We start from the raw sequence: 57,671 nt of genomic DNA, 5'->3' as shown, positions 1-57,671 counted from the left end.
CATGCAAGTATCTAAATAATATTAAAAAAGTTTCCTACGTCTTACAATTTAAGAAACTTTTTCATATCATAACATTTTAGCTGTATATTTGAGATTTATACCAAATCAAAAATGCCTGTCGGGCTCTTTCTTTTGAGTACTTCCAGTTGCAGGTCGGCACCCGCCACGATACCATGGTTACGCAAAATGGCCTCAACGGTCTTACGGGCAAGTTCCGGATGGTTGTTCTCTTCACTCAGGTGACAAAGCCAGACATGCTTCAGGTGTTCGCTCATGTTCTCCACAAGTGCTTCTCCACATTCTACATTACTGAGATGTCCGGTATGCGAGAGTATGCGCTCTTTAAGAAAAGCCGGATATGGGCCGTTTTTCACCATTTCAACATCGTGGTTAGCCTCGATGACGAGATAATCTGCTTTGCTGATGTATTCTTTCATTTCATCGGTTACATAACCAGCATCAGTAATCACACAGAATGCGGTTCCTTCCGCTTCCACCATATACCCCACATTATCGCTACTGTCATGTGGAACGCCAAAGGGAGTAATCTTGAAGTCGCCTATGGTAAAAGAAGTGCCCTTTTCTACATAATTTACATAGTCTGAGGGGACTTTCTGTTGGACACAATAATTTTTGGTAATACCTTCGTGCACCACCTTCGTCGTATACACAGGAACGTGTTGGTCTTTGCTGAACGAACCTACCGATTTGATATGGTCAGCATGATCATGGGTCACAAGTACATGATGCACCTGTGAGAAACTTAATCCATAATCTCTGAAGTTCTTTTTCAAACTTCTAAGTCCTACTCCGATATCTATCAATAGTCCATCCGTCGGCGTAGTCAACAGATAACAATTTCCGCTACTGCCGCTTCCAAAGGATATAAATCTTAGCATTTGGTTTTAAATTTATCTGCAAAAGTAATAAAAAAAAGTCACATTTTTCTTATCTTTGCAACGATTTTTGGATATTTTAAACTTATGAAGAAAATTGTATTATACATTTGCACCATGATCATGGCGTCTTGTAGCCTGATAGAAGTGCATCAAAAGGAGTCTGAAGTTGCAGCAAAATCATGGGCTGAAGCCTTTTTCAGCTTCGACCTTGCACGTGCCAACCAACTGACAGTTGAAGAGAGTCGGCCTTGGTTACATTTCATGGCTTCTAACATTACAGACGAAGATTTGGATTTCGCCAATTCGGAGGATGCCTCCACGTCGGCACATATCGACGATGTGACGGAACTTCCGGGTGATACGATGTGCCTGATAAAGTTGGTTGTGGATAATGCCTTTGTTGCCGACTCCATAGGTTCCCGAGCTCATCTCGTTGACGAATACCACACGACCGTTACTGTGGTAAAACGTCATGGCCATTGGATGGTTAGAATGGCAGGCCTACCGCGAAATGAAATGCAAAATCGCGACTAAAATCCGGATGTAACAGAGGGTAATGTTCCTTTGATGTAGTATAAGCAGGATTAACGGCTTTCATACCCATATCAAAGCGAAGGATGAAGTATCCAAAATTCAATCGGAATCCCATTCCGTAGCTTACTGCGAGTTGTTTCAAGAACTCGTCAAACTTGAATTGTCCACCCGGTTGGTCGTCGTAAGAACGGATGGTCCAGATGTTACCGGCATCAACAAAAAGCGCACCTCCTATTTTCCAGAACAGATGTGTGCGATATTCCATGTTGAGGTCCAGCTTCATGTCTCCCGTCTGGTTGATGAAGTCGATACGTCCGTCCTTGCTGATATACGAACCAGGACCAAGTCCGCGAACACTCCATCCGCGCACGCTATTGGCTCCACCCGCGAAATATCGTTTTTCAAACGGCAGGATAGTACTGTTTCCATAGGGATAGGCAATTCCAAATCCGGCATGGAATACGAGTTGGTTGTTGTAGTCCAACTGTATGTTACGTGTGAAGTCAACATCCCCCTTCACGTATTGTGCATAGGCAATATCAAGGAAAGTGTATTGTCCCTGTGCGTTTTTATGGAAATTCAACGCATGTGCTGCGCCATGAAGCAGATTGCCTGCTGTTTCTGCATTGGCTTTGATGGCAATACGTCCGTTGTTGTAGGTATAACCCATACCTATTTTCATAATGAAAAGGTTCTCGTAATTATAGCGCAGGATGGCATTCTTGCTTTCGGTATCGTTAAGATACTCATTACGAAACGTTTCACTTATCCATGGCATGGAGATATAGTTGAGATCAAGCAGGTCTATGCGATAACGGTCATGATGCCTACTGTCATTCCATTTGTATTTCCATGCTACAGAAAAGACTCGTCGATGGAACTCCGGTCGGTTTTGAAGGTCGTATAGCATCGACACTTCACTTGTGGCATTAATGCGACGTCTGAAGCTGTTGGCAAGAAAAGGTGCGATGAATCTTGGGAATGTCAATTTGGTTTCTACGCTATACTCTTCAAAATTGTCGTTACCATAGCCTTCCAGCCCCTTGATAGCCTCAAACGCGCCACGCAGTTCTATGGTAAGGTTTTCTGCTCCCTTGAAGAGGTTGCGGTTCTGATAGGTTAGCGCAACAGCAGCACCAAAATCTCCTGCTGTATTCGTTCCTTCGGGTTGAAAAGAGATGGTGGAGGGTTTGTTGGTACTCAGATGGATATTACAATCGAGAAGACGTTCTCGCTGATGTTCTTCCCATGAAATACTGGTGTATTTGACGGCTCCGAGTCTTCCGAAATGTGCATAGGTATCTTGCAATTTCTTTGCCGAATACAATTCTCCCGAACGTATAAAAGTATTGCGTTGCAAGACTCCTTTTCGAAGATGAATGATACTGTCTTCGCTATCACCACTCAGATGGTTGACTTTCCCTATCCTATAACTGAGGTGTGGTATTTCATTCCCGTCATGGTCGGTATTGGCATGGATGACAAGTGTCAGGTTGATAGCTTTTTCACCCGGCATAGAATCGGCTCGAAAGGTGATGAAATCCTTGTTGAATCTGAAATATCCTCTGTTGGCCAATTCGCCGACTAATCGGTTGCGTTCGTTATCTAAATTTTCAACGCTAAAGCGCATATTCTCTTTCAGCCCTCTATGCTCAGGCAGGTCCAAACGCAACAGATTGGCAATGGCAGTATCCCGTACTTCATAATTCACCTTTCCCAAATAATAAGGCTCACGAGGGTGAACATGGTACGTCACGTTGATCTTACGTTTCTTTTCTTTGAATGTCGCATCTACAGAAGCACGCAGATAACCCATATTCTGCAATCTCATCTGTAAATCCTGCATGGAGCGTGTAGTACTCAACGTGTCGTAAATGACAGGAGCCTCTCCTATGTTTTTTAGGGTACGGTTGATCCATTTCGACGAGTCTTTACCTGCCAACGAGTAGGTTGACAATGGTAGTTTGAACGACGAGAACCATCTTGTATTACCTTTTTGGCGTACATACGATTTGAGATTGGCGGAATTTACATCTCTGTATTTTCCGTCACTTTCCACCTTGACTCTATTGAGCAGGTATTGGCCTTCTGGCACATATTTGGTTTCTGAGCAGCCACAGAGCATCAACCCTATGACTCCTGTTATTATCATGATCGTATGTCGCATTCTGTTTACAAAGGTAGTGCAATTCAGGTGAAATACAAAACAAACCAACAAAATTTTGTCTGTTCAACAACTAACTTGCGTTCTGATTTTACCATAATCAGGCCGTTTGGCTGAACAGACAAATGTGTTTGAACGGTTCAAAGAAATATGTCCACTCTCTCTTGTTAATGCGAACCAATATACAGGAATATCATTCCCAGCAGCACCAACGCCAAATCGACAGCCTTGGCGCGAAGGTTCTTCTCATGGAAGAAGGCAGCACCAAAGAGGAACGACACGATAACCGAACCACGACGCACCATCGACACGATAGATATCATGGCATCGGGCAACGAGAGGGAATAGAAATACACGAAATCAGCTGTAGAAAGGAAAATGCTGACTCCGATAATTGACCAATGCCAATGAAATGGCGTGGTCTGCTTGTGTTTGGGCCACCAGAGAATGGCAAGCATGATGAGCATCATACCACATTGATAGATGTTATACCACGACTGTACCATCATACGATCAAGCCCAACGCCTCCGCTTCCTTCGGGAGCCATCAGGTACTTGTCGTAAAGTCCGCTAATCGCTCCAAGAACAGCAGCACCAACTATCATCCAGATCCAATGGTTGTGCCGGAAGTCTATTCCTTCTTTTTTACCACTCCTACTCAACATCATAAACGACATGACGGCCAACAAGACTCCCATCCATTGCCATCCGTTAAGATGTTCTCCAAATACGAGTAACGCTCCTACAAGTACCATGACCGGACGTGTGGCGTTAATCGGACCTACTATCGTCAAGGGCAGATGTTTCATGCCGAAATAGCCTAACACCCAACTGCTCAGCACGATCAAGGATTTGAGGACGATGTATTTATGCATCTCCCATCCGCCTGAAGCAACATGGAATATGGTATTGTTGAGAATTTCTGTCTGACCACTCAGAATGATGAATGGTAAGAAGATTATCGACGAGAACAGGGTGTTGAGAAACAACACAGGAATGACGGCATTTTCGCGTAGAGCTTCTTTCTTGAATGCATCATAGAAGCCCAATAATGTTGCCGACAAAAAAGCCAATAATAACCAAGTCATCTTTTTAACAATCTTTTATGTGTTTATTATTTGAAAAAATGTATCGTTGTTTGAAATACTTAATATTCTACCCGTTCAAGAAACAATGCTTTGGCGGGCATCGACTCGCCTGCTTGGGTACGATGTCCACTCTCAATAATCCGTCGAAACTCCTCAAGGGTCATGCGGCCTCGCCCCACTTCTATGATCGTACCGACAACGGCCCTTACCATATTCCGAAGAAATCTATTGGCACGTATCTCGAAATACCACTCCTCTGGAGCGGTTTGATGCCATTGTGCATGGGTTACCTTACAGAGCGTGGTCTTGACGTCGCTTCCGGTTTTGCAAAACGAACCGAAATCGTCATATTCCATCAGTATAGCCCCAGCTTGATTCATGAGTCCGAAATCGAGCTGATAATGCATCTGCAGGCTAAACTGCTGGCAAAAGGGATTCTTGCCGTAGTGGATATAATAATGGTAGGTTCGGGCGGTAGCCGAAAAACGAGCATGTTTATCGGCAGCAACCGCCTCAACCTTAGAAACTCCTATATCGTATGGCAATACGCCATTGAGGCGCTTGACCATGTGTACACAATCGAAAACAACATCAGTATCGAAATGTGCAGCCATTTGGCGTGCATGAACTCCTGTGTCAGTTCGTCCTGCTCCTGTCACGTGAATATCCTCACGGAGAAGGAGTGAAAGTGCACGTTCCAATTCTTCTTGAACTGTAATACCATTGGGCTGATACTGCCATCCATGATAACGTGTTCCATCATAACCAAACCATACGAAATATCTCATTTTCTTAACTTGTTTGATTGTTTCTTTTCTTTAGCTTAAACCATCTATCTCACCATCTACCAAGCGAATATGTAATGCCTGAGGAGATTTTGGAAGTCCTGGCATGCGAATCATGCTTCCTGCAATAGCCACAATCATCTCGGCTCCGGAATTGATGACGATGTCACGGATTTCAAAATCAAATCCGTCGGTCACTCCGTATGCCTTCGGGTCTTGCGAGAACGAATACTGGGTCTTGGCAATACACACGGGGAAGGTCCTGCAACCTAATTGCTCTGCGCGTTTCATCTTGCGCTGGGCATCTGCTGAGAATGTCACATGCGAGGCGCCATAGATTCTGCGTGCAACAGCTTCAATCTTTGCACTTATGTGACTCTCGTCTGCATACATCAGCTGGAGTGGTTTTGACGGTTTCTGCTCTATCGTCTCGACCACCAGACGGGCAAGGTCTTCAGCACCTGCGCCCCCTTGTGCATAGGCGTTATTTAAGGCAAAGGGTACGTCCTGTTCCTTACAATGGCGACGTACCATTTCTATTTCCTGTGCATCATCATCTGCATATTGATTGAAACAAACGAGTACGGTCTGACCGAATTTCTGGAGGTTATGAATATGCTTGTCGAGATTGCGCAAGCCGCGACAAACTCCTTCTGTATGAGGCAGACGGATTGCCCTCTCTTCCACTCCACCATGCATTTTCAATCCGCGTAGCGTAGCCACAAGGACCGTCAGTTTGGGTTGAATATGGGCTTTACGACACTTGATATCAAGGAATTTCTCTGCACCCAGATCAGCACCAAATCCTGCTTCTGTCACTACATAGTCGCCATACGTCATCGCCATCTTTGTAGCTATAATAGAATTGCAACCATGTGCGATATTGGCAAATGGTCCTCCATGGATGAAGGCAGGCGTATTTTCTGTGGTCTGAACGAGATTAGGATTGAGTGCATCTTTCAACAATACTGCGATAGCGCTCCCTACTCCCAAATCGCTCACATAAAACGGTTTGTCTTCGAGCGTGTAACCCAGTAGGATGTGATTGATTCTTCGTTCTAAATCTTCAAGGTCAGAGGCAAGACAAAGGATTGCCATAATCTCGCTGGCAGGAGTAATGTCGAATCCGCTTTCCTGCGGACAGCCGTTGACATGCGGTCCAAGTCCTGTTACGATGTGTCGGAGCGATCGGTCGTTCACATCCATGACTCTTCGCCATAGTATCTGTTTCATTCCGAAACCTTCAGTCTGGTGCTGATAGATGTAATTGTCGAGCAAAGCGGCAATCATATTGTTTGCCGTGGTAATGGCATGGAAATCGCCTGTGAAATGCAGGTTGATTCTATCCATGGGCAACACCTGTGCGTAGCCTCCTCCGGCAGCTCCACCCTTTTGTCCGAAACACGGACCGAGTGATGGTTCGCGGAGTGCCAGAACAGCTCTTTTTCCTATACGTGCCAATCCGAGCGAGAGACCGACGGAGACGGTTGTCTTGCCGATTCCTGCCTTTGTAGGAGTAATGGCTGTTACGAGGATGAGGTTACTCTTTTCAACTCGTTCTTCATCAATCAGTTTGCCTGGCACTTTGGCAATAAATTTTCCATACGGTTCAATCAGGTCTTGGTTGATGCCCATCGTGGCAGCAATCACGCTGATTGGCTTCAATGTTGCTTCGCGTGCAATTTCGATGTCTTGTTTCATGCGGTCAGGTGGGTTTTAAATGATTATATATTTGTTGATATAGTCCTGCTGTGTCACCATGTAATCGATTGTTTCTTATTTTTTTTATTGCACCACTTTGAAACGAACCCGGAATACCTTGTTTTCTTCGTCCCAATTCGTTCCAAGTAATTCAAAACGGCCAATCTGACTGGTTGATCGCACGTGTTTGCCGATACACGGACAAACGTCATAATCGCCTATGCGTACGAGTCGGATGGTTTCCGACGCATCTTCTGGCAGTCGGTCTGGCGAAACGCCCTCTGGCAGATTGTTGCGGTCAACAAATTCAAACTCCACAGGCAAATCCTCTTCAATAAGTCGGTTCATCGTCTGTTCTATTTCCTTCTCCTCTTGGCGCGAAGGTTTATGACTCAGATGAAAGCTCATCTTGCTCTTTTTGCGCTCGATATGTGCGTTGAAAGAACGTTCACAACCGAATATGCGCATCATGGTCTGATTGAGCAGGTGTTCGGCTGTATGAGCCGGAGGAAATTCCTCTTTGTGGTGTTCGTTGAGAATGATATTTTCCATTGTTTTATGATTTTCAGATACTGTAACTTTCATCTTCATCACCACGCCCCCATTGGCACCTACCTGCAGTCGAACGGCCTTATCTGGCTGCAGGTCAATGTTGGTTTTTGTTTTGCTCCACAGTTCTGTGGCAACATATTCGCCTGAGGCAACTTGCAAGAAGTCGAAGGCGTGTTTCGGCAGATTGACATCAACATCAACTTCGTGGTCTTCAAAATTGACTACCACCAAGAGCAGGTCATGTCCGATGTGACGGAGGAACGCATATTGACGGTGCAAATGTGGATTCACATACATCAGGTCGAAGAATGTGCCTTCGCTTATGGCTTTCTCGCGACGAGCAATCTGCATGGTTTGTTCATGTTGTGCATAAACCAGTTTTTCGTCGGCGGTCAATTTTCTGGAGGCTGCCCGACATAGGGTATCGATACTCCAGTAGTCGAATATTGTGGTTCGTCCATCGCATCCGCTAAATCCTTCGTGGTCCATTCCGCGCTCTCCATACTCTTCTCCGAAATAGAGCATAAAAGGATTCTGTTGCATGAGCATGGATGCCATCATAGCAGGGACTCCGCGACGGGCTTCGCCTGCAAAGAATGTGCTTGCAATACGTTGTTCGTCGTGGTTTTCCAAGAAGTACAACATGTGTTGACGAATATCGTCTGTTTGTTGCCAGGCAGAAGTAATTGCCGAGGTAGCAGCCTGTCCGGTTATGACGGCGCGCATCGTATCATACATGCCTACTTTGTCGTAGAGTAAGTCAAAGCCGGCTGAAATATAACTACGATATAATGACGGATTATATACCTCACCGATGAACTGTATGTCGGGATATTGTTCTTTTACCGCTTTTGTAGCATAGCTCCAAAATGCTGCCGGCACCATCTCAGCCATGTCGCAGCGGAAACCGTCTATACCTTTGGCTGCCCAGAACAAGAGGATGTCGGTCATTTTCTTCCAGGTATTGGGCATGGGATTGTCGTACAATACTCCACCTGCGTAATAGTCAACACCATAATTGAGTTTTACCGTTTCATACCAGTCATTCCTCCCTGGCGCATTGTCAAAATGGTCGTTGCCCGTGGCTTTGGCAGGATATTCTTCGTAAGGTGTTGCTTCGCCGTGATAAAGGTCAAAACAAGGTACGAAAGCTTGTCCTGGACAGTAATAGAAATTGTTATCTACCGGGTCGAAGCCTCTATCCACATGATCGTCTTCTCCAAGGTCGCTAACATTTGCTGGCTTGCAAATGGAATGATACTGGCGTGCTACGTGGTTGGGCACAAAATCGATAATCACTTTGAGACCAGCCTCGTGGGTGCGCTTAAGCAAGGCTTCAAACTCCTCCATTCTGTGGTCAACATCTGTTGCGAGATCTGGATCAACATCATAATAATCGGCAATAGCGTATGGCGAACCGGCACATCCTTTCACAACTGCAGGATGTTGTTTTGGGATTCCATATGCTGAATAATCTGTCCTCGTCGCATGACGAATAACCCCCGTGTACCAGACATGAGTAATGCCCATTCTTGCCCATCGGTTCAATACCTTTGGGGTGAAATCATCCATTTTTCCGCAACCATTCTCTTCAATGGTTCCGTTCATGTGACGGGTGATACTACGATTGCCGTAAAGGCGAGTAAAAACTTGATAGATAACCTGTTTACCTGTCATAAAGATTTAACGAGTAAAGATAATAGGCGCAGGTATAGCCCACGCCTATTATTTATTTAATTCTGTTTTAGTATCATTAGGATTAAGCAATGCCATGAGCACTTACTTCCTTATTGATTTTTGCAATCATACCCTGAAGGGCTTTACCTGGACCGCACTCTGTAAAATCGTCTGCGCCAACGGCAATCATGTTCTGCACAATCTGTGTCCAACGAACCGAACTTGTCAGCTGAGCAATCAGGTTTTGCTTGATTTCAGCAGGATCGGTATGTGGCTTGGCATCTACATTCTGATAAATGGGACATTTGGGAGCGGCAAACTCAGTTTTCTCGATAGCGGCCTGAAGTTCGTCCTTAGCAGGCTGCATCAATGGAGAGTGGAATGCGCCACCCACCTTCAAAGGCAGAGCACGCTTAGCGCCGGCGGCTTTCAGCTGTTCGCAAGCCTCGTTGATGGCTTCGATATTACCAGAGATTACCAGCTGTCCGGGGTTGTTATAGTTGGCTGGAACCACAACACCCTTACCCATCTTGCTTACTTCTTTGCAAATGGCTTCAATCTTATCGTCGGGCAAACCGATGATGGCTGCCATGGTAGAGGGCTGAGCCTCACAAGCTTTCTGCATAGCCATGGCACGAGCATAAACCAGTTTAAGACCATCTTCAAAGCTCAATGCTCCAGCAGCAACAAGTGCCGAGAATTCGCCAAGAGAGTGTCCTGCAACCATAGTTGGTTGGAATGCGTCTCCCATGCAGATGGCAGAAATAACAGAGTGAAGGAAAACGGCGGGTTGCGTTACCTTGGTCTGTTTGAGGTCTTCGTCAGTACCTTCAAACATAATGTCGGTTATACGATAGCCAAGAATCTCGTTGGCTTTTTCAAAAAGTTCTTTTGCTTTAGGATTGTTGTCGTAGAGGTCTTTGCCCATTCCTACGAATTGAGCTCCCTGACCGGGAAATACAAATGCTTTCATTTTCTTATATATTTTTATTATGGAATTCTTTCCGCGTGCAAAGGTACGAATAAGCGAGGGAAAAACCAAACTTATTTGAGTTTTTCCGAGCGGAAGTACCTAAAATCAGAAGGATTAAAGGTACGAATAAGCGAGGGAAAAACCAAACTTATTTGAGTTTTTCCGAGCGGAAGTACCTAAAATCCGAAGGATTAAAGGTACGAATAAGCGAGCAGAATCCAAAAGAAAAACACATTTTCTTTTTGGATTATCGAACGAAAGTACCCAAGAGACAACAGTCTCAGAGGTACGAATAAGCAAACAAAACCTTTTATCTTCGAGTTGCATTCGGGATGCGTTCAGGTAATCGTCCTCAACTTTGTTAAGTCAAATGATCCGTTCGAGATTTTCCGTGAAAAAAGCGAAGAACAGAAATCGCGTAACATGTCCCAAGAAGCTCCCAAGTAAATCCTAAGTAAGTCCCAAAATCATGTCCACAACAATAGGAACATGATAGGACCATATAGGTAAGAACTGCCGATGTGCTAACCTTATTATATTATGAGATAAAAAAAAGCAGATAAAAGTCTTTGAACACCAAACATAATTGAATAATTTGAATCTCTATCAGATTATTTTTGTTGAAATAGTTTGGAAATCTCAAATATATTGATTACTTTTGCAGCCGATATTAATCATTCCCTTGTTTCCATTCGAGAAACAATAGTATTGCGACAAATTCCTGTCGCACACATTCATACCAAGAATACTTAGAAATAAATATGTACTTAAAAGAAGATTTGGAAAAAATGGAAATCTCTCAACTTATGGAGATTGCCCATGAAGTAGGTGTAAAAGTGTCACCTGACGATTCTTTGGAAAGCGTAATCTATGCCATACTCGATAAACATGCCATAGATTCTGCTGCGGAGTCTGTGGCTAACACCAAACGCAAACGCACACGTATAGCTAAAAAAGAAAAAGATAAAGTATATACTGTCAGCGGAAAAGACGGAGAAAACCTTGATACAAAGCCTGCAAAACGCGAGAAGAAACCTTCTCTCGACACACTCCTTGCTACTGCCGCACAACAAACTATTCCCACAGAAGAAAATGACAACAGCGAAACCATTGCACCACAATCTATAGAAACAGCAAAAGATGCTGAAACAGAAACAGCACCTGTGGAAAAGGCAGAAAAAGAAGCTACAGATAAGCCTGCTCCTAAAAAACGAGGAAGGAAATCGAAAAAGGAACTCGAAGCTCTCGAACTGGAAAAGGCTGCAAAAGAAGCGGCCCTTATTCAGCAACAACCCGAAACTAACGAGCCCCAAGAGCAGATTGAAAACGTAGACCCCAATACTGTTGCACAAGAGGAGCCTGTGACAGAACCACAGTCCGAAGCTCAGAACATGGAGCAAAACAATAACACAGGCTACAACGAAGGTCCAATGACAGAAGATGATGTTTGGAGTGGAGACCCAGGAGACGGTACTGATTTTATTACCGTTGTCGACCTGCCCATAGAAGACCAAGAGGCACTACCTTCACTCGACATCTTCGACAGACCCATCAGCAGTAACGCCCCAACAGCCAGCACTTTTGTTGCACCACAACAACCTGCACAGGATAAATACGACTTCGACGGTATTATCTCTGGTAACGGAGTACTCGAAATACTACAAGATGGATACGGCTTCCTTCGTTCAAGCGACTACAACTACCTTTCATCACCCGATGATATTTACGTAAGTCCACAACAAGTAAAAGGCTATAGCCTCAAAACAGGCGACGTGGTGGAATGTACCGTAAGACCACCGCACGATAACGAGAAATACTTTGCTTTAACAGAAATAAAAAGCATCAACGGAAGAAACCCACAAGAGGTCAGAGACCGCGTAAGCTTCGAACATCTCACCCCACTCTTCCCCGATGAAAAATTCAACCTCTGCGGCAATAGCGCCACCACAAATCCAAGTGTACGCATCGTTGACCTCTTCTCACCTATAGGAAAAGGACAGCGCGCACTCATAGTGGCACAGCCAAAGACAGGTAAGACAGTACTGATGAAAGACATTGCCAACGCAATAGCAGCCAACCATCCAGAGGCTTACATCATGATGCTCCTCATTGACGAAAGACCTGAGGAAGTCACAGACATGAGCCGTACTGTCAACGCAGAAGTAATTGCATCTACCTTTGACGAACCAGCGGACAGACATGTAAAAATTGCCGGTATCGTACTGGAAAAAGCAAAAAGAATGGTTGAATGTGGACACGACGTAGTAATTTTCCTCGATTCCATCACAAGATTGGCACGTGCCTATAATACCGTAAGTCCTGCATCAGGAAAGGTACTCACAGGTGGTGTTGACGCCAACGCACTACAGAAACCAAAGCGCTTCTTCGGAGCTGCACGTAATATAGAAAACGGAGGTTCACTCACTATTATAGCCACAGCTCTTACAGATACGGGCTCAAAAATGGATGAGGTAATCTTTGAAGAATTCAAAGGAACCGGTAACTCCGAATTACAACTCGACCGCACATTGGCCAACAAACGCATATTCCCTGCTGTCAACCTCGTCCTCTCTTCTACCAGACGCGACGACTTGTTGCAGGATCCAACCACACTCCAGCGTATGTGGATTGTACGCAATTTTATTGCAGACATGAATCCTCTTGAAGCCATGAATACCATGCGAGACCGCATAATTAAAACCATGGACAACGAGGAATTCTTGGCCACAATGAATGGATAACCTTTAAATCATCCCAATAATTACAACTATGCAAAGAGACAACACGATTTTCGAGCTCATCGAAAAAGAGCATCAGCGCCAACTCAAAGGCATCGAACTGATTGCGTCAGAAAATTTCGTCAGCGAACAAGTGATGGAAGCCATGGGCAGCTATCTGACAAACAAATATGCTGAGGGCTACCCTGGACACCGATACTATGGTGGCTGTCAGGTCGTGGATGAAGTAGAACAACTCGCCATCGACCGTGTTTGCAAACTCTTCGGAGCTGAATACGCCAACGTACAACCCCACTCAGGAGCACAAGCAAACGCTGCAGTACTACTCGCCGTACTGAAACCAGGTGATACATTCATGGGCCTTAACCTGGCTCACGGCGGTCACCTCTCACATGGCTCACTCGTCAATACCAGCGGTATTCTCTACAAACCCGTAGGATACAATCTTGATGAGAAAACTGGACGTGTAGATTACGATGAAATGGAGCATTTAGCACTCGAGCACAAACCAAAACTCATCATCGGTGGCGGATCAGCATACAGCCGCGAATGGGACTACAAGCGCATGCGCGAAATCGCAGATAAAGTTGGGGCTTTGCTCATGATCGACATGGCACACCCAGCAGGTCTCATCGCCGCAGGACTCCTCGAGAACCCGGTGAAATGGGCTCATATCGTAACCTCTACCACACATAAAACCCTGCGCGGTCCACGCGGAGGTATCATCTTGATGGGTAAAGACTTTGAAAACCCATGGGGACTCAAAACGCCTAAGGGTGTCACCAAAATGATGTCACAACTGCTCAATTCAGCAGTATTCCCTGGACAGCAAGGCGGTCCTCTGGAACACGTTATTGCTGCTAAAGCAGTAGCTTTTGGCGAAGCACTACAGCCAGAGTTCAAAGAGTGGGCCAAACAAGTACAAAAGAATGCCAAGGTATTGGCTGAAGAACTCATCAAGCGTGGTTTCACCATCGTAAGCGGCGGTACAGACAACCACTCAATGCTCGTTGACCTGCGTACAAAATATCCCGATTTGACCGGTAAAGTAGCAGAGAATGCCCTCGTTGCTGCAGATATCACAGTCAACAAGAACATGGTACCATTCGACAGCCGTTCTGCCTTCCAGACATCAGGTATTCGCCTCGGCACTCCTGCCATCACTACACGTGGTGCAAAAGAAGACTTAATGGTAGAAATTGCCGCTTTCATCGAAGAAGTACTCAACGATCCCGAAAATCCAGAAGTTATTGCAAGTGTTCGCAAACGCGTCAACGAACGCATGAAGGAATATCCACTCTTTGCCTACTAAACTATTGAAAAGCAAGAGGTTTTAACCCTTCAAACAACTAAATACAAAGCAGTTCTGCTGACAACAAAAGTCACGCAGAACTGTTTTTTTTATCAGAAACATGAAAAATAATGTTGAGCAAACCTCGTGCTCTCCATTTTTTTTCGTATCTTTGCAAACAGAAAGAGAATGGCCGTATCGGTTCGATAGGGATACTCATCAAATTACTATGAAAACAGGGCGTATTTCCTGTACAATGGCGGGCCACAACTCCTAAGGAGCAGTTTGGCAACAGACCAGTGGATTACAAAGGCAGGAGAACCCCATATCTTCTAAAAAAGGAGTTTTCATCACATCACCGGTGCGGCCTCTTTTTTCTTTTTCATCAAAATAATCAAAGAAATATTAAACCAACATTAATAATATGTTTTCCGGAATAATCGAAGAAACCGCAACAGTTGTTGATATCATACGCGACCGCGACAATATCGACTTAAAATTACGTTGTCCGTTTACTAACGAGTTAGGTATCGACCAAAGTGTAGCACACAACGGAACATGCCTTACCGTAGTAGCCATTGACAACGATTGCTACACGGTAACAGCCATGAAAGAAACGTTAGAGCGCACCAACTTAGGACTACTTCACATAGGCGACAAAGTCAATGTGGAACGATCGATGATGATGAACGGACGTCTCGACGGACATATTGTACAAGGACACGTCGATCAAACCGCTGTGTGCATCGCAAAAGAAGACGCCAACGGCTCTACCTATTTTACTTTTGAATACCAAGAAAACCAAGAAATGGCTCTCAATGGCTATTTTACAGTAGATAAAGGCTCGGTTACCGTCAATGGTGTATCCCTTACCGTTTGCAACCCTACCGCCAACAGCTTTCAGGTAGCCATCATCCCCTACACCTTTGAACATACCAATTTTTGTAATATCGAAAAAGGAAGTGTTGTCAATATTGAGTTTGACATTATAGGCAAATACATCGCACGGCTACAACAGTTGAAATAACAAAATTCACAGCAGACCACACCTATAATATAAGGTGTAAGACCACAAAAATAGCACAAAAAATGCTGATTATCAAAAAAAAACGAAAATATATTTCCGTTTCACGCTGAAAATCAGTATCTTTGCACTCCGAAATAAAAATTATAATCACAGAAAGAAAAATAAAATCGTTAGAAAACATGACGAAAGCAGAAATTATCAACAAGATTGTCCTTGAAACAGGAATCTCGAAAAAAGATGTTGCAGGCACCATTGAAGCATTCATGGAAGAAATACGCCAGAGCATGTCAGTGAGAAAAGAAAACGTATATCTCAGAGGTTTCGGTACATTTACCGTTAAACACCGTGCCCAGAAAACTGCACGCAACATTTCCAAGAACACCACTCTTGTTATCGATGCACACGACTTCCCTGCATTCAAGCCTGCAAAGAGCTTTATCGCCAAAATGAAATAATTATAACAACAACTTAATTTATACACATTATGCCAAACGGAAAGAAAAAGAAGGGCCACAAGATGGCTACTCACAAGCGTAAGAAAAGACTGCGCAAGAATCGTCACAAGAGCAAGTAAGCCATAAGCATATAAGCTCAACGAGAAAAATGAAAGGAGTGTACCGAGAAAATGTCGAGTGCCGACAATTCTCAGTACACCCCTTTCTGTATTTCAAAATACAAATACAAAAAGTTTTTAAGAATGACAAGTGAAGTTATCATTGACGTACAACAGAAAGAAATCTCCATTGCACTTCTCGAAGACAAGAACTTGGTAGAATACCAAAACGAAAAGCGTGAGATGTCGTTTTCTGTAGGCAATATCTATCTGGGAAAAGTACACAAACTCATGCCCGGACTCAACGCATGCTTTGTCAATGTCGGTTCGGAACGCGACGCTTTCTTGCATTATCTTGACTTAGGAACACATTACTGTTCGTACGAGAAATACCTTAAACAAGTACAAAGCGACAGAAGAAAACTCTTCCCCATCTCTAAAGCTACACGACTGCCAGACTTACCCAAAGAAGGAAGCGTGCAAAATACGCTGAAGCCTGGTCAGGAAATTCTTGTCCAAGTGGTGAAAGAACCCATTTCAACCAAAGGACCACGACTTACCTGCGAGTTAAGTTTCGCAGGACGATATATGGTACTGATGCCTTTCCAAGACAAAGTATCAGTTTCCACAAAAATCAAAAAAGGAGAAGAAAGAGCCAGACTCAAACAATTGGTTCAGAGTATAAAACCAAAAAATTTCGGAGTTATAGTCAGGACATCAGCAGAGGGAAAACGTGTCGCAGAACTTGATGCAGAACTGAAACAACTGTTAAAACGATGGGATGAAGCCATAGAAAATGCACAGAAGGCCACAACATCGCCACAACTCATACACGAAGAAACAGGTCGTGCAGTAGCTTTGCTACGCGACCTGTTTGATCCTACTTACGACGGAATCTACATCAACGACAAAGAGGTATTTAAGCAAATCAAGAACTATGTCGAGATTATTGCCCCAGACAAGATAGACATTGTCAAACTCTACACAGGAAGCGTCCCCATTTTCGACAATTTCAACGTAACTAAACAGTTGAAGTCATCATTCGGCAAAACTGTCAACTACAAACGAGGAGCCTATCTGATTATTCAGCATACAGAAGCCATGCACGTGGTGGATGTAAACAGCGGAAACAGAACAAGGGCTGAAAACGGACAGGAAGCCAATGCACTCGAGGTAAATCTCGGAGCGGCCGATGAATTGGCAAGACAATTGCGACTAAGAGACATGGGAGGTATCATTGTTGTCGATTTCATCGACATGAATTTGGCAGAAGATCGACAATTGCTCTACGAAAGAATGTGTAAGAACATGCAGAAAGATCGTGCAAGACACAACATTCTTCCGCTTAGCAAATTCGGCCTCATGCAAATTACACGACAACGTGTACGCCCTGCTATGGATGTGAATGTGGAAGAGGTGTGCCCAACATGTCTCGGAACAGGAAAAATCAAGTCCTCAATACTCTTTACCGACCAATTGGAAAATAAGATTGACCAGCTGGTCAACAAGATTGGAATCAAGCAATTCACCCTCCATGTCCATCCCTATGTGGCAGCATACATCAATCAAGGAATGATTTCCATGAAGCGTCGCTGGCAAATTAAATATGGACTTGGAGTGCGCATAATCCCTTCGCAGAAACTGGCATTCCTGCAATACGAGTTCTATGACAAAAAAGGCCATTTCATCGACATGCGCGAAGAAGTGGAAAGTAAAAACTAAACAACAGACACAATATCATTTCTTATGCTTTTACTGAAAATCGTATTCTGGTCAGCTATAGCGCTGGTATTTTATACCTACTTCGGATATGGAATCTTACTTTATATCATAGTCGGAGTGAAACGGCTTTTAAGTAAAGGCAAAAAGGAACAGACGAAACTGCCGGAAGACAACAAGCTTCCTGAAGTGACGCTTATGATATGTGCATACAACGAACAGGATATTGTCAACGACAAAATGAACAATACGTTGGCAATCGATTATCCGAAACTAAAAACCGTATGGGTTACAGACGGATCGGATGACGATACCAACCTAAAGCTGTCTTCCTACGACGTGAAGGTGATATTTTCACCTGAGCGTCGTGGAAAGACCGCAGCACTTAATCATGGCTTGGCATTGGTTGATACAGAACTTGTAGTGATGACAGACGCTAATACCATGCTCAACAGCAATGCCATACGCGAAATCGTGAAATGCTTTCTTGATCCAAAAGTAGGATGCGTAGCAGGAGAAAAGCGTGTTGCTGCCAACGAGCAAGGCCCACAACAAGCAGCAGCTCAAGGTGAAGGCCTCTACTGGAAATATGAAAGCAAACTTAAACAACTTGACAGCGAACTCTATTCAGCCATGGGAGCTGCAGGCGAGCTTTGTGCCATTCGCCGCTCTCTATACGAACCCATGCCAGAGAACGCTTTGCTTGATGATTTTGTCATGTCGTTGAGAATGCTGATGCAAGGCTATCGTATTGCTTATACTCCAAAAGCCTATGCACTTGAGCACGGATCTGCCAATTTAGCAGAAGAAGCCAAAAGAAAAAAACGTATTGCAGCAGGTGGACTACAGAGTATCTGGTGGCTTCGTCAACTCATGAATCCCCTACGCTATCCCATAGCTTCTTTTCAGTTTGTTTCACATCGTGTACTCCGTTGGACCATTACCCCTTTCGCACTTTTCTGTTTGATTCCACTTAACATTGCCCTTGTCTTAATGAAAGCAGGCATGGTTTACAACGTGATTTGGATATTGCAGATAGTTTTCTATCTTGCAGCATTGTGTGGCTATATGCAAGAACTCAATGGAAAGAAGAACAAATTTCTATATATCCCTTGCTACTTTGTATTTATGAACCTGAATGTATTCTACGGAATATCTTATCTTCAATCACATAAGAATAGTGGAAAATGGGAAAAAAGCAAACGCGCTTAAAATATATACTCCCCAGGTTTGGCGGAATAAAAAAAAAATTATATCTTTGCAGAAGTATATTACAAACAAGAACTAATTACATCTTGAAAAATTAAATATTATGAACCAAGATGAACGCAAAGAGCTTATAGCAAAGATAAACGAAGCAAATTCCAGAGCTGATGCTGCTGAAATCAAATTTTTGGGTCTCCAGAAAAAGATAGGCGAATATGAAGCAAAAGCAAAAGAGGCCGAACGGGCAAACCGCATGAAATCGTTGTTTTTGGCCAATATGAGCCATGAAATAAGAACACCGCTCAATGCAATCGAAGGTTTCTCAAGAGTCATGTGTGAAACTGAATCACAGGAAGAACGCATGAAATACATGGAGATTATTGAGAGCAACAATTCGCGTTTGCTGACACTTATCAATGAAATTCTTGACCTTTCACGAGTAGAAGCCGGAGAAGTTTCGATAAAGAAGTCGTTAACAGACCTCAACGAACTTTGTAGAACACTCAACAACACATTCAAGTTTAGATGTCCTGATACTGTCAACATGGTGTGGGAAGAACCTAATATGACTGTCATGCTCAATACAGACGGTAACCGTATTTCGCAGGTATTCTCAAACTTAATCAGCAACGCTCTGAAGCATACCACACAAGGTAGCATTTCTTATGGATACAGACTGATTAACGACGGGCAAGACGTAGAATTTTATGTGAGCGATACCGGTTCAGGTATTGACCCACAAGACATAGACAACATTTTCAAGACCTATGTTTCGAAAGATGCCGACTTTATTCAAAACGGATTTGGCCTCGGTTTGCCTTTAAGCAAGATTATTGTAGAAAAACTCGGAGGAACCATCAGCGTATCTTCCAAGCTCGGCCAAGGTTCGACCTTCCGCTTTACAATACCTTTCGATGGATCAGTTGGAGGACTTGCCAAAAACTCACGCATCACCACTAATTCCCGAACCATACGAGTTAGTACACATGGCAATTTGCAAGATGCTCCACTTATTCTCGTTGCAGAAGATGAAGACAACAACTATGAGCTGGTTAAGGTCGTGCTTTCCAAACGCTATCGCTTGCTACGCGCCCACAATGGAATAGAAGCCGTAACATTTTGTGAAGACGAGCATCCCGACCTTATTCTCATGGACATCAGAATGCCGGAAATGGATGGACTCGATGCCACTCGAATCATCAAAGAAGTAAATCCAGACGTACCCATTATTGCCCTCAGCGCCTATGCCTTTGAGGAAAATATAAGAGAGGCCCAAGCTGCAGGATGCAACGGATTTCTTTCAAAGCCATTCCGCGTGGAAGACTTGTTGGATAAGATTCACAACTATTTGACCGAATAAGTTTATTCTAAATCTTTTGACACAAATTATATGGGAAAACTTGCTGTTTATCGCTATGTGGCTATGATGTTTCTTATAATGCAGATTGTAGTATCTATCTTCACGATTCTCGGTTTGTTTGGAGGAAACTATTCGCCAGTAGGAAATAATGCAAAGGCAATGATAGTTTATATCTTGCCCCTGCTCATCCTTGCCAACCTACTATTGTTGGTATATTGGTTGATTAAACGGAACTGGCTGTTGACATTTGTACCAATCATCACATTACTTTGTTGCATTCCCTATATTGGTACGCTAGTCCAATTCCGGTCTGACAACACCAAAGCGGTTGCAACTCAAGACGGTTTAACTATCGCCACATACAACGTTGCCATGTTTGGAAGGGAAACATCAGGTTTCATCTCTCAAGACATCTTGGCAGAAATGAAAAACCAAAAAGTAGATGTGCTTTGTTTTCAGGAGTATCTTGATGCAAGTGGCGATAAGAAAGTGTCTGATTCATATAAGAACTACTTTCCTTACAAAGCTTATGGACGTGATGATATGATCATCTACAGCCGCTATCCAATCCGTAACACGGATAAGATTCTCTTTGAATATTCCAACAATAGTGCCATGTGGGCAGACATAGAGGTAAACGGAAAAATCATCCGCGTTTATAATGTTCACCTGCAGACAACAGGTATCAACGGCACACTCCATCAAGTAGCCAAAGCTAACTATCACGGAATAAATGTAGATAAAAGTTCTATTTTGCGCGCCATTTATGGCAATTACACTTTAGGTCTGATGATTCGTTCAGGCCAATCGATGACTATAGCTAACAATATGCGACAGACAGAACACCCACGTATCATCTGCGGCGACTTTAACGATGTGCCCTACTCTTATGTGTATAAGACACTTTTAGGCAACATGGTTGACGGATTCAAAGAATGTGGTTTCGGCTGGATGAGTACCTTCCGTGGTGGAAAGAAAAGTGTCCGCATTGACTACATCTTCCATGATGAGATGCTCAAAGGTCTTACCTATTACAAACGTGAGCTTACATACTCTGATCACTATCCCGTATTTATGAAAATTGCTTTATAGAATAATTTCCTATATACAAACTGGCAGTACTACACAGACAACCCTATAGTACTGCCGGTTTTGTATTTTATTCCTTCATTAAATATTCCACATACTCATTATCGATAATTATAAATCTGCCGGTTCCTCTTCAAAATGACCTTCACGATTGATATGGAATTTACGACTTTCTTTCCATTCAAAATCAGCATCCGGCTTATTGTCCGAACGAAAGAAGCGCATTAATGTCACTTCGTAACGGCTCGTCACAGAATATTCAAGTTTCATACTTCCAATTTCACCATTCAGATCACCATCGGCACGTTCGTAAATGGTCAACCGGTCTTGCATGACGTTATCGTGATCAAAAACACAAAGGTATAAAGTTGGTGGAGTTATAGAATCCATACGCTCTGCCAACAGTACCATATTAAAATGAGGGGTTGGTGGAAGAATCGCAGCTTTGAGTTTCTGATCTCCCTCACACCCCATACTACTATTGAATAGTTTTGGAACAGGCGTCATCTGGGGAAGATATTCCACAAACTCAGGGGTATAATGCAAAGGCAACGCAATCATAGAAAGACTGTCGAAAAATACAGTCAAAGGTTCACGGTTATCGGGTACAGGCAACATAGCTTTCGTGGTTTCCGCTTTTTTAATACTGTCTATCTTACGCTGATACTCCGCCATTCGATTGTGATTGCGACAACCGAACACCATCATCAGTAAGACAGCACTTACCCAAATTATAGATTTCTTCATCATGAATGCAAATGTAGCAATTTTTTTTCAATCTATTCTGTTTTCTAACAAGAAATTACTAAATTTGCGCCATTATGATGAAAACGTTCAATTGCAGAAGGAACTTTTTTCTATTGTTCCTATTCCTGATAACAGCAATTTCTACAGTTGCCAATGGTCAGCATTTCCAAACGTCAGGTCCTGGCGAGTGGGTAAATTCTACGCGACTATATGTTTCGCAATTAAAATCCCTTACCGCTATTGTGAATGACAATTGGCAAACGTTGCCCCTACTCCATCTTCATGCAACAAACGAAAGAATGACAGTTGGCTTTGATGAAATGTCTCACGAAGTCCACGACTACATTTGCAGACTGGAACGGTGTGAACCCGACTGGACTACTTCTCAATTTGTTTTTGAAAACGACTGGATGCAAGGATTCTCAGAATTTCCGATATTGGATTACCAACATTCCATCAATACCACCATCGACTATACACACTATACGATTACGATTCCCAACGAACAATGTCAGATTACGATGAGTGGAAACTACCGATTAAGAATATTTGACAGGAATCATCGCCTTGATCAACCCGTAGCAGAAGTTTGCTTCATGGTTGTTGAACCGAAGGCTAAGGTAGCCTTGACTATGACAACCATTACCGATAAAGACGTAAACGGAAAACATCAGCAGATTTCTGCGACCTTAGAATATCCATCACTTAATATTTCCGATCGAGAACGACAGTTATATACCGTTATGATGCAGAACTGGCATTCCCCACGAATCAACGTTCCTCCTACATATCAAATGAAAAGCGGAATGAAATGGGACCACGATGAAAACTACATTTTCTTGGCAGGCAACGAATATCACAAGTTTGAAATACTTGCCACCAGCCACCCAACAATGGGCATAGAACGTATCGAATGGAATGGCCATCAATATGACGCTTATCTCCATCCCGATGTTCCCAGACCGTTCTACCTAACCGATGAAGCCGCTAAAGGTTTTTCACTTGTTCGTAATAGCGACCGACAGGAAGATGATGTAACGTGCGACTATGTTTCTGTAAACTATCAATTACAAGCCCCCTATCATGGCAACAGATACATTTTTGGGCAATGGACCAATTCGTCAGACAGTCGAGACTATTTGATGTACTATGATAATACCACATCATCATATCATGCAACTATCATGCAGAAACAAGGCTATTATTCCTATATCTATGTTGATGATAAAGGTCTTCCGGCAGAAACAGAAGGAAATTTCTTCCAAACAAGCAATAGCTACCAGATGCTCGCATATTATCGTCCTATAGGTGGACGAACATGGCTTTTAGTCGGCTTTTGCGAATTATTATCAAGATAGTCTTGTTGTTTTAAGAACATTCTTCCTTTGTTCTGACCTATAGGCTATTGGAGTACATTGATAGCGATGATAGAAACATGCAATAAAGTAGTTTGCCGATACGAAACCACACATTTTGGCAATTTCAGGAATACCCATTGTAGATTCACTCAGCATCTTCTTTGATGTTTCAAGGCGTAGCGATATCAAGAAATGGATTGGGTTTTTATGGCTGTTAGCCATTACCATTTTCGAAAGTTCCACTTCGTCCACTTCAGCCTTTTCAGCCAATCGTCTGAGCGAAAGATGTTCGTTGTGATCGATGAGCAGATGAGGCATGATTTTCAACATCATTTGCTCGAACATATATTCTCCTACATCCCCCTTGTCATCCGCGGCACCATTATTGTTTAATGGCTCAAGTACAGAGTTCTCATGTTGTTTACAGCCTTGCACAAATGTTTTCAATCGTTTCATTACCTGCGCTTCAACATTAATCCATTTCACGCGCATACGAATATATTTGTTGTACACCATTAGGTTGCCTACAATCAACACACACAGCGTCAATCCTAAAAGGACATATATGATAGTGGTGCGCCACCATGGCTCTTTCACGTAAATATGCCACACGTATGGTTTTTCTGTCCAATACTCAGGACTCATAGATGCTTGTAGCTCCACTTCATAATGTCCGGGGCTTATTCCCGACAAAGGTAAATGCAAAGCGCCTTTCTTATCCACCAATCCCCTTCCGTTGTAGGTTGATAAAACGGTCCATTCGTTATATGGTTCACATCCTTTTACGCGTACTCTATAATAGGTCTGAAACGGACGAAAATAGTTCAGACTGACAAACATCAACGTAATAGAGTTTTGGTCATAATTGAAGTACATATCACGTGTACGCGAGATAGCTACATCGGTTACTACGTTATCATTAAACCGCTCTCCCGGATGCACTTCATGACCATTCATCAAGATTTTGCACATTTGGGGAGTTAACCGGATTTTTTTGATTGCCTGTGTGTGGAACTTGTCAGGATGGAATGTCACCATGTGGTCAAGCGACTTGAAAATGATGGTACCGTCCGCCAGCTTGAGACTTGCTCCTTCTGTAAACGCTTCGTCAGGTACGTTATCTATTCCTGCAAAGTACTCAATATGCTTGACTTTGTTGTTCTTGACATCTATATGTGCTATACCATAACTTGTACTAACCCAAATATTGTGGTTGTTGTCTTCTATCACAGCACGTATTACCTCATTGGCAAGCCCATCCTTGTAGCCATACTCTATAGTCTTTGCATTAGGTCTCATAAGACGTATTCCGCTATAGGTTCCTTGCCAAGTCCATCCTCTGCTATCTACAAACGAGCAAGTGATTGTTGGAGGCAGATTTCTTGTATTGGTTTTAATCGCTTTAGCCATCTGGGACTCGTAGCGTTTAAAAAAATCGGTATTGGTTCCGTATTGTTGTATAGGCGACGTATATGGTTTGCAATAGAGTAATCCTCTGTGTTTACTTCCAAGCCACATACCGCCTTGTTTATCGAAGGTAAGGGCATTAATGTCAGGAACCATTCGTTGACCGTTGTCTAATGTGATTTCAGCATGGTGTTTTGTTTCTTCAGTTGCCAGGTTGTATGTCCAATAACCTTCTACGCATGCAATATAGAGCATGTTATCATGAACGACCATAGAGTTTAGACTGTAAGGAGTTTGGAGAATTGTTTTGGCACTCCGCTTCTTAACATCTAAATAAAGCAAAATTGATTTATTGACTCCTGTACGAATCTGAAAAATACCTTGTTCGGTTTTACACAAGACGCTGGTTGCATTGTAGCGTTTGCCAGCTTCTGCTGTCAAAGTATGTATCGTGTATAGTATTTTTTTTGTGTTAATATCATACACATCTACATCGCCATTGTTATAAAAGAGAAATAGCCGATTTTCAAAACGGGAAATATCCTGCAAAGGGTAACGCTTGATTTTAAGCGTACATTTCGTGTGAATGTTGACCAATTTGTCTCCCAACACCACCCAAACGGTAGCTGTCTCGTCAGCAAATAAGTCATCTACCTTGTTTTTGATACCATAAGAGTTGAACACGCCTTGTACATCATCGATAAACTCTTCTTTTCTTAGATCCACACATGTGACACGATGGGTGTCTTTAACCCAGAGATGCTGATTATTATCAAAATAGACATGCGAATAACCTGTGTATTTTGCCAAGGGATAGACATTAGACGGCTGTGGGTCTATATGTGTGAATGTCACACCATCAAAGAAGTTCACGTGACCAAGTGTGGTGAGGATGATGCGGCCCGTTGTCGTGCAACTAATCGTCTGCGCGCTATTATCTATCATGCCGTGTGACGAGGTATAAACCCTGAACACCCGATCTGCTTCGTTTGCTTTGGTATAAAATGGTTCAAAAAACAGCATTAATGCTATTATCACACAGCAAATTATTGTTCGTTTAGTCATTTTCGGTTTAGTAGTCATGTAACTTGTCGCAAAGTTAAGCAAAATGCTTGTGAAAAACAAGTTTTTGAACCGAAAATTGCTTGGTAAGGTACAAAATGCTTGTTATTGTCCACTTCTGTTGATTATTCTACAGATGGCTTTTACCGTTGGGAGCTATTTGGGAGAAACTAGGAAGAAACTGGGGAGGAACTCAGGAGACATTCGGGATGTGCCCGGAATGTGTTCGGGATGCCCCTTGCCATCGGCTGAGATAAATTCGTTACTCAACTATTTAGAAAGCATTATTCTGCAAGCAAAAAAAATCCTATGAATATTAAATTCATAGGATCTTTCTTATGTTTTGTCGAGGTGACAGGACTCGAACCTGCGACAGCCTGGTCCCAAACCAGGAACGCTACCAACTGCGCTACACCTCGTTGCTTTATCTAAGCGGGTGCAAAGGTACAAATAATTTGGCAGACAAAAGACTAAAAACAGAAAAATCTTTCGTTTTTAACATTATTTTAAGACTTCAGACCTTTTAGTCTTTCATCTGCCACTTTATTATCCGCTTATTCACTCACTCCACATCGGGTTTACAAAATGCATCCGACGTAAAAAGTGGTAAAAATTGGCTTTCTCTTTTACTTGATAATGCCTTGCTCGACAAATATCTTCTTCAGAATTTCTACAGAGCGCTCCACCTGCTCTTCAGTATGGGTAGCCATGAGTGCATAGCGCACGAGAGTATCCTGAGGTGCACATGCAGGAGGAATAACAGGATTGATGAATACTCCTGCATTAAAGGCAAGTGCTGTTACAAGGAAAGTCTTCTCCACATCACGCACATAAAGTGGAATAATAGGACTCTCTGTTTCTCCAATTTCAAAACCTTCTTCCTGGAAACGCTTCAAAGCATACTTCGTTACTTTCCACAAAGCCTCTATGCGCTCTGGCTCTTTCTGCAAGATGTGCAGAGCCTCAAGAGCTGCGGCTGTAGCTGCTGGAGTGTTAGAAGCCGAGAAGATATAGGTACGACAATTATGACGCAGGAAATTGATGGTATCTTTATCTCCTGCAATAAATCCACCAATAGAAGCCAAAGATTTAGAGAATGTTCCCATAATAAGATCTACCTCATCGGTCAAACCGAAATAGTCACAAACTCCACGTCCATGGTCTCCGAATACTCCAATACCGTGAGCTTCATCAACCATGATAGAACAGTTGTATTTATGCTTCAGCTCTACAATTTCTGGAAGTTTAGCCAAATCACCTTCCATCGAGAATACACCATCCACCACTATAAGTTTCACGGCCTCGTGAGGAAGATTCTGAAGCACACGCTCCAAATCTGCCATATCATTATGCTTGTAATGTAGCTGACGAGCAAACGAGAGACGACGTCCATCAACAATACTTGCATGGTCACGATCATCACAGATAATGTAGTCGTTCTTACCCACTACCATTGCCAACACTCCTTGATTCACACTAAAGCCAGTTGACAAGCAGAGGCAGTCGTCTTTATGAACAAACGCCGAGATTTCTTTTTCCAACTTGACGTGAAGATCAAGAGTACCATTAAGAAAACGGCTTCCTGCACAGCCTGAACCATATTGATCCAAAGCAGCTTTAGCAGCATCAATGATTCGCTGGTCACCAGTCAATCCTGTATAAGCATTAGAGCCAAACATCAAAACTTTGTGGCCGCCCATTTCTACCTCCGTACCCTGTTTTCCTGTAATTTCACGGAAATAGGGATAAACACCAGCCTCCATAAATTTCTGAGGCTCGCGATAGTTTTTGTATCTTTCTTGTAATTGTCCCATGAGAATAGTTATCTACAGCTGAGCTGTTTTTATTCGTTTCGAACTGCAAAGTTACACAAATTTTATCAAAACGTGCAAAAAAAGAAATATTATTCGTTATTAAAATGTAATTTTATCTATTTTTGCATACTTTTTGAACGATTATTAGTACATTTGCATCGTATGAACGAAAAGAAAAGAATAACATTCATAGTCAATCCCATATCGGGAACGCATGGAAAGGATGCTATTCCTGACATGATTGCCAGCGAAATCGATGCACAACGCTTCGATGTTACTATCCGATTGACCGAACATGCCGGCCATGCTGCATCAATCGCACGCGAGTGTGCAGACAATGGTGCCGACATCGTCGTGGCAGTTGGTGGCGACGGAACCGTCAATGAAGTGGCGCGATCACTCACCCACACAGACACGGCATTGGGAATCGTGCCCTGCGGTTCTGGAAATGGCCTTGCCCGCCATCTTTGCTTGCCGCTCAATCCACGCAAGGCATTAGGAGTCATCAACCGGGGTGTCGTAGAAAGTTTCGACTATGGAGTCATCAACGGACTGCCGTTTTTCTGCACCTGTGGCATGGGATTCGACGCGTTCATCTCACTCAAGTTCGCAGAAGCCGGCAAGCGTGGACCGCTCACCTATATAGAAAATGTGCTAAAAGAAGGTCTGAAATACAAGCCAGAAACCTATGAAGTCACCGACGATACCGGTGCACGAAGCTACAAAGCATTCCTCATTGCCTGTGCCAATGCATCACAATATGGCAACAATGCCTATATTGCACCAAATGCAACCATGAAAGACGGTATGATGGACGTCATCATCATGGAGCCATTTACAGCATTGGAAGCACCACAGATCAGCATCGACCTGATGAACAAGACGCTGACCAACAATTCTAAAATCAAAACCTTTAAGACGCGGTCCATTCATATCCACCGTTCCCAACCTGGCGCCATCCATTACGATGGAGACCCGATCATGACAAGTTCCGATGTCGATGTGCATATCGAACCGGCAGGAATCCGTATCGTCACCAACCCCAATGCCATGGAAGACCCCTGTCAACCCAATCCTTTCCTCAACGCATTCAGCGATTTCTTCAATAATATAAATAATGTTCGCGAGGATATTGAGAAAAGCGGCAGACGTATTCAAGCCATGAACAAACTAATGCTGCGTAAACTATCCAAATTATAAAAAACATGCAATACACCCTTGTCTTCATAGTCCTTGTCTTATGCGTGGGATATATTGCTTGGCGCATTTACCGTCAGCTTTCTGACCACGAAAATCCATGTCAAGGCTGCAAAGGATGCGAATTAAGCAAAAAAAACAGGAAAAAATTTGGTTGTTCAAAAAAATAGTATTACCTTTGCACTCGCTTAACAACAAGGTGCCTTGGATGAGTGGCTTAGTCAACGGTCTGCAAAACCGTCTACGGCGGTTCGAATCCGCCAGGCACCTCAAGAGTAAGGTTAACAGAAAGAGAGTCCACACGACTCTCTTTTTCTATATCATAAAATACTGTACAAGCCACATAGCTTCCACCAGGACATAATCAACCAGTCCACAAAAAAAAATGTGTGGCTTATTTTCCTCTTCAGTTTTTACGGGTACAACGAAAATAAACGAAAGAACACAGAAGATTTGCTTTTTAGAAATATTTTGCGTATCTTTGTGTATCATTTTGAAAACCACCTGCCCATGAACGGATATTCCATCATCAACGACCCGGTTTTCGGTTTTATAAAAATCGGAAAAGGACTGCACTACGATATCGTGCAACACCAGTTGTTCCAACGCTTGAATCGCATCAACCAACTCGGACTCGCATCTGTGGTATATCCAGGAGCACGACATACACGCTTCCAGCATTCCATCGGCGCCTACCACCTGATGTCAGAAGCAATCAAGTCGTTACTTGAGAAAGGCGTATATATCTTCGACATGGAAGCGGAAGCTGTTCTTGCAGCCATCCTCATGCACGACATCGGTCATGGCCCTTTCTCACACGCCCTGGAGAATACGCTCATCCACGACATATCGCACGAAGAGATTTCCATGATGATGATGGAACGCATGAATGAAGACTTTCATGGCGCTCTCAACCTCGCCATTTCTATCTTCAAAGACGAATACCACAACAAGATATTCCACCAACTCATTTCCAGCCAATTGGACATGGACCGTCTCGACTACCTGCGTCGCGATTCATTCTTTACCGGAGTGACTGAAGGAAACATTGGCAGCGATAGAATCATCAAGATGCTCAATGTGGTGGATGAACAACTCGTGGTGGAGTCGAAAGGTATATATTCAATAGAAAACTACCTGACAACGAGACGTCTGATGTACTGGCAGGTCTATCTGCACAAAACCGCCGTAGGATACGAAAAAGTATTGATCAACACACTACGAAGAGCAAAAGACCTCGTAAGAAAAGGAAATTCCCTTTTCGCCCCTCCCGCCCTCGCCTATTTTCTGAACAACGACATCAGCGCAGAAGACTTCCGGACCCAAAGTGCTGCATTACGCCATTATGCCGACCTTGACGATTGCGATATATGGAGTACACTCAAGGTATGGAGATACAACGAAGACAAAATTCTTTCCACTCTTGCCACAGACATGCTCGACAGAAAACTATTTAAAGTAGAAGTTCTTGAAAACGCTCCTGACAAGCATACTATCAACGAGATACGCAAGAATATAGCAGACACATTAGACATCTCTTTCGAAGAAACTGAATACATGGTATCCGTCGCTGAAATAGGCAAAGATATGTACAATCCAGAAGACGACAGCATCGGTATTCTTTACAAAGACGGTACCGTTAAGGATATTTCAGAGGCTTCAGAAATTCTCAATGTACAACTACTTTCCAAAAAAATACGCAAATATTACCTTTGTTACCAAAGAGTTTGAGAAAAAAATTGTAACTTTGCACCAATTTAATAATATTACAAACAAAAATATGGAGTTTACAGCCAAACAAATAGCCGATTTTATCGGTGGTCGTGTAGAAGGTGACGATAACGCCACTGTACACACTTTTTCGAAAATTGAAGAAGGCACAAAAGGTTCCATTACCTTCTTGTCAAATCCTAAATACACACAGTATATTTACGACACCAAGGCAAGTATTGTTCTTGTCAACAACGATGTGGTACTGGACCACCCTGTAGAAGCCACACTCATCCGTGTGGAAAATGCTTATGAGTGTGTGGCTAAATTGTTGCAACTCTATGCCGCAAGCATGCCCAAGAAGAAAGGTATCGATCCACTGGCATTCGTTAGCCCAACCGCAAAAATCGGCGCAGATGTATATATTGGCGCCTTTGCATACATTGGAGACGGCACAACAGTTGGCGACAACACTCAGATTTACCCCCATACTGTAGTAGGCGACGGCGTGAGCATCGGCAACGATTGCCTGCTCTATCCCAACGTCACCATTTATCAGGGTTGCCGCCTGGGTAACGATGTAACAATCCATGCTGGTAGCGTGATTGGTGCAGACGGATTCGGTTTTGCCCCCAGCCAAGAGGGTTATGATAAGATACCACAAATTGGTATCGTGGTCATCGAAGATCATGTAGAAATTGGTGCCAACACATGTGTTGACCGTTCTACCATGGGACAGACCGTACTTCATAAAGGTGTGAAGATAGACAACCTCATCCAGGTGGCTCACAACTGTGAGATTGGTGAGAACACGGTAATGTCTGCCCAGGTTGGCCTTGCTGGTTCTACTAAGATAGGCGCTTGGTGTATGGTAGGTGGACAGGCAGGATTCTCTGGTCATATCCACGTGGCAGACAAGACATTCATCGGCGCACAGGCTGGCGTAATCAGTAACACAAAAGGCAATGGTGAGCAATTGATTGGTTCTCCTGCCATTGAACCAAAGGGATTCTTCAAATCCTCTGCCATCTTCCGTAAGTTGCCCGATATGTATCGTGAACTCCACATGCTTCGTAAAGAACTCGATGAATTGAAAAAACAAAAATAAATATGAAACAGAAAACTTTGAAAGGCAGTTTCTCCCTCTTCGGAAAAGGACTGCACACCGGTCTGAACCTCACCGTGACTTTCAATCCTGCTCCAGAGAATACAGGATATAAAATCCAGCGTATCGACCTTGAAGGGGAGCCTGTCATCGATGCCATTGCAGAGAATGTCGTTGACACCCAGCGTGGCACGGTTCTTGCTAAAGGAGAAGCCCGCGTAAGTACCGTAGAGCATGGTCTTGCCGCCCTTTACGCCTTAGGCATCGACAACTGTCGTATTCAGGTGAATGGTCCTGAATTTCCTATTCTCGACGGAAGTGCTATACAGTATGTCAACAAAATCAACGAAGTGGGCATTGAGGAACAGAATGCGCCGAAAGACTATTACATCATCCGCAAGAAGATTGAGGTAAAAGATGAGCAAAGCGGCTCTACCATCACCATTCTGCCTGACGAAGAATTTTCACTCACAGCCATGTGCTCGTTTGAGTCGAAGTTCATCAACTCTCAGTTTGCAACCCTCGAAAAGATTGAAGCTTTCCCCACAGAGATTGCTGCAGCACGTACCTTCGTCTTTGTAAGAGACATACAGCCCCTGCTTCAAGCTAATCTGATTAAAGGCGGCGACATGGACAATGCCATCGTTATCTATGAGAGAAAGATTAGTCAAGAGCAACTCGACCAACTGGCAGACATGCTTCAGGTGCCCCACCTTAACGCAGAGGATTTAGGATATATTCAGCACAAGCCATTGGTATGGGAGAATGAATGTACACGCCACAAATTGCTTGACATCATCGGCGATATGGCTCTCATCGGCAAACCCATCAAGGGACGTATCATCGCCACTCGTCCAGGCCATACCATCAACAACAAGTTTGCCCGTCAGATGCGCAAGGAGATTCGCAAGCACGAAATCCAAGCTCCTATCTACGATCCCAACGACGAACCGGTGATGGACATCAACAAAATTCGTGAATTACTGCCCCATCGTTATCCCATGCAACTGGTTGATAAGGTTATCGCCTTAGGAGCCAGCAGCATTGTCGGAGTGAAGAATGTGACAAGCAACGAACCTTTCTTCCAAGGCCACTTCCCCGAAGAACCCGTCATGCCTGGCGTGTTACAGATTGAAGCCATGGCACAATGTGGCGGTCTGCTGGTACTCAACACACTGGAAGAACCTGAGCGCTGGTCCACATATTTCATGCGTATTGACGATGTAAAATTCCGCCAGAAGGTAGTACCGGGCGACACGTTGCTGTTCAAAGTTGACCTGTTGGCACCTGTACGCCACGGTATTTCCAGCATGAAGGGATACATCTTCGTGGGTGATCACGTGGTAGCAGAAGCCACCTTTACCGCACAAATAGTAAAAAACAAATAATAACATCACGGTGTCTGCATACACAAACATATGCAGACCCTCTTAATTTTATAATATATGAATCAGATTCATCCTATGGCTATCGTTGATCCCGAGGCCAAACTCGGTGACAACAATGTGATTGGACCTTTCTGTGTCATTGACAAGAATGTTATCATTGGCGATAACAACAAGCTCTACAACGGAGTCACACTACACTATGGTACACGTTTGGGCAACGGCAATGAGATTTTCCCTGGCGCATCAATCTCCACCAAACCTCAGGATTTGAAATTCAAAGGCGAAGATACAACCTGTGAGATTGGCGACAACAACTCTATCCGCGAGAACGTTACCATCAGCCGTGGTACTGCCTCAAAAGGCAAGACCGTTGTAGGCAACGGCAATCTGTTGATGGAGAATATGCATATCGGTCATGACTGTGAGATTGGCAACGGTTGCATCATTGGTAACTCTACCAAATTTGCAGGCGAAGTCATCGTTGACGACTTTGCCATCATCTCTGCATGCTGCCTGTTCCACCAGTTTATCCATATCGGAAGCTATATCATGTTCCAAGGCGGCTCACGTACCAGCCAGGATATTCCTCCTTTCGTGATTGCAGGTAAGGAACCTGTACGCTATGCTGGCGTCAATCTGATCGGCCTGCGTCGTCGTGGATTCTCCAACGAGACCATCGAGGCCATTCACGACAGCTATCGCATCATCTACTCTAAGGGAATCCTCAAAGAGGGTGTTGCAGAGGCACGTGCCAAATATCCCGACTCAAAAGAGGTCGATTATATCTGCTCATTCATAGAGAACTCCAAGCGTGGAGTAATCCGCTAATATGCATACGTTGATTGTCGTCACCGGTCCTACGGCAGTGGGAAAAACCGCATTGACCATACGTTTGGCCAATCATTTAGGTATTCCCATCATCAATGCCGACTCCCGTCAGATATACCGGGAGATGAGAATCGGTACAGCGTCACCGAGCATAGAGCAGCAACAACAAGCACATCATTATTTTGTAGGCACCAAGAGTATTGCAGACTATTATAATGCCTCTATGTATGAGCAGGAAGTGATGCAATTACTCCAAGACGACCATCATCCTTATGCACTCCTATCGGGAGGAAGCATGATGTATATAGATGCTGTCTGCAATGGTATTGACGATATTCCTACCATACGTGATGACGTCAGAAAGGAGATGAAACGTCGTTATACAGAAGAAGGTCTTGAGACTTTATGTGAAGACCTCAAACGTCTGGACCCAGAACACTATGAGATAGTGGATAAGCAAAACTATCGACGCGTGATACACGCATTAGAAATCTGCTATCAGACAGGGAAGACCTACACATCATTTAGAACACAAGAAAAAAAACAAAGACCCTTCCGTATTATCAAGATAGGACTGAACAGAGACCGTGAACAACTCTATCAACGGATCAACGCGAGAGTTGACGAAATGATGCAGCAAGGATTTTTAGAAGAAGCTGCTGCACTCCGTGAATACCGACATCTCAACGCACTCAATACCGTTGGCTATAAAGAACTGTTTGACTATATGGACGGGCGCTGGTCATTAGAAGAAGCCATAGAGCGTATCAAGGGGAGCACCCGTCGTTATGCTCGTAAGCAATTGACCTGGTATAAACGTGACGAAGCCATGAGATGGTTTCATCCTGAAGAAGAAAAAGACATTTTGAAGTATATTGATAATCTATGAAAGAGAGAATCGTTGAGTTTACAGCAAAAGCACGTCAGTGGCTCAAGAAATCATGGCTATGGTATAAAAGCTTGTATCAGGGACGTGCCTGGTACGTGAAAGGTGGTGTAGGATTTGCCTCGTTAATTATAGCCTTCATCTTCTACCTCATCATGGTAGATGTCAATTTTCTGTGGCTCTTCGGCAAGTCACCGTCCTTGAGAGCTATTATGCACCCAAAAACCATACAAGCATCAGAACTATACAGTGCTGACGGTGTCATGATTGGTAAGTATTTCAGCGAAAACAGAACCCCTGTTGCCTACGAAGAGATTAACCCTGTATTCTGGAAAGCTTTGATAGACACAGAAGACGAACGTTTCTACCATCATTTCGGTATTGACTTCCAGGGCGTTTTTGCAGCAGCAAAAGACTTTGTGGTTCACCATGATGCTCGTGGTGCCTCAACCATCACCCAACAGTTGGTGAAAAATATGTTCCGTGTTCGTACTGAGTATTCCACAGGTCTGTTGGGCAACATCCCTGGTGTAAAAATGCTCATCATGAAAAGTAAGGAATGGATTACCGCTGTGAAGATTGAGATGTTTTTCGATAAAAAAGACATCCTCACCATGTATGCTAATACAGTGGATTTTGGGTCCAATGCATACGGCATCAAAACTGCAGCAAAAACATATTTCGGTACCACACCAAAGGAATTGACCCCTGAACAGGCTGCTATTCTTGTCGGTCTGCTCAAGGCTACAACCTATTATAATCCCCGAACCAATCCCGACAATTCCTTCAAACGTCGTAATGTGGTACTCGACAACATGCGTCGACACAAGGATCTGACCCGTGAAGCTTACGACACCCTTTCCAAGAAACCTATCCAACTCGACTATAGTGTGGAGAACAATTACGATGGACAGGCACAGTATTTCCGTGAGGCCGTTGCTGATGAACTTCACGACTGGTGTAAGGACAATGATATTGATCTCTACAGAGACGGTTTGAAGATTTACACCACTATTGATACGCGTATGCAGAAATACGCAGAACAGGCTGCAAAGCGACAGATGCGTATCATCCAACGTAACTTCAACAACCACTGGTCTGGCCAGAACCCATGGCAGGATGAGCGCCATCAGGAAATTCCTAATTTCATTGAAGATCTTGCCAAAAAATTGCCTTATTACAAATATCTGAGTCAACGATACGACAATAATACCGATTCTATCAACTACTATCTGAACCTTCCACACCCTGTGAAGTTGTTTGATTACGACGAAGGCATCATCGAGAAAAATATCTCAACGCTCGACTCCATCCGTTATATGGAACATTTCATGCACTGTGGATTCGTTGCAATGGAACCCGAGACGGGTCACGTAAAAGCATGGGTCGGTGACCTCGATTTCAGAACATGGAAGTACGACAAGGTGAAGTCGATGCGTCAACCAGGTTCTACGTTTAAGCTCTTTGTCTATGCTGAGGCCATGAACCAAGGTATTACTCCTTGTGACACACGTGAGGACTCCTATTTCTCTATGAAAGTCTTCGACAGCAAGAAAAACGAAGAAGTATTATGGGCCCCAACCAATGCCAACGGACGTTTCTCCGGTGCTAATGTCACGCTGAAACAGGCTTTCGCCATGAGCATCAACTCTATTGCTGTCAAACTCGGCCAAGAATGTGGTATTCCCAATATTGTAAAAACCGCACACGATATGGGTATAAAAAGTAAGTTGGATGCTACCCCTGCACTCGCCTTGGGTAGTAGCGATGTCAACCTCCTTGAACTCGTCAATGCATATTGTACACCGGTCAATGACGGTAAAACACACAACCCCGTCCTTGTCACCCGTATCGTAGATCGCGACGGCAAAGAAATCTATACTGCTCCTGAAGAGGAGAAACAAGTATTGACCTACAAGAGTGCTTTTCTCCTCCAACAATTGCTGCAGGGCGGTATGCAAGGAACAAGTTCTGCATTGGGACGCTGGACCAACCAATTTGCTCGTGATACAGATTTCGGCGGTAAGACTGGTACTTCTAACAACCATTCCGACGCATGGTTTGTTGGTGTTTCCCCACATCTCGTTGTCGGAGCATGGGTAGGCGGTGAATACCGTTGTATCCACTTCCGTACTGGAGCATTAGGTCAAGGGTCCAAGACAGCTCTTCCCATCTGTGGAGACTTCTTAGAACAGGTTCTTGGAGACCCTGCATTCAAAATGTATCGTGCTAAATTCGACAAACCACACGATACCGACATCACCATGCAAATGTATAGTTGCGGTGGCTATTTCAAAGAGCCTGCCGATTCAGACTCTATTGCCAGCGATAGTATCCAGCATATCGAACTGGAACAGCCCAATGAGAATGCTGTTGATCCTACTGTTCCTGTTACGCCATCACCTGATGGTAACCAACACGGAACGCCCTCACAACCGAAGGCTGCAGAGGAGCCCAAACATACGGAAATTTAATTTTGCAAGACCTTTAACAGACCTTCTGTATTGAAATCGTCTATAGACACTACCAATGCGGAGTGGCAATCGGCACTCCAGATTGTCAACTTTACCCGTCGCTCGCTTTTCCTTACTGGGAAGGCAGGCACGGGTAAATCTACTTTTCTGCGTTATGTGTCTGAACATACAAAGAAGAAACACGTCATCCTCGCACCAACAGGTATTGCTGCCATCAACGCAGGAGGACAGACAATCCATAGTTTCTTCAAACTCCCTTTCCACCCGCTTCTTCCTAACGACAGCCGGTATGATGCACGCCATATCCGCAAAAGTTTGAAATATAGCGGAGACACGATCAAGATGTTGCGTGAGTTGGAACTCATCATCATCGATGAAATATCGATGGTTCGTTCTGATATCATCGACTTCATTGACAAAGTATTGCGCATCTACTGCCACAATATGCGTGAGCCATTCGGAGGCAAACAACTCTTACTCGTTGGCGATATCTTCCAGTTACAGCCTGTGGTGAAGTCTGACGAATGGCAACTCATGCAACCATTCTATGCTTCTGCCTATTTCTTCTCTGCCTCCGTTTGGCAAAAGATGGATCTCGTTAGCATAGAATTACGGAAAGTATATCGGCAAAAGGATGAAGATTTCATCCACATACTGGACCGAATCAGAAGCAATACCACAACGGATCATGACCTGCGAATCATCAATCAACGACTGGGGGTTTCTTTCCATAACAGCCAAGACGAGATGGCTATTACCTTGGCTACCCGTCGAGATACAGCAGAACATATCAACAACGAACAACTGGCAGCTCTTGAAGGCAAAGCTACCGTCTTCAACGGAAAAGTCCTTGGAGAATTTCCTGAGAGTTCCTACCCTGCCCCTATTGCGCTTGAGGTGAAACCTGGCGCACAGGTGATCTTTATCAAGAACGACAAAGAACACCGATGGGTCAATGGTACCTTAGGGGTTGTCGTCGCCCTTGACGAAGAAGAAGGTATCATCACCATTTGCGACGAGACTGGTCATGAGCACGACGTAGAACGTGCCATTTGGGAAAATATGCGCTATACCTTCAATGAGAAGGAACAGAAGATAGAAGAGGAATTGCTCGGTTCATTCATCCAGTTTCCAATCCGACTGGCATGGGCCATTACCGTTCATAAGAGTCAAGGACTTACCTTCCGTCATGTGCGTATCGATTTCACAGGAGGCGCCTTTGCCGGCGGACAAGCCTATGTGGCATTAAGCCGATGCACCTCCCTGCAAGGCATTTGTTTAGAGTCGCCACTTCGTCGCAGCGACATCTTTGTCAAACCCGAAGTAATCGCGTTCGCTCAGCGATACAATAACAGCAGCCTCATCAACAAAGCCCTCCATGAGAGTAAAGCCGACTACGAATACAGGGAGGCCATGAGTGCTTTCGACGAACGCGATTTTCAAGCATTTCTGAAACATTTCTTCATCGCCATCCATAGTCGTTACGACATCGAACGGCCTGCTGCACAACGACTCATCCGCAGAAAACTCGCTGTCATCACCCAACTGGAAGAACAACGGCAGGAGGCTATCAACAAACTACATGATCGTGATGAGATGCTCAAACGCTTGGCTGTAGAATATGTCTCATTGGGACGTGAATGTGAGAAAGAACACATGACAGATGCCGCCATCCGTAACTATGAGAAAGCGCTTGAACTATACCCTGAGGCTCATGAAGCTAGCCGACGTATCAAAGTATTGAAGAAGAAGAAATAAAATAACGTGGACCGGTAAGTGTGATACAAAAAAAAAAAAAATGAACTATGCAACATACAGACATCATATTCCCTTTAGCAAAAATCAATCTCGGCCTCAATGTCGTAGAGCGCAGACCTGATGGATATCACAACCTTCAGACCGTGTTCTATCCAGTCCCTATCATGGATGCTCTTGAAGTGTCTGAGATGAACGATGCCTTTCCATCTACCGTTGACTGCGACCTGAAGGTGACTGGTATTGACGTAGAAGGTGACGAACAACGCAATCTGGTGGTGCGCGCCTACCATCTGTTGAAAGATGAGTTTCCAACATTGCCACGACTGCACACCCACCTCTACAAAGGCATTCCTACACAGGCTGGAATGGGTGGAGGATCAAGTGACTGTGCTGCCATGCTGACTCTGCTGAACAGAATGGGAAATCTCAACCTCACAGCGTCACAACTCATAGAACGGGCTGCAAGACTTGGAGCCGACTGTCCGTTTTTCATTCTCAACAAACCTGCTTATGCGGAAGGGATTGGCGAACGGTTACGCCCTATCTCATTGGATTTGAAAGGATGGTATCTCTGTGTGGTACGCCCCAATATCCCTGTCCCCACACGTGAAGCCTTTGCTCATATCACCCCACGTCATCCTGAACATTGTTGCCTTGATATCGTTTCGCAACCTGTGGAAACATGGCGCGACCTACTGGTCAACGATTTCGAATATAGTGTCTTTCGTGCACACCCACAGTTGGCTGCCGTCAAAAAGCAACTCTACAACCTTGGTGCAGTCTATGCAGCAATGAGCGGTAGCGGTAGCGCCCTTTTCGGTCTTTTCCGTAGGCCTGTCAGTTTTCCATGCACCTCACCCGATACATTCACCACTTGTCTGCAACTCTAAAATGAATAAACAATAATACAAAGCTTATGATTGATACCATTAGACAAAACGAGATTCTCGAACTGATGAAACGAGAGATTGTACCCGCCGTTGGATGCACAGAACCTATGGCAGTAGCCCTTTGTGTGGCACGTGCCACAGAACTCCTTGGTAGAACTCCCGACCATATCAATGTCCTACTCAGTGCTAACATTCTAAAAAATGCTATGGGAGTAGGAATTCCCGGCACGGGTATGATAGGTTTGCCCATTGCCATTGCTTTGGGTGCACTGATTGGCTGTTCTGACTATCAACTCGAGGTCTTGAAAGACCTTGATGCACAGTCTCTTGAACTCGGCAAACAATATGTCAAGGACAACCATATCAACATCGGTCTCAAGGCTGACGCTTGCGATAAACTATACATCGAGGTAGAATGTAGTTCCGACGATTCTTCCCTACCTCATCATGCCACAGCCATCATCTCAGGCGACCATACCAATATCGACTATCAGGCAACGGATGACAAAGTCCTTGTTGACCACCGCAAGCCTGCTACATCGGAAGAGGGTGAAGAACACGTCTCCTTGACCATGCAGACAGTCTATGACTTTTCCATCTCTGCTCCCATAGACGAACTCCGTTTTATTCTGCAAACAAAAGAGTATAACATGCGTGCGGCTGCCGAAGCTGTCAAAGGCAATTATGGTCATTGTTTAGGTAAGACGATGGACCGTCCACTCAGCCATGGCATTTTTGGCAATACCATGTTTTCCCATATCATCTCCAAGACAGCCTCTGCTTGTGACGCTCGTATGGGAGGTGCTATGATTCCCGTAATGAGTAACAGTGGTTCGGGCAATCAGGGAATCTGTGCCACCAATCCTGTTGTAGTATTTGCTGAGGAGAATGAGAATACCGAGGAAGAACTCATCCGTGCCTTAACGTTAAGTCACCTCACCGCCATCTATATCAAACAAAGTCTCGGCAGACTGAGTGCCCTCTGCGGTTGTGTTGTGGCCAGTATCGGTTCCAGTTGCGGTATTACTTACCTCATGGGCGGCCAATATGCGGATATCTGCCACTCCGTGAAGAATATGATAGCCAACTTAACAGGAATGATTTGCGACGGAGCAAAACCCAGTTGTTCATTAAAGATCTGCTCTGGTGTTTCCACAGCATTACTCTCTGCCCTATTGGCTCGCGAAGGCAAGCATGTCACCGAAGCAGAAGGTATTATAGACCATGATGTGGATTGTTCTATCCGCAACCTGACGAGTATCGGCAAGGAAGCGATGTCTGCTACCGATGATATGGTATTGACTATCATGACCAACAAATCATAACGTACGATACGACGATTGTCGCTTATCAGTCGGTATAAAACCCAACAAGACTGGCCTATCATGAAGGTCAGTCTTGTTGTTTTATTGATATCGCCTGAGACTGGTTGTCAGATATATCTTCATCTGCAATCGGTCGTCAGAATGGGACATCAACTATGTTTGATTTCTATGTCACGTCGCACGTTGTCTCTGATTTTTGTTAGATACGCTTTCATGCCCACAGCATCACGATTGTCGATAATCTCTAGCAACTCTTTCAACTCTGTGCGAATCTGAGCCACCTGATCATGGGTATAGGGATTGAAAAGGATTTCCTGCAATAGGTAATCATCTTCGTTGAGAACCCCTTGAGCAATCTTCATGTGACGCTTGAACGTTGTTCCTGGCGCATCCTGATGTTTCATAACGGCAGCAAAGACGAAGGTTGAAACAAATGGGATAGAGAGGGAGTAAGCAACTGTTCTGTCGTGTTCGTCAAATGAATACTCATAGATATTCAGTCCCAGTTTCTGATAGAGGTCCTTGAAGAAGATGCGTCCCATATAGTCACCTTCGTTGATGATAATGGCATTTTCCTCTGACAACTGCTGCAGATTGGCAAATGTAGGTCCAAACATCGGGTGTGTAGAAACATAAGGATGACCTGTCTTTTCATAGAAGTCTTTCAGCCCTGTTTTAACCGATGAAATATCGCTGATAATACAGTCCTTCGGGAGGAAAGGCATCACCTCTTCAAATGCCGCGATAGTATATTTCACGGTAACGGCATTGATGACGAGTTCAGGTTTAAACTGTCTGATTTCCTCTAAATCAGCAAAGCGCTGACAGTTATAGGTAAACCGCATTCGCTTGGCATCTTTTTCATAGACCGCCACTTCATGGTCAAAGCTCAGCAGGTCTATGAAGAAGCTCCCCATCTTTCCTGCCCCTAATACGAGTATTTTCATTTGTTGATGATTTCTATCTGTTGTCTTACTGATTCTTCGTGAATGTTTTCAAATACCTTGGCAACAAACTCTGGTGCCATGCCGCAGAGTGCACCTTGTGCACCTCGTTTGTCGAGGATTTCGTTATAACGTGATGTCTGAAGTACGGTCATGTTGTGTTCTTTCTTGTAGTGACCTATCTCACGGCAGACACGCATACGTTTTGAGAGCATTTCCATGAGCTGGTTGTCTATCTCGTCAATCTGCTTGCGAAGCTGTACGATTCCTTCTGTGGTGACAGTTTCATCACGTATAACGAGCAACGAGAGGATGTAGTCAAGAACATCGGGAGTCACCTGCTGTTTAGCGTCGCTCCATGCCTTGTCTGGATCGCAATGGCTTTCTACAATCAGTCCGTCAAAACCAAGGTCCATGGCTTGTTGACAGAGCGGAGCAATCAGTTCGCGTCGTCCTCCGATATGACTGGGGTCGTTGATGATAGGAAGATCGGGAATGCGTCTGTGCAGCTCGATAGGAATCTGCCACGTGGGCAAGTTACGGTAAATCTTATTGTCGTAGCTTGAGAATCCGCGATGAATGGCTCCGAGCCTCTTGATGCCTGCAAGATTGAGGCGTTCCAGTGCTCCTATCCATAATTCGAGATCTGGGTTGGTTGGATTTTTCACCAATACGGGCACGTCTGTACCTTTCAACGCATCTGCGAGGGCTTGCATGGCAAAGGGGTTTGCTGTGGTTCTTGCTCCTACCCACAACACGTCGATACCATATTTCAGAGCGAGTTCCACATGTTCTGGCGTTGCAACTTCTGTGGCAGTCAACATGCCTGTTTCCTTTTTCACCTGTTGCATCCATGGCAACGCTTTTTCTCCGTTACCCTCAAATCCTCCTGGCTTTGTTCTGGGTTTCCATATTCCTGCACGAAACATGTGGCATCCGTAATTGGCCAGTTGTCGTGCTGTGGTCATCACCTGCTCTTCTGTCTCTGCACTACAAGGTCCTGCAATGACGAAGGGACGTTCGTTGTCACTCGGAAGTCTCAAAGGTTCTAATTCCAATTCCATAATATCTTGTTTTTGTTTTTATCTGTTATTTATTATTTACTGCTAAATAGCTTATTTTCTCATCATATCTGCAATACGTGTTAGTGCCTCCTGTAGCTTTTCCTCTTTGGCACAGAGGGAGATGCGAATATAACGTTTACCGTTGGATCCAAAGATGAATCCTGGTGTAATGAATACCCGTGCATCATGGAGTACCTTTTCTGTCAACTGTTCCACATCATCATACTGATCAGGAATTTTTCCCCACAGAAACATTCCTACCTGATGGGGATCGTAACTGCAATGGAGCGTTTCCATAATCTGCTCTGCATAGTGTCGGCGACGGCGATAGGTGTCGATATTTGCCTCTTGATGCCATTCGTCGCTATTGTCGTAGGCTGTTGCGGCAGCCAGTTGCAGTCCTCTGAATGTTCCACTGTCTACATTACTCTTCACCTTCAGAATCCATGATATAAACTGAGCGTTGGTAGCACAGAGTCCTACGCGCCATCCTGGCATATTGTGTGATTTCGACATGGAGTTGAACTCGATACAACAGTCTTTTGCTCCCTCTACCTGAAGAATTGAGAGGTGTTCTTCATTGAGGATAAAGGAATAGGGATTGTCGTTGACCACTACGATATGGTGTTTCTTGGCAAAGTCAACCAGCCTTTTATAGGTTTCGCGCCTTGCATTTCCTCCTGTGGGCATATTGGGATAATTGGTCCACATGAGTTTCACCTTGCTGAGGTCCATCTGCTCCAGTTCGTCGAAATCCGGTTGCCATCCATTGGCCTCCACAAGATTGTAGTTGACCACCTTTGCTCCAAGGAGTTTGCTCAGCGAGGTATAGGTAGGATAACCTGGATTGGGTACGAGGACTTCATCGCCAGGATTGACGAAGGCGAGCGTCACATGGAGAATGCCCTCTTTCGAACCGATGAGTGGCAATACTTCAGTTTGAGGATTGAGTTGCACTCCATACCATCTATTATAGAATCCTGCCATCGCCTGTCTTAGTTCTGGCGTTCCCATGGTCGGTTGATAGCCATGCGCGTCTGGCTGTTTGGCCACCTCACAGAGCTTGTCAATAGTCTGTGGTGACGGGGGCATATCCGGACTTCCAATGGCAAGGCTGATAATATCCATACCTTGTGCGTTGAGTGCAGCCACTTCTTTGAGTTTTCGGCTGAAATAGTATTCACTAACGAGTGTAAGTCTGTCTGCTGGTTGTATCATGACGTGTTATTGTTATTGTTCAAGTAAATTTCTGTCTGTCAATTCTCTCGATATTCACCCAGTACGGTGAGTTCCTTGGTCAAAGGCATAATAGCGTCAACGGCCTGTCTATACCGTGTAAGACTGTTGTAAGTCACATCCACATAGAACAGGTATTCCCATTCGTGTCCGATGACCGGGAGCGACTGTATCTTCGTGAGGTTGATCTTATAGAACGACAGTATGCTGAGCACCTGAGAGAGCGAACCTTCCTCGTGAGGTAATGAGAATACCAGACTTGCCTTGTTGGCTTTCTCCAAGGGTCTGAGGAAGTCTGCTTTCTGTGGCTGACAAGTGACCAGGAAACGTGTGAAGTTATGCTTGTTGTCTTCAATATGGTCTTCCAGTATCTTCAGTCCGTAGAGTTTGGCAGCCTCAGCACTACATATGGCTGCCCATCCGTGATGTTGATGTTCCTTGATATCCTTGGCACTTCCTGCTGTATCTTCGCCTTCCACATTTTTGATGTTAGGATGTTGTGCCAGAAACTGTCTGCATTGCATTAATGCAACAGGATGTGAGTGTACCTCGGTAATGGTGTCCCACGAATCATCAGGCAGACAGCAGATGCAATGTGAGATATGCAGTTTGTATTCCCCTACTACGGTTGCTCCCGACGAACGTAACAGTTCGTAATTATGGAGTAGCGAACCGGCAATAGTATTTTCTATAGCTGTCATTCCTATCATGGTAGGATCCTGCTTCATATGCTCAAACACCTCCTCGAAGGTGGCGCAGCAAACGAGTTGTATCTGTTCTCCTTCAAAATACAGGTGTGCTGCCATATCATGAAACGATCCTATGATTCCTTGTATTGCGATTCTTTTCATTATCTTTTTTATCTTTATATTAAAAGAAATCCCGCTTTCACATGTAAGTGAAGCGGGACCTTATTATCGTTCGTTGTTAGTTCATTTCAAGTTACGGCCAACCGCTTCACAGTATCCTGTAAAGTAAAAGTAATAACCGTAAAAGAATGCCTTGTTGTTTAACATATTTCTTGTTTTTAAATATTAACGCTTGCAAAAGTATAATATTTCCACCAATTATGCAAACATTTTAATGGAAAATATACCAAAGAGATGTGAATTTCTTATTTTTCTTATGATTCACCTTATTTATATATTATAGTTTCGCTTTTGACCAAACTTCATCTTTCTGATATGTTTCAAGGATGCTTATTCCATCCTCCTCCCATTTTCAACGCAGTTTTTGGGACTTACTTGGAACTTACTCGGGACTTACTGTTTACGTACAAAGAATGGTTATGTTCCGTATTCATCCCGAAGCCGAGAGCCGAGCTGAAAATATAATGAAAGGGCTCATGCAACCGCTATTCTAAAGAATCGTTAAAACAAAGGAAAATATCGAAGAATAAGAAGATACTTTCTACTAACTGGAACGAAACGTCTATCACATTTTTATATATCAGATATTCTGTCTAATTTTGCAACGTGAAAATACAACACAAGTAATCATAGGCATATATATTAATTAAGGTATGAAAAGGACAACACTAATGGTAACGGCAATAGCTATAGCGCTATCGGCCTGCGCCCAGAAAAAATGGACGCTGACTGAGTGTATAGACTATGCGTTACAGAACAACATTACCCTACAACAGGCGAAATTGCAAAAACAATCGGCTACGGAGGAACGCAAACAGGCTAAAGCGGCACTACTGCCATCGCTGTCGGCATCAACAAGCCAATCATTTGGCTACAGACCGTGGCTGGAAAATGGTGTCGCTACCGTGACAAACGGTACGGTAAACTCGAAGGTCAACAAGACCTATTATAATGGAAGCTATGGCATCAACGCACAATGGACGGTATGGAACGGAAACCAAAACCGGAATCAAGTGAAACTCGGCGAGGTTAGCGAACAACAGGCAGAACTGCAAACCGAAACGACCGCTAACAATATCCAAGAGCGGATTGCTCAGCTCTATGTGCAGATCCTATATATGAACGAAGCCGTGGAGGTCAATAAACAAAGTCTCGAAACTAGTAAAAGGAACGAGCAACGTGGTAAAGAAATGGTTGAGGTGGGTAAAATGGCAAAGGCTGACCTCGCACAACTCACAGCACAACGGGCTGCCGACGAATATACCATCGTAGAGGCTGAGAGCAATATCGCTAACTATAAGCTACAGTTGAAGCAACTACTGGAACTCACAGGAGATGAGGCTTTTGACATCGAAATGCTAACAGCAGGCGACGAAGAGGCTTTAGCTGAAATTCCTGCGCTATCTACGGTCTATGAGACAGCTCTGGGCGGAAGACCGGAAATCAAGAATGCACAACTGGGATTGAAACAAAGCGACATACAGATGAATATCGCCAAGGCTGGTGCCATGCCTACCATCAGCATCAACGGAGGTGTGGGCACCAGTACGGCATCGATGAGCTCTCAAAACTGGGACAAGCAGATTAAAACAAATTTCGATGCTTCGGTGGGTGCTTCTGTTAGCGTACCGCTCTTCGATAACAGAAAGACAAAAACAGCTGTCAATAAGGCACGTATCCAACGGGAACAGGCTCAACTGGAACTGCTCGACCAACAGAAGCAACTCTATGCCACCATCGAAGGCTACTGGCTCGACGCTGAAACAAACCAACAGAAATTCAAAACGGCATTGACTACCGTTGAGAGTGAACAGGCAAGCTATGACTTGCTCGAAGAGCAGTTTCGACTAGGTCTCAAAAACATTGTTGAACTGATGACTGGAAAAGACCGGTTGCTCTCGTCACAACAAAATAAATTGCAGGCGAAATACACCACCATCCTCAACCGTCAGTTGCTCCGCTTCTACCAAGGCGAGAAAATGACATTATAACATAAGCAACATATCTAACAGAAACATAATACCACAACAATATGAATATCAAGAAAATAGGTATAGCAGCTGCTGCTATAGTACTCATCGCCATAGTGGCTTTCTTGCTGACAGGCAACAAAAAGGAACAGAAAGTAACATACACAACCGCAAAGGTGGAACGCCAGAATATTGAGAATACCGTCACAGCAACTGGTACCATAGAACCTGTGACTTCTGTTACCGTGGGTACTCAGGTTAGCGGTATCGTATCTAAACTCTATGTGGATTACAACTCGGTGGTGAAAAAAGGACAGGTCATCGCTGAACTCGATAAGACCAACCTCATCAGCGAACTGAATACAGCTAAGGCTAACCTGTCGAGTGCACAGAGCACGCTGAACTACGAAAAGACTAACTTCGGAAGATACAAAACCTTGTATCAGAAGGGACTGGTTAGTGCGGATGACTATGAGAATGCGCGTCTTTCCTATGACAAGGCTCGACAGCAGGTGGTTTCAGCTAAAGAGAATGTACAGAAGGCACAAACCAATCTGGGCTATGCCACGATCACCTCACCTATTGATGGTGTGGTGCTGTCCAAATCGGTAGAAGAGGGACAGACCGTTGCGGCATCATTCAATACACCTGAACTGTTCACTATTGCCAAAGACTTGACCGACATGCGCGTGATTGCCGATATCGACGAGGCTGACATAGGTGGTGTAAAAGAGGGACAACGCGTGACATTCACAGTGGATGCCTTCCCCGATGACTTGTTTGAAGGTGAAGTGACTCAGGTTCGCCAACAGGCTACTACTGAGAGTAATGTCGTGACTTACGAAGTGGTGATCTCGGCACCAAACAAAGATCTGAAACTGAAACCAGGACTGACTGCCAATGTCACCATCTTCACACTGGAGAAGAAAAATGTTACAGCTGTACCTGCCAAGGCATTACGCTTTACACCCAACGAAACCCTGCTGCAAGAAGGACAGACCATTGCAGATTGCAAGGGTGATCACAAGGTGTGGACACTCGAAAATAATGTCTTCAAGGCTCATGCCGTTGAGATTGGTACAACCAACGGTACTACAACAGAGATTACCGGTGGCATCAAAGAGGGTACTGAGGTTTTGATTGATTTCAATATCATGGGTGGTAACGAGGCTGAAGGCCAAGACCAGCAGGCAAGGAATCCCTTCATGCCTAAACCACGCGACAACAAGAAAAACAACCAGAAGAAGTAAGTACTATGGCTGAAGAGAAAAGAAAAACAGTCATCGAACTGCAGAATGTGAAACGCTACTTCCAGGTAGGAAGTGAGACGGTGAAGGCACTAAGAGGTGTCTCCTTCAAAATCTATGAGGGCGAGTTTGTCACCATTCAGGGCACATCGGGTTCTGGAAAATCTACACTCCTCAACCAGTTGGGATGTCTCGACACACCTACCAGTGGAGAATACTTCCTTGACGGAGTGGCTGTACGCACCATGTCGAAGACGGAACGGGCACACCTGCGCAACAACAAGATTGGTTTTGTGTTTCAAAACTACAACCTGTTGGCTAAGACAACGGCTGTAGAGAATGTTGAACTGCCGCTCATGTACAACAACAAGTATAATGCAGCACAACGTCGTGAGGCTGCCGTTAAAGCCCTGCAGGCTGTAGGACTGGGCGACCGTCTGGACCATAAGTCTAATCAGATGTCGGGTGGTCAGATGCAACGTGTGGCAATTGCCAGGGCTCTTGTCAACGACCCTGCCGTACTTTTAGCTGACGAAGCTACGGGTAACCTTGATACGCGTACATCGTTTGAGATGCTCGTGCTCTTCCAAGAACTCTACCGACAGGGACATACCATCATCTTCGTGACCCATAATCCGGAAATTGCGGAGTATTCTAGTCGTAACATCAACCTCCGTGACGGTAAGATACGTGAAGATACCATCAACACCAATATCAAGTCGGCGGCAGAAGCACTCGCTGCATTACCGAAACCGCAAGACGATTAAACTCTCATACTATATATTGAACCCATCAGATTATGAACATACTCAATCTTTTCAAAGTCAGTATCAGGGCTGTCGCCAACAACAAGATGCGATCCTTCCTCTCCATGCTTGGCATCATCATCGGAGTGGCAGCGGTCATCATCATGATGTCTATCGGACAGGGATCTAAAGAGAGTATCCGTGCGGAACTCTCTACCATGGGCACCAACCTGATCAATATCCGACCGGGGGCTGATATGCGTGGCGGCGTACGCCAGGACCCGTCAAGCATGCAAACCTTGAAGATGGCTGACTATGAACGCATCATGCGCGAGAAAAAATATGTGACGAATGTTTCTCCTGAGGTCACAGCAAGCGGACAGGCTATCTATGGCAACAGCAATACCAATACTACGGTATATGGAGAAAGTCCGGAATACCTCGACATCAAGCAATGGACCATAGAACAGGGCGACTGCTTTACACAGGAGGATATCAAAAAGGCGGCTAAGGTGTGTGTCGTTGGTACTACCATCGTCAAGGAACTCTATGGAGAAGGGGCTGATGTCATCGGCAAGACTATCCGCTTCAAATCCATACCGATGCGCATCATCGGCGTACTGAAGTCGAAAGGCTACAACAACTGGGGTATGGACCAGGACAACGTCATCATCGCTCCCTATTCTACCGTCATGAAACGCATCGCGGCACAGACGTGGTTCTCCAGCATTGTGTGTTCGGCAATTACCGAAGAACTGAGCGATGCGGCCATCGAAGAACTCACACAGATTCTTCGAGACAACCACAAACTGAAAGGTGATGCTGCCGATGATTTCACCATCCGTTCACAGGCTGAGATGATGGAGACCATGTCATCCACCATGGATACCGTGACCATCATCCTCGTGGTGGCTGCTGCCTTCTCACTCCTTGTGGCTGGTATCGGTATCATGAATATCATGCTGGTCAGCGTGACCGAACGCACCAAGGAGATTGGATTGCGTATGGCTGTTGGAGCCACAGGACCAGTCATCTCATTGCAGTTCTTGATAGAATCCGTACTCATCTCTGTAACAGGTGGACTACTCGGCATACTCGTAGGATGCTCGGCAAGCGAATTTATCGTAACGATGTTCAATATGCCGTCAAGTGTTCCTGCATGGAGCATCTACGTATCATTCTTTGTCTGTGTCTGCATCGGTGTACTCTTCGGATACATTCCGGCACAGAAGGCTGCTAATATGGACCCAATAGAAGCAATTCGACATGAATAAACGTTTAGAGATTCTCATCCACATCGCCATCTGGATTGTTATCATCCTTTTACCGCTGATGTTCATGAATCATGGCAGAGGTATGTCCGTCAGTCAGTTTATGCTGACCACAACGGTACCGCTGACATTCATGGCAGTGTTCTATATCGATTACCTATGGCTCACCCCAAGGTATTTCGTAACAGGACACCGCACGCAGTTCTTTGTGACCAATACCTTCATAGTCATCGTGCTCGGCATTGCCCTTCACCTCTGGATGAGTCTGTCACACGACATGCTGGGACACAACCACAGGGAACCGCCGTTGATATTGACCATTGCTTTTGTCATACGCGACATTGTCAACCTCGTCATTGCGGCAGCAATTGCCACCCTACTTCATCTCGCCTTGCAGTGGCAGACAGCAGAAGAGGCACGAAAAGAGGCTGAACTGAGCAATCTTCGTTCACAGATCAATCCTCATTTCCTGCTCAACACGCTCAATAACATCTATGCGCTGACTGCTATCAATACCCAGAAGGCACAGGAGGCGATACAAGATCTCTCTAAGATGTTACGACACATTCTCTATGACTATCAGCGATCGGAGATAGAACTGCGCGATGAGGTGGAGTTCCTAAAAAACTATATCCGACTCATGAAACTGCGTCAGGGGCCGTCGGTAGAAGTCAATACCTCGTTTCATATCACCAACGAACAACAGAAAGTGGCTCCAATGATCTTCATCTCACTGGTGGAGAACGCCTTCAAACATGGAGTAAAACCTGCCGTTCCCTGTACCATCAATATTACCATCCAAGCCAATGACAAACAAATCGTCTGCGACATCGTCAACTCCAACCACCCCAAGACTTCAACTGACAGGAGTGGACACGGCGTGGGACTCGAGCTTGTAAGACGACGATTGGAACTGGCTTATAAAGGACGCTATGAATGGACGCATGGCGTTAACGATAATCAAAAAATGTATCATTCTACCATTACAATTAAATTATGAACATCACTTGTGCTATCATCGACGATGAACCGTTGGCAATTGAACTCCTGAAGAGTTATGCCGAAAAGACACCATTTCTCGAACTACAAGGTTCGTATGGAAGCGCTATCGAGGCTATGAAGGTGCTACGCGACAATCCTGTTGACCTGCTCTTTCTCGATATCCAGATGCCAGAACTGTCAGGCATAGAATTTGCCAGAATCGTTCCTAAAACAACAAAAATCATTTTCACCACCGCTTTCCAACAGTATGCCCTGGATGGCTATAAGGTTAAGGCACTCGACTATCTGCTCAAGCCCATTGCCTACGAAGACTTCCTGGTTGCTGCCAACAAAGCGCTGGAATGGTTCAGGGTGTTCCGCAAACAAGAGACTTATATGCGCGACCGCTTTATCTTTGTCAAGAGCGATTATAAATTGGTACGCATTGACCTCGACAACATCCTGTATGTTGAAGGACTCAAAGACTATGTCCGCTTCTATCTCGACGACGGTAGGAAAATCATGTCACTCATGAACATGAAGAAACTCGAAGAGTTCCTTCCCAGACCGGAGTTCCAGCGCACACACCGCTCCTATATCGTGCACATGAGCAAGGCGGAATCTATCGACCGCTTCCGTATCGTCTTCGGCAAGGAGTTTATCCCCGTATCTGAATCCTACAAAGACAACGTCCAACAGTATCTCGATGCGCATACGCTGGCATAAGATGCACAGCACGATTGCCATCGGGCATACCAACAAAAACGCAGGCTCCCAACAAAGGAGTCTGCGTTTTTTATAGCGTAATAATTAGATTGTTACATATTCATACCACCGTCAATCTGAATCACCTGACCTGATACATAGCTTGACATATCAGAAGCCAGGAACAGACAAACATTAGCAATATCTTCTACCTGTCCGCCACGACGGAGAGGAATCTTCTTCATCCAGTCCTTACGAATCTCTTCTGGCAGTTGTGCCGTCATGGCAGTCTCAATGAAACCAGGAGCTACGGCATTGGCACGTACACCCTTAGGACCGAGTTCCTGAGCAATAGACTTTGCCAAACCAATCATACCTGCTTTAGAAGCAGAGTAGTTACACTGACCTGCATTACCGTGTACACCTACCACACTCGACATATTGATGATAGAACCCTTACGCTGGCGCAACATGATAGGAGCGCAGGCATGAATGAAGTTGAAAGCTGATTTCAGATTGACATTCAATACTGCATCCCACTGGGCCTCTGTCATACGGAGCATCAGACCATCCTTGGTGATACCGGCATTGTTCACCAGTACATCAATAGAACCGAAATCCTCCTTGATTTTGTTGACCACAGCCTCTGTCTCTGCAAAGTCAGCAGCATTTCCTGCATAGGCATTACATTTCACACCAAGAGCCTCAATTTCCTTGCGGGTAGCCTCAAGGCCTGCTGCCATATCATCGTTGAGTACAAGATCTGTAAATGCAATGTTAGCGCCTTCCTGGGCAAATTTCATAGCAACGGCTTTGCCGATACCACGTGCTGCACCTGTAATGAGGGCAGTCTTTCCTGTTAATAATCCCATAATGTGTTTATTTGTTTATGTTATATGTTTTATTGTTAGTGTTACTATTCCTGTCAAATCATCGGTCACTGTTCTTCTTGAAGTTTCCCAATGCGCCATACACAAATTTGGCAACCTGAGGTTTGGTGGCTTCTTCTGTCATTCCATGGGCAATACGACCATAGATATAAGGCACTTCAAGTCCCTTGATACAATAGTGGGTGATGTCAGCTACAAGATCTACGTTTTCTATGTCAAACTCGCCTGCCTCCTTGCCCTCTGTATATACCTTACGGAACAATTCCACTTCTGCATCATCAAAGTTCTTACGCACCTTCTCCACCATCCATATATTACGGAAAAACTCAGCACGTAGATTACCGTTACGCACCACCGTCTCACGGATCATACTCAGATGGGTGTATATCAATTCTATCACCTTATCCTGTGGACGGATACGCTTAGCAGCTACCTCATCCAATTTATCAGACAGGCGCTCCAGTTCGCACTCAATGACAGCAAAATAAATATCTTCCTTGGATTTAAAATAGGTATATAGCGTGCGACGTCCTTTGCCAGAGGCAATGGCAATGTCGTTCATCGTCGTGTTTTCCATTCCGTTTTTGGCAAACAACTGACGGGCTACATCTACTAATTTTTGTCGCGTCTTTGATATTGACATAGTATGACTCCTCCTATTTTTCTATTGCACATGCATGCATACGTGTGCAAAATTACACATTTCTTTTCTATTGTGCAAACAATTTCCGTTATTTTGTTCTATTTGGAGGAAAAACAAAAAATTATCGCATAAAAATTTGGTATTCTCAAAAATAGTTTGTACCTTTGCACCCGCAATTAAGAAATACAGCGGAGTGGAGCAGTTGGTAGCTCGCCAGGCTCATAACCTGGAGGTCGCATGTTCGAGTCCTGCCTCCGCAACTAATGAAATCGCAACATTCTGATAATCAGCTGTTGCGATTTTTTATATTCACGGAGTGTTTGGGTTAGAGTTTAAAGGTTAAAGGTTAAAGGTTAGAGGTTAAAGGTTAAAGGTTAAAGGTTAGAGGTTAAAGGTTAGAGGTTATAGGTTATAGGTTATAGGTTATAGGTTAAAGATTTTTGTTAAGATTTTAGTTTAGATTTCGAGCCTGTAAGGCGATCCCCATTAAACCCCTCCTGCAGAGCAACGTACTGTTGCGCATTTTCAGTTAGGATTCTTCTAAAGATTTTGATACACAAGCAAAAACGGGCTGAAAGCCCAATGGTTTCCCTAGCCCAGGGCAACACCCTGAGGAAGAGCGCATTTTGTTTAGGATTTTCTTTAAAGATTTTGTTTCCGTATAAATTCCGTCTAAATTCCGATGATAATAATCCACGGATCACACGGAAGACACGGAAAAAGATTCTAGTTAAAGATTATTCTAAAGATTTTCGTTAGGATGTCGAGCATCAACGATGCGATCCATAATAAACCCCTCCTGCAGAGCAACGTACTGTTGCGCATTTTGGTCAATGATTTTAGTTAAAGATTATATTTATGGAGGCTAATTGAATTGAATTATTTCTTGCGAAGCAACATCTCATAAAAGATTTCCTCCAAAGATTTCTTGCCTTTAGGCAACTAAAAAAAATTCCGTGCCCTCCGTGTGCTCCGTGGATAAAATTCCGATGATCCGTGTCCTCATGCAACAATCAAGGTTAAAAAAACAAAATTCATAGCCATTCCTTGCATCATTTCATTTTTTTGTTTTAACTTTGTGCTATTAGAAACAATAACTAACAATATAAACAATATAAATGAATTATGGAAAACAACACTGAGTTGATCGCCCAATGCGAAGCACGGGCAAAAGAATGGCTCTCACCAGCCTTTGATGAAGAGACACGCAAAGCAGTACAGGCCATGCTCGACAATGCCGACAAGACCGACCTTATCGATGCCTTCTACCAGAACCTCGAATTCGGAACAGGAGGACTCAGAGGCATCATGGGAGCAGGAACCAACCGCATGAACAAATATATCGTAGGCATGGCCACACAAGGTTTTGCCAACTATATCCTCAAAGCATTCCCCAACCGCAACGACCTCGCCGTAGTAGTAGGCCACGACTGCCGTAACAACGGACGTATGTTTGCAGAAACCGTAGCAGACATCTTCTCTGCCAACGGCATCAAGGTATATCTCTTCGAGAGCCTGCGCCCCACACCAGAGATCTCCTTCGCCATCCGTCAGCTCCATTGTCAGGCAGGTGTCAACGTCACTGCCTCTCACAACCCACGTGAGTACAATGGCTATAAAGCCTATTGGGATGATGGTGCACAGGTATTGGCACCCCACGATAAAGGTATCATCGATGAAGTCAATAAAGTCACCATCAACGATGTGAAGTTTGAAGGCAACAAAGACCTCATCGAGATTATCGGTGGAGAAATGGACTGGGACTACCTCCAGGCAGTCAAAGAGGCCATGGTAGATCAGGATGTCATCCTGCGCAACAAAGACCTCAATATCGTCTATTCGCCCATGCACGGCACAGGACGCGTCATCATTCCTGAAGCACTGCGCTCATGGGGATTCCAAAACATCCACGTCGTACCCGAACAGATGGTCATCGACGGCAATTTCCCCACTGTAGTATCACCCAACCCCGAGAATCCTGAAGCCATGACACTCGGTATGAAACTCGGAACACGCCTCAATGCCGACCTCGTCATAGCATCCGACCCCGATGCCGACCGTCTCGCCATTGTCTGCCGCAATGCCAAGGGCGAATGGGAAATCCTCAACGGTAACCAAACCTGCATGATGTTCTGCTGGTATATCATCGCCAACAAGAAGAAGCTCGGTCAACTCAAGGGCAACGAGTTCCTCGTCAAGACCATCGTCACCACAGAAGTTATTGCCGAGATAGCCAAGAAGAACGGTGTAGAACTGCGTGACTGCTATACAGGCTTCAAATGGATTGCCAACGAGATTAGAATCTCAGAAGGCAAACAGAAGTATATCGGTGGTGGTGAAGAATCATTCGGATTCCTCCCCTTCGACAAGGTACGCGACAAAGACTCCCCCGCCTCTATCTGCCTTATCTGCGAGATAGCAGCATGGGCAAAAGACAACGGCAAGACCCTCTATGACCTCCTCATGGACATCTATGCCGAATACGGATTCTCTCGCGAGTTCACCGTCAATGTAGTACGTCCAGGAAAGACAGGAGCCGACGAGATCAAACAGATGATGGCAGACTTCCGTGCCAATCCCCCACAGGTATTGGGTGGTGCCAAGGTAGTGCTGTGGAAAGACTACCAGTCACTCGAAGCCAAGCATGCCGACGGCACAGTAGAGAAGCTCAACATGCCCGCCACCTCTAATGTACTCCAGTGGTTCTGTGAAGACGGCACCAAGATCAGCGTACGTCCTTCAGGTACCGAACCCAAGATCAAGTTCTACCTTGAAATCAAAGATGCCTCATTCAAGTGTGCAGGCTGCTACGAGCGTTGCACCAAAGCAGCCGACCAGCGCATTGAAGCCATCAAAAAAGATTTGAAACTCGCCTAACCCTCCCCCACTTCCACAGGAAGATACCACGCCACCCTGTTCTCACCGACCCCAGGGTGGCGTTTTCATTGTCAGATGTTAGTGTTTAGTTTATAGGATATGGGATATGGGATATGGGTTATAGGTTATAGGTTATAGGTTAGTGTTTAGAGTTTCGAGATTTTTGTTAAGATTCTAGTTTAGATTTCGAGCATCAACGATGCGATCCATAAAAAAAATCCTTCCCAGAAGCGAGGTATTCGAGCGCATTCTAGTCAGGATTTTATTTAAAGATTATAGTGGAATTGAATATATTTCTGGCCCCCGGCCATTCTTAAAGAAGATTTCTCCAAAGATTTCTTGCGAAGCAACTTCCAAAATAATTCCGTTTAAATTCCGATGATCCGTATCACATTCACTCTAACAGCCTCCCAGGATGTTCCAGTTCTTCTACCAGTTTATCTACAATCGTGCAAGGCTTATGCATCGCATAGTTGCCATCATTATGTAATGCCCGAAGTTGTTTTGCAAAGCGCTTGGCCAAGTCCTCACGACCATACTGCTGAAGTAAGCTGTATATATCGGGATTTCCTTTCCGATACTTAAAGCCTTCATCGCCCATCTTCTTACGAAAGGCATCTTGCAATTTGTCAATGTAGGCCTCGCGGCTAATGGCTGTGTCAAGATACTCAAAATGCAAATAGTACCAGAGTTCAAAGGCTTCATTCGTCCAGGCACTTTGGAAACCCAACTTATGGGCTTTCTTGATGGCATCGTTAAAATCATCGAAATCATCCTTGTCAAATACCACCCACACACGGTCAAAAGACATGGCATTTTTACGCTCCAGTTCTGTCTTGATTTCCTGTGTTCTGTCAATCAAAGCTACCGTAGCCCTACCTTCGCCCTCAATCGTCACCTCACGGACAGTAGAAATGTAGTTC

44 protein-coding genes and 3 tRNA genes (1 of these 47 only partly in view) are annotated in these 57,671 nt (G+C 44.4%); 29 read left to right on the top strand and 18 right to left on the bottom strand.

Features of this window, described 5'->3' with window-relative positions; translation table 11 throughout:
* Positions 1–95: 95 nt before the first annotated feature.
* Positions 96–899 carry an MBL fold metallo-hydrolase gene (locus CIK93_RS06470; protein WP_094440743.1) on the bottom strand — a complete coding sequence of 268 codons (804 nt, stop codon included), beginning with the start codon at positions 897–899 and terminating at the stop codon, positions 96–98.
* A gap of 84 nt (positions 900–983) precedes the next feature.
* Between CIK93_RS06470 and CIK93_RS06465 the strand changes: the two genes are divergently transcribed.
* On the top strand, positions 984–1,433 hold the full coding sequence (locus CIK93_RS06465; RefSeq protein ID WP_094391682.1) for a hypothetical protein: 450 nt from the start codon (positions 984–986) through the stop codon (positions 1,431–1,433).
* Here the strand turns inward: CIK93_RS06465 and CIK93_RS06460 are convergent.
* From CIK93_RS06460 to fabD, 6 genes are all read right to left on the bottom strand, one after another.
* Positions 1,387–3,585: a BamA/TamA family outer membrane protein gene (locus CIK93_RS06460; RefSeq protein ID WP_094446931.1), complete on the bottom strand. Its 2,199-nt coding sequence runs from the start codon at positions 3,583–3,585 to the stop codon at positions 1,387–1,389. The two genes, CIK93_RS06465 and CIK93_RS06460, sit on opposite strands and share 47 nt — an antisense overlap.
* 179 nt (positions 3,586–3,764) lie before the next feature.
* Positions 3,765–4,685 carry a DMT family transporter gene (locus CIK93_RS06455; protein ID WP_094446930.1) on the bottom strand — a complete coding sequence of 307 codons (921 nt, stop codon included), beginning with the start codon at positions 4,683–4,685 and terminating at the stop codon, positions 3,765–3,767.
* A 59-nt stretch (positions 4,686–4,744) separates the two neighbouring features.
* Positions 4,745–5,473: a tRNA pseudouridine(38-40) synthase TruA gene (gene truA, locus CIK93_RS06450; RefSeq protein ID WP_094446929.1), complete on the bottom strand. Its 729-nt coding sequence runs from the start codon at positions 5,471–5,473 to the stop codon at positions 4,745–4,747.
* Between the two features lie 30 nt (positions 5,474–5,503).
* Positions 5,504–7,171, bottom strand: coding sequence for a formate--tetrahydrofolate ligase (locus tag CIK93_RS06445; protein ID WP_094440746.1), 1,668 nt, complete (start codon positions 7,169–7,171; stop codon positions 5,504–5,506).
* Positions 7,172–7,255: 84 nt separating this feature from the next.
* Positions 7,256–9,400, bottom strand: a complete 2,145-nt coding sequence (locus CIK93_RS06440) for an alpha-amylase family glycosyl hydrolase (protein WP_094446928.1) — start codon at positions 9,398–9,400, stop codon at positions 7,256–7,258.
* Positions 9,401–9,482: 82 nt separating this feature from the next.
* Positions 9,483–10,373 carry an ACP S-malonyltransferase gene (gene fabD / locus CIK93_RS06435; protein ID WP_094446927.1) on the bottom strand — a complete coding sequence of 297 codons (891 nt, stop codon included), beginning with the start codon at positions 10,371–10,373 and terminating at the stop codon, positions 9,483–9,485.
* A 761-nt stretch (positions 10,374–11,134) separates the two neighbouring features.
* On the opposite strand from fabD, the gene rho reads away from it, so the two are divergent.
* The 8 genes from rho to CIK93_RS06395 all read left to right on the top strand — a co-directional run bounded on the left by rho (position 11,135) and on the right by CIK93_RS06395 (position 21,359).
* On the top strand, positions 11,135–13,114 hold the full coding sequence (gene rho / locus CIK93_RS06430) for a transcription termination factor Rho (protein ID WP_094446926.1): 1,980 nt from the start codon (positions 11,135–11,137) through the stop codon (positions 13,112–13,114).
* Between the two features lie 28 nt (positions 13,115–13,142).
* Positions 13,143–14,423 (top strand): serine hydroxymethyltransferase, encoded by a 1,281-nt coding sequence (glyA, locus tag CIK93_RS06425; protein ID WP_094391674.1) that lies wholly within the window; start codon positions 13,143–13,145, stop codon positions 14,421–14,423.
* Between the two features lie 403 nt (positions 14,424–14,826).
* Positions 14,827–15,429, top strand: coding sequence for a riboflavin synthase (locus CIK93_RS06420; RefSeq protein ID WP_094391673.1), 603 nt, complete (start codon positions 14,827–14,829; stop codon positions 15,427–15,429).
* 179 nt (positions 15,430–15,608) lie between these two features.
* On the top strand, positions 15,609–15,884 hold the full coding sequence (locus tag CIK93_RS06415; protein WP_094391672.1) for an HU family DNA-binding protein: 276 nt from the start codon (positions 15,609–15,611) through the stop codon (positions 15,882–15,884).
* A gap of 242 nt (positions 15,885–16,126) precedes the next feature.
* Positions 16,127–17,704, top strand: coding sequence for an Rne/Rng family ribonuclease (locus CIK93_RS06410; protein WP_094391671.1), 1,578 nt, complete (start codon positions 16,127–16,129; stop codon positions 17,702–17,704).
* A gap of 24 nt (positions 17,705–17,728) precedes the next feature.
* A complete protein-coding gene (locus CIK93_RS06405) occupies positions 17,729–18,913 on the top strand; it encodes a glycosyltransferase family 2 protein (protein ID WP_094436281.1) in 1,185 nt (394 codons plus the stop codon).
* A gap of 100 nt (positions 18,914–19,013) precedes the next feature.
* Positions 19,014–20,267: an ATP-binding protein gene (locus CIK93_RS14050; RefSeq protein ID WP_094436283.1), complete on the top strand. Its 1,254-nt coding sequence runs from the start codon at positions 19,014–19,016 to the stop codon at positions 20,265–20,267.
* Between the two features lie 30 nt (positions 20,268–20,297).
* A complete protein-coding gene (locus tag CIK93_RS06395) occupies positions 20,298–21,359 on the top strand; it encodes an endonuclease/exonuclease/phosphatase family protein (RefSeq protein WP_094446925.1) in 1,062 nt (353 codons plus the stop codon).
* A gap of 108 nt (positions 21,360–21,467) precedes the next feature.
* Here CIK93_RS06395 and CIK93_RS06390 read toward each other — a convergent pair whose 3' ends face one another.
* Positions 21,468–22,106: a hypothetical protein gene (locus CIK93_RS06390; protein WP_094446924.1), complete on the bottom strand. Its 639-nt coding sequence runs from the start codon at positions 22,104–22,106 to the stop codon at positions 21,468–21,470.
* A gap of 71 nt (positions 22,107–22,177) precedes the next feature.
* On the opposite strand from CIK93_RS06390, the gene CIK93_RS06385 reads away from it, so the two are divergent.
* On the top strand, positions 22,178–23,461 hold the full coding sequence (locus tag CIK93_RS06385; RefSeq protein WP_094446923.1) for a DUF5103 domain-containing protein: 1,284 nt from the start codon (positions 22,178–22,180) through the stop codon (positions 23,459–23,461).
* Here CIK93_RS06385 and CIK93_RS06380 read toward each other — a convergent pair.
* The 3 genes from CIK93_RS06380 to CIK93_RS06365 form a co-directional block, all read right to left on the bottom strand.
* Positions 23,453–25,813, bottom strand: coding sequence for a helix-turn-helix domain-containing protein (locus tag CIK93_RS06380; protein WP_158215483.1), 2,361 nt, complete (start codon positions 25,811–25,813; stop codon positions 23,453–23,455). The genes CIK93_RS06385 and CIK93_RS06380 overlap by 9 nt on opposite strands.
* Before the next feature lie 463 nt (positions 25,814–26,276).
* Positions 26,277–26,349: transfer RNA gene (locus CIK93_RS06370), tRNA-Pro, on the bottom strand.
* A gap of 207 nt (positions 26,350–26,556) precedes the next feature.
* Positions 26,557–27,744 (bottom strand): aminotransferase class I/II-fold pyridoxal phosphate-dependent enzyme, encoded by a 1,188-nt coding sequence (locus CIK93_RS06365; protein WP_094391663.1) that lies wholly within the window; start codon positions 27,742–27,744, stop codon positions 26,557–26,559.
* Between the two features lie 162 nt (positions 27,745–27,906).
* On the opposite strand from CIK93_RS06365, the gene CIK93_RS06360 reads away from it, so the two are divergent.
* The 11 genes from CIK93_RS06360 (at position 27,907) to CIK93_RS06310 (ending at position 41,305) form a co-directional block, all read left to right on the top strand.
* On the top strand, positions 27,907–28,944 hold the full coding sequence (locus CIK93_RS06360) for a diacylglycerol kinase family protein (protein ID WP_094391662.1): 1,038 nt from the start codon (positions 27,907–27,909) through the stop codon (positions 28,942–28,944).
* Positions 28,945–29,139: 195 nt separating this feature from the next.
* Positions 29,140–29,211 (top strand) — tRNA-Cys (locus CIK93_RS06355).
* Between the two features lie 240 nt (positions 29,212–29,451).
* The gene (locus tag CIK93_RS06350) at positions 29,452–30,672 is read left to right on the top strand and encodes an HD domain-containing protein (RefSeq protein WP_094436342.1); all 1,221 of its coding nucleotides are present in this window, start codon (positions 29,452–29,454) and stop codon (positions 30,670–30,672) included.
* Between the two features lie 49 nt (positions 30,673–30,721).
* Positions 30,722–31,759, top strand: coding sequence for a UDP-3-O-(3-hydroxymyristoyl)glucosamine N-acyltransferase (lpxD, locus tag CIK93_RS06345; protein WP_094446920.1), 1,038 nt, complete (start codon positions 30,722–30,724; stop codon positions 31,757–31,759).
* Positions 31,760–31,761: 2 nt separating this feature from the next.
* Positions 31,762–33,144 carry a bifunctional UDP-3-O-[3-hydroxymyristoyl] N-acetylglucosamine deacetylase/3-hydroxyacyl-ACP dehydratase gene (locus CIK93_RS06340; RefSeq protein ID WP_094391660.1) on the top strand — a complete coding sequence of 461 codons (1,383 nt, stop codon included), beginning with the start codon at positions 31,762–31,764 and terminating at the stop codon, positions 33,142–33,144.
* 57 nt (positions 33,145–33,201) lie between these two features.
* Complete coding sequence (gene lpxA / locus CIK93_RS06335) at positions 33,202–33,972, top strand: acyl-ACP--UDP-N-acetylglucosamine O-acyltransferase (protein WP_094391659.1); 771 nt, start codon at positions 33,202–33,204, stop codon at positions 33,970–33,972.
* A 1-nt stretch (position 33,973) separates the two neighbouring features.
* Positions 33,974–34,861 (top strand): tRNA (adenosine(37)-N6)-dimethylallyltransferase MiaA, encoded by an 888-nt coding sequence (gene miaA / locus CIK93_RS06330; protein ID WP_094446919.1) that lies wholly within the window; start codon positions 33,974–33,976, stop codon positions 34,859–34,861.
* A complete protein-coding gene (locus tag CIK93_RS06325) occupies positions 34,858–37,332 on the top strand; it encodes a transglycosylase domain-containing protein (RefSeq protein ID WP_094446918.1) in 2,475 nt (824 codons plus the stop codon). The genes miaA and CIK93_RS06325 overlap by 4 nt, the downstream gene beginning before the upstream one ends.
* 30 nt (positions 37,333–37,362) lie before the next feature.
* Positions 37,363–39,090 carry an AAA family ATPase gene (locus tag CIK93_RS06320; RefSeq protein ID WP_094446917.1) on the top strand — a complete coding sequence of 576 codons (1,728 nt, stop codon included), beginning with the start codon at positions 37,363–37,365 and terminating at the stop codon, positions 39,088–39,090.
* Between the two features lie 47 nt (positions 39,091–39,137).
* Positions 39,138–39,980: a 4-(cytidine 5'-diphospho)-2-C-methyl-D-erythritol kinase gene (ispE, locus tag CIK93_RS06315; protein WP_094391655.1), complete on the top strand. Its 843-nt coding sequence runs from the start codon at positions 39,138–39,140 to the stop codon at positions 39,978–39,980.
* 26 nt (positions 39,981–40,006) lie between these two features.
* The gene (locus tag CIK93_RS06310; RefSeq protein ID WP_094391654.1) at positions 40,007–41,305 is read left to right on the top strand and encodes a serine dehydratase subunit alpha family protein; all 1,299 of its coding nucleotides are present in this window, start codon (positions 40,007–40,009) and stop codon (positions 41,303–41,305) included.
* A 149-nt stretch (positions 41,306–41,454) separates the two neighbouring features.
* Here the strand turns inward: CIK93_RS06310 and CIK93_RS06305 are convergent, their stop codons facing one another.
* From CIK93_RS06305 to CIK93_RS06290, 4 genes are read right to left on the bottom strand one after another with little or no spacing between them, the layout of a single operon-like run.
* Entirely contained in the window at positions 41,455–42,252 is a 798-nt protein-coding gene (locus CIK93_RS06305) for a prephenate dehydrogenase/arogenate dehydrogenase family protein (protein WP_094446916.1), read from the bottom strand.
* On the bottom strand, positions 42,249–43,313 hold the full coding sequence (locus tag CIK93_RS06300; protein WP_094440764.1) for a bifunctional 3-deoxy-7-phosphoheptulonate synthase/chorismate mutase type II: 1,065 nt from the start codon (positions 43,311–43,313) through the stop codon (positions 42,249–42,251). The genes CIK93_RS06305 and CIK93_RS06300 overlap by 4 nt, the downstream gene beginning before the upstream one ends.
* Before the next feature lie 51 nt (positions 43,314–43,364).
* On the bottom strand, positions 43,365–44,531 hold the full coding sequence (locus CIK93_RS06295; RefSeq protein ID WP_094446915.1) for a pyridoxal phosphate-dependent aminotransferase: 1,167 nt from the start codon (positions 44,529–44,531) through the stop codon (positions 43,365–43,367).
* 38 nt (positions 44,532–44,569) lie between these two features.
* Complete coding sequence (locus tag CIK93_RS06290) at positions 44,570–45,400, bottom strand: prephenate dehydratase (RefSeq protein ID WP_094391650.1); 831 nt, start codon at positions 45,398–45,400, stop codon at positions 44,570–44,572.
* 671 nt (positions 45,401–46,071) lie between these two features.
* Between CIK93_RS06290 and CIK93_RS06285 the strand changes: the two genes are divergently transcribed.
* The 6 genes from CIK93_RS06285 to CIK93_RS06260 are packed head-to-tail and all read left to right on the top strand — an operon-like array spanning position 46,072 to position 52,359.
* Positions 46,072–47,409 carry a TolC family protein gene (locus CIK93_RS06285; protein ID WP_094446914.1) on the top strand — a complete coding sequence of 446 codons (1,338 nt, stop codon included), beginning with the start codon at positions 46,072–46,074 and terminating at the stop codon, positions 47,407–47,409.
* Positions 47,410–47,450: 41 nt separating this feature from the next.
* Positions 47,451–48,638 (top strand): efflux RND transporter periplasmic adaptor subunit, encoded by a 1,188-nt coding sequence (locus CIK93_RS06280; protein WP_094436307.1) that lies wholly within the window; start codon positions 47,451–47,453, stop codon positions 48,636–48,638.
* A gap of 5 nt (positions 48,639–48,643) precedes the next feature.
* Positions 48,644–49,402: an ABC transporter ATP-binding protein gene (locus CIK93_RS06275; protein WP_094391647.1), complete on the top strand. Its 759-nt coding sequence runs from the start codon at positions 48,644–48,646 to the stop codon at positions 49,400–49,402.
* A gap of 32 nt (positions 49,403–49,434) precedes the next feature.
* A complete protein-coding gene (locus CIK93_RS06270) occupies positions 49,435–50,655 on the top strand; it encodes an ABC transporter permease (RefSeq protein WP_094446913.1) in 1,221 nt (406 codons plus the stop codon).
* A complete protein-coding gene (locus tag CIK93_RS06265) occupies positions 50,648–51,652 on the top strand; it encodes a sensor histidine kinase (protein ID WP_254046752.1) in 1,005 nt (334 codons plus the stop codon). Before CIK93_RS06270 ends, CIK93_RS06265 begins: the two co-directional genes overlap by 8 nt.
* Positions 51,649–52,359 carry a LytTR family DNA-binding domain-containing protein gene (locus CIK93_RS06260; protein ID WP_094391645.1) on the top strand — a complete coding sequence of 237 codons (711 nt, stop codon included), beginning with the start codon at positions 51,649–51,651 and terminating at the stop codon, positions 52,357–52,359. The genes CIK93_RS06265 and CIK93_RS06260 overlap by 4 nt, the downstream gene beginning before the upstream one ends.
* Positions 52,360–52,451: 92 nt before the next feature.
* Here CIK93_RS06260 and fabG read toward each other — a convergent pair whose 3' ends face one another.
* Together fabG and CIK93_RS06250 are read right to left on the bottom strand one after the other, a co-directional pair.
* On the bottom strand, positions 52,452–53,210 hold the full coding sequence (gene fabG / locus CIK93_RS06255) for a 3-oxoacyl-[acyl-carrier-protein] reductase (RefSeq protein WP_094391644.1): 759 nt from the start codon (positions 53,208–53,210) through the stop codon (positions 52,452–52,454).
* Between the two features lie 58 nt (positions 53,211–53,268).
* On the bottom strand, positions 53,269–53,871 hold the full coding sequence (locus CIK93_RS06250; RefSeq protein ID WP_094391643.1) for a TetR/AcrR family transcriptional regulator: 603 nt from the start codon (positions 53,869–53,871) through the stop codon (positions 53,269–53,271).
* A gap of 187 nt (positions 53,872–54,058) precedes the next feature.
* On the opposite strand from CIK93_RS06250, the gene CIK93_RS06245 reads away from it, so the two are divergent.
* Together CIK93_RS06245 and CIK93_RS06240 are read left to right on the top strand one after the other, a co-directional pair.
* Positions 54,059–54,131 (top strand) — tRNA-Met (locus tag CIK93_RS06245).
* Between the two features lie 865 nt (positions 54,132–54,996).
* Positions 54,997–56,748: a phospho-sugar mutase gene (locus CIK93_RS06240; protein WP_094446912.1), complete on the top strand. Its 1,752-nt coding sequence runs from the start codon at positions 54,997–54,999 to the stop codon at positions 56,746–56,748.
* Between the two features lie 394 nt (positions 56,749–57,142).
* On the opposite strand, the gene CIK93_RS06235 is transcribed toward CIK93_RS06240, so the two are convergent.
* Positions 57,143–57,671, bottom strand: partial view of an RloB family protein gene (locus CIK93_RS06235; RefSeq protein WP_094391641.1) — the 3' portion only. 164 nt of this gene lie beyond the right edge of the window; only the last 529 of its 693 coding nucleotides appear in the window; its start codon lies off the right edge, out of view; its stop codon occupies positions 57,143–57,145.

The organism is Prevotella sp. P3-92, assembly GCF_002251205.1.
GTDB lineage: Bacteria > Bacteroidota > Bacteroidia > Bacteroidales > Bacteroidaceae > Prevotella.
Note: the sequence above shows the minus strand (reverse complement) of the source record. Positions and strands in the feature narration are given on the sequence as shown.

Bases quoted from the DNA above. Each gene is read 5' to 3' on its own strand.
- CIK93_RS06470 (WP_094440743.1), bottom strand. From the start codon at position 899: ATGCTAAGATTTATATCCTTTGGAAGCGGCAGTAGCGGAAATTGTTAT.
- CIK93_RS06465 (WP_094391682.1), top strand. From the start codon at position 984: ATGAAGAAAATTGTATTATACATTTGCACCATGATCATGGCGTCTTGT.
- CIK93_RS06460 (WP_094446931.1), bottom strand. From the start codon at position 3,585: ATGATAATAACAGGAGTCATAGGGTTGATGCTCTGTGGCTGCTCAGAA.
- CIK93_RS06455 (WP_094446930.1), bottom strand. From the start codon at position 4,685: ATGACTTGGTTATTATTGGCTTTTTTGTCGGCAACATTATTGGGCTTC.
- truA (WP_094446929.1), bottom strand. From the start codon at position 5,473: ATGAGATATTTCGTATGGTTTGGTTATGATGGAACACGTTATCATGGA.
- CIK93_RS06445 (WP_094440746.1), bottom strand. From the start codon at position 7,171: ATGAAACAAGACATCGAAATTGCACGCGAAGCAACATTGAAGCCAATC.
- CIK93_RS06440 (WP_094446928.1), bottom strand. From the start codon at position 9,400: ATGACAGGTAAACAGGTTATCTATCAAGTTTTTACTCGCCTTTACGGC.
- fabD (WP_094446927.1), bottom strand. From the start codon at position 10,373: ATGAAAGCATTTGTATTTCCCGGTCAGGGAGCTCAATTCGTAGGAATG.
- rho (WP_094446926.1), top strand. From the start codon at position 11,135: ATGTACTTAAAAGAAGATTTGGAAAAAATGGAAATCTCTCAACTTATG.
- glyA (WP_094391674.1), top strand. From the start codon at position 13,143: ATGCAAAGAGACAACACGATTTTCGAGCTCATCGAAAAAGAGCATCAG.
- CIK93_RS06420 (WP_094391673.1), top strand. From the start codon at position 14,827: ATGTTTTCCGGAATAATCGAAGAAACCGCAACAGTTGTTGATATCATA.
- CIK93_RS06415 (WP_094391672.1), top strand. From the start codon at position 15,609: ATGACGAAAGCAGAAATTATCAACAAGATTGTCCTTGAAACAGGAATC.
- CIK93_RS06410 (WP_094391671.1), top strand. From the start codon at position 16,127: ATGACAAGTGAAGTTATCATTGACGTACAACAGAAAGAAATCTCCATT.
- CIK93_RS06405 (WP_094436281.1), top strand. From the start codon at position 17,729: ATGCTTTTACTGAAAATCGTATTCTGGTCAGCTATAGCGCTGGTATTT.
- CIK93_RS14050 (WP_094436283.1), top strand. From the start codon at position 19,014: ATGAACCAAGATGAACGCAAAGAGCTTATAGCAAAGATAAACGAAGCA.
- CIK93_RS06395 (WP_094446925.1), top strand. From the start codon at position 20,298: ATGGGAAAACTTGCTGTTTATCGCTATGTGGCTATGATGTTTCTTATA.
- CIK93_RS06390 (WP_094446924.1), bottom strand. From the start codon at position 22,106: ATGATGAAGAAATCTATAATTTGGGTAAGTGCTGTCTTACTGATGATG.
- CIK93_RS06385 (WP_094446923.1), top strand. From the start codon at position 22,178: ATGATGAAAACGTTCAATTGCAGAAGGAACTTTTTTCTATTGTTCCTA.
- CIK93_RS06380 (WP_158215483.1), bottom strand. From the start codon at position 25,813: ATGATAGATAATAGCGCGCAGACGATTAGTTGCACGACAACGGGCCGC.
- CIK93_RS06365 (WP_094391663.1), bottom strand. From the start codon at position 27,744: ATGGGACAATTACAAGAAAGATACAAAAACTATCGCGAGCCTCAGAAA.
- CIK93_RS06360 (WP_094391662.1), top strand. From the start codon at position 27,907: ATGAACGAAAAGAAAAGAATAACATTCATAGTCAATCCCATATCGGGA.
- CIK93_RS06350 (WP_094436342.1), top strand. From the start codon at position 29,452: ATGAACGGATATTCCATCATCAACGACCCGGTTTTCGGTTTTATAAAA.
- lpxD (WP_094446920.1), top strand. From the start codon at position 30,722: ATGGAGTTTACAGCCAAACAAATAGCCGATTTTATCGGTGGTCGTGTA.
- CIK93_RS06340 (WP_094391660.1), top strand. From the start codon at position 31,762: ATGAAACAGAAAACTTTGAAAGGCAGTTTCTCCCTCTTCGGAAAAGGA.
- lpxA (WP_094391659.1), top strand. From the start codon at position 33,202: ATGAATCAGATTCATCCTATGGCTATCGTTGATCCCGAGGCCAAACTC.
- miaA (WP_094446919.1), top strand. From the start codon at position 33,974: ATGCATACGTTGATTGTCGTCACCGGTCCTACGGCAGTGGGAAAAACC.
- CIK93_RS06325 (WP_094446918.1), top strand. From the start codon at position 34,858: ATGAAAGAGAGAATCGTTGAGTTTACAGCAAAAGCACGTCAGTGGCTC.
- ispE (WP_094391655.1), top strand. From the start codon at position 39,138: ATGCAACATACAGACATCATATTCCCTTTAGCAAAAATCAATCTCGGC.
- CIK93_RS06310 (WP_094391654.1), top strand. From the start codon at position 40,007: ATGATTGATACCATTAGACAAAACGAGATTCTCGAACTGATGAAACGA.
- CIK93_RS06305 (WP_094446916.1), bottom strand. From the start codon at position 42,252: ATGAAAATACTCGTATTAGGGGCAGGAAAGATGGGGAGCTTCTTCATA.
- CIK93_RS06300 (WP_094440764.1), bottom strand. From the start codon at position 43,313: ATGGAATTGGAATTAGAACCTTTGAGACTTCCGAGTGACAACGAACGT.
- CIK93_RS06295 (WP_094446915.1), bottom strand. From the start codon at position 44,531: ATGATACAACCAGCAGACAGACTTACACTCGTTAGTGAATACTATTTC.
- CIK93_RS06290 (WP_094391650.1), bottom strand. From the start codon at position 45,400: ATGAAAAGAATCGCAATACAAGGAATCATAGGATCGTTTCATGATATG.
- CIK93_RS06285 (WP_094446914.1), top strand. From the start codon at position 46,072: ATGAAAAGGACAACACTAATGGTAACGGCAATAGCTATAGCGCTATCG.
- CIK93_RS06280 (WP_094436307.1), top strand. From the start codon at position 47,451: ATGAATATCAAGAAAATAGGTATAGCAGCTGCTGCTATAGTACTCATC.
- CIK93_RS06275 (WP_094391647.1), top strand. From the start codon at position 48,644: ATGGCTGAAGAGAAAAGAAAAACAGTCATCGAACTGCAGAATGTGAAA.
- CIK93_RS06270 (WP_094446913.1), top strand. From the start codon at position 49,435: ATGAACATACTCAATCTTTTCAAAGTCAGTATCAGGGCTGTCGCCAAC.
- CIK93_RS06265 (WP_254046752.1), top strand. From the start codon at position 50,648: ATGAATAAACGTTTAGAGATTCTCATCCACATCGCCATCTGGATTGTT.
- CIK93_RS06260 (WP_094391645.1), top strand. From the start codon at position 51,649: ATGAACATCACTTGTGCTATCATCGACGATGAACCGTTGGCAATTGAA.
- fabG (WP_094391644.1), bottom strand. From the start codon at position 53,210: ATGGGATTATTAACAGGAAAGACTGCCCTCATTACAGGTGCAGCACGT.
- CIK93_RS06250 (WP_094391643.1), bottom strand. From the start codon at position 53,871: ATGTCAATATCAAAGACGCGACAAAAATTAGTAGATGTAGCCCGTCAG.
- CIK93_RS06240 (WP_094446912.1), top strand. From the start codon at position 54,997: ATGGAAAACAACACTGAGTTGATCGCCCAATGCGAAGCACGGGCAAAA.